The 45,689-nt window shown below is 64.1% G+C and carries 39 protein-coding genes, 1 pseudogene and 1 riboswitch; of the genes and pseudogenes, 15 read left to right on the top strand and 25 right to left on the bottom strand.

The window, feature by feature from the left end; all coding sequences use genetic code 11:
• The 11 genes from ACI2KG_RS27255 to gshB form a co-directional block, all read right to left on the bottom strand.
• A partial coding sequence (locus tag ACI2KG_RS27255; RefSeq protein ID WP_404664000.1) for an alpha/beta fold hydrolase occupies positions 1-1,130 on the bottom strand: 1,130 nt, incomplete at its 3' end.
• A 267-nt stretch (positions 1,131-1,397) separates the two neighbouring features.
• On the bottom strand, positions 1,398-1,775 hold the full coding sequence (locus ACI2KG_RS27250) for a DUF971 domain-containing protein (RefSeq protein WP_266029122.1): 378 nt from the start codon (positions 1,773-1,775) through the stop codon (positions 1,398-1,400).
• Between the two features lie 173 nt (positions 1,776-1,948).
• The gene (hslU, locus tag ACI2KG_RS27245; RefSeq protein WP_404663999.1) at positions 1,949-3,292 is read right to left on the bottom strand and encodes an ATP-dependent protease ATPase subunit HslU; all 1,344 of its coding nucleotides are present in this window, start codon (positions 3,290-3,292) and stop codon (positions 1,949-1,951) included.
• A 76-nt stretch (positions 3,293-3,368) separates the two neighbouring features.
• A complete protein-coding gene (gene hslV, locus ACI2KG_RS27240; protein ID WP_003249309.1) occupies positions 3,369-3,899 on the bottom strand; it encodes an ATP-dependent protease subunit HslV in 531 nt (176 codons plus the stop codon).
• A 213-nt stretch (positions 3,900-4,112) separates the two neighbouring features.
• A complete protein-coding gene (locus ACI2KG_RS27235) occupies positions 4,113-5,384 on the bottom strand; it encodes a dihydroorotase (protein WP_404663998.1) in 1,272 nt (423 codons plus the stop codon).
• Positions 5,381-6,385, bottom strand: a complete 1,005-nt coding sequence (locus ACI2KG_RS27230) for an aspartate carbamoyltransferase catalytic subunit (protein WP_008099987.1) — start codon at positions 6,383-6,385, stop codon at positions 5,381-5,383. The genes ACI2KG_RS27235 and ACI2KG_RS27230 overlap by 4 nt, the downstream gene beginning before the upstream one ends.
• A gap of 12 nt (positions 6,386-6,397) precedes the next feature.
• On the bottom strand, positions 6,398-6,916 hold the full coding sequence (gene pyrR, locus ACI2KG_RS27225) for a bifunctional pyr operon transcriptional regulator/uracil phosphoribosyltransferase PyrR (protein ID WP_201202213.1): 519 nt from the start codon (positions 6,914-6,916) through the stop codon (positions 6,398-6,400).
• Positions 6,917-6,965: 49 nt separating this feature from the next.
• Positions 6,966-7,391, bottom strand: a complete 426-nt coding sequence (ruvX, locus tag ACI2KG_RS27220; RefSeq protein WP_003249316.1) for a Holliday junction resolvase RuvX — start codon at positions 7,389-7,391, stop codon at positions 6,966-6,968.
• On the bottom strand, positions 7,391-7,960 hold the full coding sequence (locus ACI2KG_RS27215) for a YqgE/AlgH family protein (RefSeq protein ID WP_400612298.1): 570 nt from the start codon (positions 7,958-7,960) through the stop codon (positions 7,391-7,393). The genes ruvX and ACI2KG_RS27215 overlap by 1 nt, the downstream gene beginning before the upstream one ends.
• 382 nt (positions 7,961-8,342) lie before the next feature.
• Entirely contained in the window at positions 8,343-9,248 is a 906-nt protein-coding gene (locus ACI2KG_RS27210) for a TonB family protein (RefSeq protein WP_404663997.1), read from the bottom strand.
• Positions 9,249-9,394: 146 nt separating this feature from the next.
• Entirely contained in the window at positions 9,395-10,348 is a 954-nt protein-coding gene (gene gshB, locus ACI2KG_RS27205; RefSeq protein WP_404663996.1) for a glutathione synthase, read from the bottom strand.
• Between the two features lie 297 nt (positions 10,349-10,645).
• Here gshB and ACI2KG_RS27200 point away from each other — a divergent pair, with 297 nt between their 5' ends.
• From ACI2KG_RS27200 to ACI2KG_RS27170, 7 genes are all read left to right on the top strand, one after another.
• Positions 10,646-11,047 carry a PleD family two-component system response regulator gene (locus ACI2KG_RS27200; protein WP_404663995.1) on the top strand — a complete coding sequence of 134 codons (402 nt, stop codon included), beginning with the start codon at positions 10,646-10,648 and terminating at the stop codon, positions 11,045-11,047.
• A gap of 47 nt (positions 11,048-11,094) precedes the next feature.
• Positions 11,095-11,460 (top strand): twitching motility response regulator PilH, encoded by a 366-nt coding sequence (gene pilH / locus ACI2KG_RS27195; RefSeq protein ID WP_400612288.1) that lies wholly within the window; start codon positions 11,095-11,097, stop codon positions 11,458-11,460.
• Positions 11,457-12,011 carry a chemotaxis protein CheW gene (locus tag ACI2KG_RS27190; RefSeq protein ID WP_173891341.1) on the top strand — a complete coding sequence of 185 codons (555 nt, stop codon included), beginning with the start codon at positions 11,457-11,459 and terminating at the stop codon, positions 12,009-12,011. The genes pilH and ACI2KG_RS27190 overlap by 4 nt, the downstream gene beginning before the upstream one ends.
• 47 nt (positions 12,012-12,058) lie before the next feature.
• On the top strand, positions 12,059-14,083 hold the full coding sequence (locus ACI2KG_RS27185) for a methyl-accepting chemotaxis protein (protein WP_404664002.1): 2,025 nt from the start codon (positions 12,059-12,061) through the stop codon (positions 14,081-14,083).
• A 61-nt stretch (positions 14,084-14,144) separates the two neighbouring features.
• Positions 14,145-19,094 (top strand): Hpt domain-containing protein, encoded by a 4,950-nt coding sequence (locus tag ACI2KG_RS27180; protein WP_404663994.1) that lies wholly within the window; start codon positions 14,145-14,147, stop codon positions 19,092-19,094.
• A complete protein-coding gene (locus ACI2KG_RS27175; protein WP_404663993.1) occupies positions 19,087-19,560 on the top strand; it encodes a chemotaxis protein CheW in 474 nt (157 codons plus the stop codon). Before ACI2KG_RS27180 ends, ACI2KG_RS27175 begins: the two co-directional genes overlap by 8 nt.
• A 243-nt stretch (positions 19,561-19,803) precedes the next feature.
• Entirely contained in the window at positions 19,804-20,421 is a 618-nt protein-coding gene (locus ACI2KG_RS27170; RefSeq protein ID WP_201202202.1) for a hemolysin III family protein, read from the top strand.
• Here ACI2KG_RS27170 and ACI2KG_RS27165 read toward each other — a convergent pair whose 3' ends face one another.
• From ACI2KG_RS27165 to ACI2KG_RS27155, 3 genes are all read right to left on the bottom strand, one after another.
• Positions 20,422-21,141 carry a 16S rRNA (uracil(1498)-N(3))-methyltransferase gene (locus tag ACI2KG_RS27165; RefSeq protein ID WP_404663992.1) on the bottom strand — a complete coding sequence of 240 codons (720 nt, stop codon included), beginning with the start codon at positions 21,139-21,141 and terminating at the stop codon, positions 20,422-20,424. It abuts the gene before it with no gap.
• 176 nt (positions 21,142-21,317) lie between these two features.
• Entirely contained in the window at positions 21,318-22,724 is a 1,407-nt protein-coding gene (locus tag ACI2KG_RS27160) for an adenosylmethionine--8-amino-7-oxononanoate transaminase (RefSeq protein WP_404663991.1), read from the bottom strand.
• Positions 22,725-22,802: 78 nt separating this feature from the next.
• Complete coding sequence (locus tag ACI2KG_RS27155; protein ID WP_404664001.1) at positions 22,803-23,294, bottom strand: hypothetical protein; 492 nt, start codon at positions 23,292-23,294, stop codon at positions 22,803-22,805.
• A 210-nt stretch (positions 23,295-23,504) separates the two neighbouring features.
• On the opposite strand from ACI2KG_RS27155, the gene ACI2KG_RS27150 reads away from it, so the two are divergent.
• From ACI2KG_RS27150 to ACI2KG_RS27140, 3 genes are all read left to right on the top strand, one after another.
• A complete protein-coding gene (locus ACI2KG_RS27150) occupies positions 23,505-25,364 on the top strand; it encodes an FAD-dependent oxidoreductase (protein ID WP_404663990.1) in 1,860 nt (619 codons plus the stop codon).
• Between the two features lie 273 nt (positions 25,365-25,637).
• The gene (locus tag ACI2KG_RS27145) at positions 25,638-26,189 is read left to right on the top strand and encodes a cytochrome b (RefSeq protein ID WP_404663989.1); all 552 of its coding nucleotides are present in this window, start codon (positions 25,638-25,640) and stop codon (positions 26,187-26,189) included.
• Between the two features lie 32 nt (positions 26,190-26,221).
• The gene (locus ACI2KG_RS27140; protein WP_404663988.1) at positions 26,222-26,800 is read left to right on the top strand and encodes a YceI family protein; all 579 of its coding nucleotides are present in this window, start codon (positions 26,222-26,224) and stop codon (positions 26,798-26,800) included.
• A 171-nt stretch (positions 26,801-26,971) separates the two neighbouring features.
• On the opposite strand, the gene ACI2KG_RS27135 is transcribed toward ACI2KG_RS27140, so the two are convergent.
• The 5 genes from ACI2KG_RS27135 to ahcY form a co-directional block, all read right to left on the bottom strand.
• Complete coding sequence (locus ACI2KG_RS27135) at positions 26,972-28,870, bottom strand: DEAD/DEAH box helicase (RefSeq protein ID WP_404663987.1); 1,899 nt, start codon at positions 28,868-28,870, stop codon at positions 26,972-26,974.
• 219 nt (positions 28,871-29,089) lie between these two features.
• Positions 29,090-29,878 carry a substrate-binding periplasmic protein gene (locus tag ACI2KG_RS27130; RefSeq protein ID WP_404663986.1) on the bottom strand — a complete coding sequence of 263 codons (789 nt, stop codon included), beginning with the start codon at positions 29,876-29,878 and terminating at the stop codon, positions 29,090-29,092.
• A 223-nt stretch (positions 29,879-30,101) separates the two neighbouring features.
• The gene (locus ACI2KG_RS27125; protein ID WP_404663985.1) at positions 30,102-31,178 is read right to left on the bottom strand and encodes a hypothetical protein; all 1,077 of its coding nucleotides are present in this window, start codon (positions 31,176-31,178) and stop codon (positions 30,102-30,104) included.
• A gap of 93 nt (positions 31,179-31,271) precedes the next feature.
• Positions 31,272-32,117, bottom strand: a complete 846-nt coding sequence (gene metF / locus ACI2KG_RS27120) for a methylenetetrahydrofolate reductase [NAD(P)H] (protein WP_404663984.1) — start codon at positions 32,115-32,117, stop codon at positions 31,272-31,274.
• A 174-nt stretch (positions 32,118-32,291) separates the two neighbouring features.
• Complete coding sequence (gene ahcY, locus ACI2KG_RS27115) at positions 32,292-33,701, bottom strand: adenosylhomocysteinase (protein WP_201202187.1); 1,410 nt, start codon at positions 33,699-33,701, stop codon at positions 32,292-32,294.
• Between the two features lie 20 nt (positions 33,702-33,721).
• A riboswitch (S-adenosyl-L-homocysteine riboswitch) is annotated at positions 33,722-33,818 on the bottom strand.
• A 178-nt stretch (positions 33,819-33,996) separates the two neighbouring features.
• Here ahcY and ACI2KG_RS27110 point away from each other — a divergent pair.
• The gene (locus ACI2KG_RS27110; RefSeq protein WP_009682837.1) at positions 33,997-34,398 is read left to right on the top strand and encodes an acyl-CoA thioesterase; all 402 of its coding nucleotides are present in this window, start codon (positions 33,997-33,999) and stop codon (positions 34,396-34,398) included.
• A 115-nt stretch (positions 34,399-34,513) separates the two neighbouring features.
• On the opposite strand, the gene ACI2KG_RS27105 is transcribed toward ACI2KG_RS27110, so the two are convergent.
• A complete protein-coding gene (locus ACI2KG_RS27105) occupies positions 34,514-35,749 on the bottom strand; it encodes a cation:proton antiporter (RefSeq protein WP_404663983.1) in 1,236 nt (411 codons plus the stop codon).
• A 291-nt stretch (positions 35,750-36,040) separates the two neighbouring features.
• Between ACI2KG_RS27105 and ACI2KG_RS27100 the strand changes: the two genes are divergently transcribed.
• Together ACI2KG_RS27100 and ACI2KG_RS27095 are read left to right on the top strand one after the other, a co-directional pair.
• Positions 36,041-36,874 carry an EamA family transporter gene (locus ACI2KG_RS27100; RefSeq protein ID WP_400612251.1) on the top strand — a complete coding sequence of 278 codons (834 nt, stop codon included), beginning with the start codon at positions 36,041-36,043 and terminating at the stop codon, positions 36,872-36,874.
• Positions 36,875-36,902: 28 nt separating this feature from the next.
• Positions 36,903-37,289, top strand: a complete 387-nt coding sequence (locus tag ACI2KG_RS27095; protein ID WP_400612249.1) for an MAPEG family protein — start codon at positions 36,903-36,905, stop codon at positions 37,287-37,289.
• Between the two features lie 153 nt (positions 37,290-37,442).
• Here the strand turns inward: ACI2KG_RS27095 and ACI2KG_RS27090 are convergent, their stop codons facing one another.
• Positions 37,443-38,594 (bottom strand): murein transglycosylase A, encoded by a 1,152-nt coding sequence (locus ACI2KG_RS27090; RefSeq protein ID WP_404663982.1) that lies wholly within the window; start codon positions 38,592-38,594, stop codon positions 37,443-37,445.
• A gap of 118 nt (positions 38,595-38,712) precedes the next feature.
• Here ACI2KG_RS27090 and ACI2KG_RS27085 point away from each other — a divergent pair, with 118 nt between their 5' ends.
• Entirely contained in the window at positions 38,713-39,171 is a 459-nt protein-coding gene (locus tag ACI2KG_RS27085; RefSeq protein WP_404663981.1) for a c-type cytochrome, read from the top strand.
• Between the two features lie 135 nt (positions 39,172-39,306).
• On the opposite strand, the gene ACI2KG_RS27080 is transcribed toward ACI2KG_RS27085, so the two are convergent.
• The 4 genes from ACI2KG_RS27080 to ACI2KG_RS27065 form a co-directional block, all read right to left on the bottom strand.
• Positions 39,307-39,699 carry a DUF1090 domain-containing protein gene (locus tag ACI2KG_RS27080; protein ID WP_404663980.1) on the bottom strand — a complete coding sequence of 131 codons (393 nt, stop codon included), beginning with the start codon at positions 39,697-39,699 and terminating at the stop codon, positions 39,307-39,309.
• A gap of 133 nt (positions 39,700-39,832) precedes the next feature.
• Positions 39,833-41,521 (bottom strand): NAD-dependent DNA ligase LigB, encoded by a 1,689-nt coding sequence (gene ligB, locus ACI2KG_RS27075; protein ID WP_404663979.1) that lies wholly within the window; start codon positions 41,519-41,521, stop codon positions 39,833-39,835.
• Between the two features lie 525 nt (positions 41,522-42,046).
• On the bottom strand, positions 42,047-43,237 hold the full coding sequence (gene metK / locus ACI2KG_RS27070; protein WP_404663978.1) for a methionine adenosyltransferase: 1,191 nt from the start codon (positions 43,235-43,237) through the stop codon (positions 42,047-42,049).
• Between the two features lie 18 nt (positions 43,238-43,255).
• On the bottom strand, positions 43,256-44,248 hold the full coding sequence (locus ACI2KG_RS27065; RefSeq protein ID WP_404663977.1) for an ArsR/SmtB family transcription factor: 993 nt from the start codon (positions 44,246-44,248) through the stop codon (positions 43,256-43,258).
• 344 nt (positions 44,249-44,592) lie between these two features.
• Here ACI2KG_RS27065 and ACI2KG_RS27060 point away from each other — a divergent pair.
• Positions 44,593-45,689 (top strand): annotated as a pseudogene (locus ACI2KG_RS27060) (transketolase); the annotation flags it as partial.

Raw genomic sequence — 45,689 nt, 5'->3', positions numbered from 1 at the left:
GCGCCTGGACCGCAGAACGCAAAGGCCGCGGCGAGCGCCAGGGCAAGGCGCAGCTGGCCAGCTGGATGGGCCATTTGCTGGGCGAAGAAGGCCGCTTCCAGGGTCTGCTCGTCGACGAACAGCGCCACCTGGTTGTCCATGGTAGTGTCCAGCACGCTGACCAGCAGGGTCAGGGCATTGACCTTGTTCTCGTTAATGGCGGCATAGTGGCCCACCAGCGCGGTGCAGGTGATGCCGCCGGAGCAGGCCCCGAGCATGTTCAGGTCCTTGCTGCCGGTAATCGCCAGCACCGCGTCGACCGCTTCCTTGAGCGCGTCGATGTAGGTGGACAGGCCCCATTCGCGCTGGGCTTTGGTCGGGTTGCGCCAGCTGATGATGAAGGTTTGCTGCTGCGAGCGCAGGCAGAAGCGCGCCAGGCTTTTTTCCGGGCTCAGGTCGAATACGTAGAACTTGTTGATCTGCGGCGGCACCACCAGCAGCGGGCGAGCGTGCACCTGTTCGGTGATGGGGCTGTACTGGATCAGCTCCAGCACATCGTTGCGGTACACCACCGCACCTTCGCTGGTGCCCAGGTTCTTGCCCACCTCGAAGGCGTCCATGTTCACCTGGCTGGGCATGCCGCCATTGTTGACCATATCCTTGGCCAGGTTGGACAGCCCGTCGAGCAGGCTCTTGCCGCCGGTTTCGAAAAAGCGTTTGACCGCTGCCGGGTTGGACAGGGTGTTGGTCGGCGCCATGGCCTCGGTCATCAGGTTGATGACGAACTGGCCGCGGCTGATGTCCTGGGGCGACAGGTCGCTGCTGCCGATCCAGTCCTGCAGCTCATTGCGCCAGGCCAGGTAGGTTTGCAGGTAGCGACGGTACAGCGGGTTGTTGCTCCAGGCCGGGTCATTGAAGCGACGGTCATCGCTTTCCGGGGCCAGGCTGGACTTGCCCAGCAGCACGTTCTTCAGCTCCAGGCCAAAATGGGCCACATGCTTGGCGCTGTGCAGCGGTTGGCGCACGGCCTGGCGCAGCACGGTACGTGCCGAGCTCAACAGGTCCTTGCGGCGAATGCCGATGACCGGGTTCAGCCCCAGGGTGTTTTCCGAGGCCTGCCGCTGCAGCTCATCGTTGTTCTTGTTACTCATCTACGACGCTCCGTTGTCCTGAGACGAGTACCGGATGCTGTGACGGCGCACAGCCCTGAGCCCGGTACTGCTACTCGGGTGACCAGTGATAAGAAACAGCGGTGCTGCGGGGGTTTAGACTGCCTGCAAATGGATGCAGGGACCTTGCCACACCCATTGGTTACCCGACTTTCATGTAATGCGCAAGACAGCCCGTCACTGGGCTGTCTGTAAGTCATTCAAACAGATGAATTTAGAAAATGCGCTCTAAACCCTGCAGGCCTTGCGCTAGAGCATGAGTTTCACCACCGATTCGGCCGGGTCGCGGGATTTACCGGCCTTGTGCAACTCGTCGAGGTACTCGGCCCACAGCTGTTGCTGGCGCAGGCACAGCTGTTCGAGGTATTCCCAGGTGAACAGGCCGCTGTCATGGCCATCGTCGAAGGTCAGTTTCAGTGCATATTGGCCGGCGGGTTCCAGGCCACTGAGGCCGACGTTGATCTTGCCGAACTGCAGGATGGGGTTGCCGTGGCCCTGGACCTCGGCAGAAGGGGAGTGCACGCGCAGGAATTCGGCGGGCAAGGTGTAGACCTCGCCGGGGGCGTAGGTGAGGCTGAGGGTTTTCGAGGCTTTGTGCAGGTTGATGGCGGTGGGCAGGCGGGCCATGGCTGGAATCTCTGGGGAGCTGATAGTGCACAGCTTCGGGAGATTTGGGGGAATGTGCAAGGGGGCTGCTTTGCAGCCCTATCGCGACACAAGGCCGCTCCTACAGGAGATCGTGGTCCCTTGTAGGAGCGGCCTTGTGTCGCGATAGGGCCGCACAGCGGCCCCCTGCGGTCTTACAGGATGTAACGCGACAGGTCTTCGTTCTGCGCCAGCTCACCCAGGTGGCTGTTCACATACGCGGCATCGATCTGGATCGGCGTTTCATCATGGGCGCTGGCCAGGTCACCGGCACTGAACGACACTTCTTCCAGCAAACGCTCAAGCAGGGTGTGCAGGCGGCGGGCACCGATGTTCTCGGTCTTTTCGTTGACCTGGTAGGCAATCTCGGCCAGGCGCTTGATGCCGTCGGCGACGAACTCGATGTTCAGGCCTTCGGTTTTCAACAGCGCCTGGTACTGCTCGGTCAGCGACGCGTGCGGCTCTCGCAGGATGCGCTCGAAGTCTTCCGGGGTCAGTGCCTTCAGCTCGACGCGAATCGGCAGACGGCCTTGCAGCTCGGGCACCAGGTCGCTTGGCTTGCTCAGGTGGAAGGCACCCGAGGCAATGAACAGGATGTGGTCGGTCTTGACCATGCCCAGCTTGGTGTTGACGGTGCAGCCTTCGATCAGTGGCAGCAGGTCGCGCTGTACACCTTCACGGGACACGTCGGCGCCGCCAACGTTGCCACGCTTGGCAACCTTGTCGATCTCGTCGATGAACACGATGCCGTGCTGCTCGACCGCTTCCAGGGCCTTGGCCTTGAGCTCTTCCTCGTTGACCAGGCGGCTCGCTTCTTCGTCGCGAACCATTTTCAGCGCTTCTTTGACCTTCAGCTTGCGCGCCTTGCGCTTGCCTTTGCCCATGTTGGCAAACAGGTTCTGCAGCTGGTTGGTCATTTCTTCCATGCCAGGCGGTGCGGCAATTTCAACACCGGCGGTATCAGCCACTTCGATCTCGATTTCCTTGTCGTCCAGCTGGCCTTCGCGCAGGCGCTTGCGGAACAGCTGACGGGTGTTGGAATCGCTGCTGGTCTGCGCGGCTTCTTCGCTGAAGCTGGTCACCCGGGCCTGAGGCAGCAGGGCATCGAGGATGCGGTCTTCGGCGGCATCTTCGGCGCGGTGGCGTACGCGGACGATTTCCTGCTCGCGCAGCATCTTCAGCGCGGCATCGGCCAGGTCACGAATGATCGACTCGACGTCGCGGCCCACGTAGCCCACTTCGGTGAACTTGGTGGCTTCGACCTTGAGGAACGGCGCGTTGGCCAGCTTGGCCAGGCGACGGGCGATTTCGGTCTTGCCGACACCGGTAGGGCCGATCATCAGGATGTTCTTCGGCGTTACTTCGGCACGCAGCTCGGCTGGGAGCTGCATGCGCCGCCAGCGGTTGCGCAGGGCAATGGCGACGGCGCGCTTGGCGTCGTCCTGGCCGATGATGTGGCGGTTGAGTTCGTGGACGATCTCGCGGGGGGTCATGGACATGATGAAAATGGTCCTTGGGCAGATGAGTCAGCGTGGAAAAGCCCCGTCACCGGGAAGGGGCGCCAGAACAGCTGAATCAGTCGGCCAGGTCCTGCTCCTCGATGGTCAGGTTGTGGTTGGTGAACACGCAGATGTCACCGGCGATGTTCAGGGCAGTTTCGGCGATTTCACGGGCCGAGAGGTCGGTCTTGTTCAGCAGGGCGCGGGCTGCGGCCTGGGCGTAGGCGCCACCGGAACCCATGGCGATCAGGCCGTCTTCGGGTTCGACTACGTCACCGTTGCCGGTAATGATCAGCGAGGCGTCCTTGTTGGCCACGGCCAGCATGGCTTCCAGGCGGCTCAAAGAACGGTCGGTACGCCATTCCTTGGCCAGCTCGACGGCGGCGCGAACCAGGTGGCCCTGGTGTTTTTCCAGCTGCCCTTCAAAGCGTTCGAACAGGGTGAAGGCGTCGGCGGTGGCACCGGCGAAGCCGGCGATGACCTGGCCGTGGTACAGGCGGCGCACTTTCTTGGCGTTGCCTTTCATCACGGTGTTGCCGAGGGATACCTGGCCGTCGCCGCCCATGACGACTTTGCCGTTACGGCGGACAGAAACGATGGTGGTCAAGGGGAGAGTCTCCACGCAGCGGGGCGAAAGTGCCTGATGCAGACTCATATGGGGGTGGGGGGAAGGATTTCAACCGTGGGGGATGAATGGTCAGTGTTCTGCTGCGCTGGCCTCATCGCCGGCAAGCCAGCTCCCACAGGATTACCACAGGCCTTGAGGGCAGTGATTTCCTGTGGGAGCTGGCTTGCCGGCGATGAGGCCAGTGAGGGTTACTCAGGCCTCGTGGCAAACATGCCCATCGACCAAGGTATAACGCACCGCACCCGGCAGGCAGTGACCGTTGAACGGGCAGTTCTCGCCACGCGACAGCCATTGCTCGCCGGCAACGGTCGAGGCTTGCGGGTCGAACAGCACCAGGTCGGCAGCACCGCCCACTTTCAGCTCACCGGCCGGCAGGCGCAGGGCCGCAGCCGGGCCGCTGCTCAGGCGGGCCAGCAGGGTCGGCAGGTCGAGCAGGCCGTCCTGCACCAGGGTCATGGCCAGTGGCAGCAGCAACTCAACGCTGCTGATACCTGGCTCGGTAGCACCGAACGGGGCCAGCTTGGCGTCGCGCTCGTGCGGCTGGTGGTGGCTGGAAATCGCCTGGATCACGCCCGACTTCACTGCCTCGCGCAGGCCGTCACGGTCAGCGGCAGTGCGCAGCGGCGGCTGCACGTGGTACAGGCTGGAGAACTCGCGCAGCGACTCGTCGGTGAGGATCAGCTGGTACAGCGCAACGTCAGCGGTCACCGGCAGGCCAAGCGCCTGGGCCTGGGCGATCAGCCGCGCGCCACGGGCGCTGGTGATCTGGCTGAAGTGCGCACGTACGCCGGACTGCTCCACCAGCAGCAGGTTGCGCGCCAGGGCCACGGTCTCGGCGCTTTCCGGAATACCCGGCAGGCCGAGGAAGCTGGCCATCGCGCCTTCGTGGGCCAAACCGCCCTGGGCCAGGTCGCGGTCCTGGGAATGGAACACCACGGTCAGGTCGAAGGTGGCGGCGTATTCCAGGGCGCGGGCCAGGGTACGGTTGTTGGGGATTTCCTTCAGGCCGTTGCCGAAGGCCACGCAACCGGTATCACGCAGGGCCACCAGTTCAGCCAGCTGTTCGCCTTCCAGGCCCTTGGTCAGGGCACCGATCGGGTAGACCTTGCTGTTGGCGGCCTCGCGGGCGCGGTCGAGGATCAGTTCGGCCACTGCCGAGGTGTCCAGCACCGGCTTGGTCTGTGGCGGGCAGCACAGGCTGGTGACGCCACCGGCCACGGCGGCGCGGGTTTCGCTGGCGATAGTGCCCTTGCGGCTGTAACCCGGCTCGCGCAGGGACACGCCAAGGTCGACCAGGCCAGGCGCTGCAACCAGGCCATCGGCCTGGATCGTGCGGCTGGCGCTGAAACCGGCCGGGGCAGCGCCGATCGCGGCAATGCGGCCACCGTCCAGGTGCAGGTCGGTGACCTGGTCCAGGCCGCTGATGGGGTCGATGACCCGGGCGCCAAGAATACTGATGGTCACTGGGCGTTCTCCTGGTCGAATTGACGTTGCGCGTTCTGCCCGCTCATGGCCATGGACAGCACCGCCATGCGCACAGCGATGCCATAGGTGACCTGGTTGAGGATCACCGAGTGCTTGCCGTCGGCCACTGCCGACTCGATTTCCACGCCACGGTTGATCGGGCCCGGGTGCATGACGATGGCATCCGGCTTGGCCCCGGCCAGGCGCGCAGTGGTCAGGCCGAACAGGCGGTAGAACTCGCCTTCGCTGGGCAGCAGGCCGCCGGCCATGCGCTCACGCTGCAGGCGCAGCATGATCACCACGTCGACGTCTTTCAGGCCTTCGGCGAGGTCGGTGTAGACCTTCACGCCATATTGCTCGATGCCGATCGGGATCAGGGTTTTCGGGCCGATCACGCGAATGTCCGGGCAGCCCAGCGCTTTCAGCGCGAGCATGTCGGAACGGGCCACGCGCGAGTGCAGGATGTCGCCGACGATGGCCACCGACAGGTTTTCGAAGCTGCCCTTGTGGCGGCGGATGGTGAGCATGTCGAGCATGCCCTGGGTCGGGTGCGCGTGGCGGCCGTCACCGCCGTTGATCACGGCAACGTCCGGGCACACGTGTTCGGCGATGAAGTGCGCGGCGCCCGAGTCGGAGTGGCGCACGACGAACATGTCGGCGGCCATGGCTTCGAGGTTGCGCAGGGTGTCGAACAGGGTCTCGCCCTTGCTGGTCGAGGAGGTCGACACGTTCAGGCTGATCACGTCGGCCGACAGGCGCTGGGCCGCCAGTTCAAAGGTGGTTCGGGTACGGGTCGAATTCTCGAAGAACACGTTGCACACGGTCTTGCCGCGCAGCAGCGGGACTTTTTTCACAGCCCGGGCGCCGACTTCCAGGAACGAGTCGGCGGTGTCGAGGATCTCGGTGAGCAGTTCGCGGGGCAAACCGTCGAGCGAGAGGAAGTGGCGCAGCTGGCCCTGATCATTGAGCTGCAGCGGGCGCTTGGCGTCGATTGGCGTCATCGCGGGGGACTCTTAAAGGGCGGAAGCGGAGGCGAGGTCCTGGCGCTCGAGGGCGAGCGGTGCGGGTCCGGTCAATTTTACCCGTTCATGGGCAGCCAGCGACAGGGTGGCGCCAAGCACATTCGGGCGGATCGGCAGTTCGCCGGCATCCAGGTCCAGCAGGCAGACCAGGGTGACGCTGGCCGGGCGGCCATAATCGAACAGTTCGTTGAGCGCCGCGCGGATGGTGCGGCCGCTCATCAGTACGTCATCCACCAGCACCAGGTGCTGGCCTTCGACCTCGAACGGCAGCTCGGACGGGCGTACCTGCGGGTGCAGGCCGTTCTGGCTGAAGTCGTCGCGGTAGAACGAAACGTCCAGGGTGCCCATGGCGCTGGTGTCGCCCATGGCCTCCTGCAGGGCCTGGGCAACCCAGACGCCGCCTGTGCGGATACCGATGTAACGCGGTTCGCTGATGTTGCGGCGGGCCAGGTGGGCACGAAGGTCGACAGCCATCTGCCGGACCAGCTCGGCGGGGTTGGGTAGGCTCATTGCGGGCTCCTCGGAAGGGTGCGCCGGGCGGGGCCGGCGGCAAAGATGATCAGGTATTGGCCTCCAGCCAGCCTTGCAGCAGCAGGGCGGCGGCGATGGCATCGACCGGGTTGTCGCGGTAGCTGCCGCGCTGGCCGCCACGGGCCATGCGCTCGCCTTTGGCCTCGAAGGTGGTCAGGCGTTCGTCGTGGGTGTGCACGGGCAGGTTGAAGCGGCCGTTCAAGCGGCGGGCGAATTTTTCGGCGCGGGCGCTCATTTCGCTGGGCGTGCCGTCCATGTTCAGCGGCAGGCCGACGACGATGGCGTCGGGCTTCCATTCGGCAATCAGCTTTTCTACCTGGGCCCAGTCCGGCACGCCGTTTTGTGCCTTCAGGGTGCACAGTTCGCGGGCCTGGCCGGTAATCACCTGGCCGACGGCCACGCCGATCTGTTTGCTGCCGTAGTCGAAGCCCAGCAGTAAGCGTAGTTCGGCCATCACGCGTGGCCCGCCTGGCTGGTCAGCAGGTGCAGGTTGATGCCCAGGCTGGCGGCGGCGGCCTCCAGGCGCAGGTCGCTGGCCATGCCGAAGATGATTTGCGGGTCGAACGGGCAGTTGAGCCAGGCGTTGTCGGCCAGCTCCGCTTCCAGCTGGCCGGCCTCCCAGCCGGCATAGCCGAGGGTGATCAGGCTCTGTTTCGGGCCGACCCCGGCGGCGATGGCCAGCAGGATGTCCTGCGAGGTGGTCAGCGTCAGCCCTTCCAGCGCCACGCTTGCCTGGAAGCTGCATTCGCTGCTGTGCAGCACGAAGCCGCGGTCGGTCTGCACCGGGCCACCCTGGTAGATCGGCACTTGCAAGGTGTCGGCCGGCGGCGTTTCGTCCGGGCGCAGCTGCTCGAGGATGTCGGCCAGGTTCAGCTCCTGCGGCCGATTGACCACCAGGCCCATGGCGCCATGGGCGTTGTGCTCGACGATGTACGTGAGGGTCTGGGCGAAGTTCGGATCGGCCATGTGCGGCATGGCGATCAGGAACTGATGCTTGAGGTAGCTCGGCGTGAGGGTTTTCATGGGGGGATAGTGTGGCGCCAGGTGGCGGGGCTGACAAGGTGCGCTTTGTGTCATCTGGTTGGCGCCTGTCTTGAGGGTTTTGGCGCCTGTGAGATCGAGCGCCGCCCGCGCGGCGCTTCGCGGGGCAAGCCCGCTCCCACATCTGTTTCAGGCCAGTCACTCCTGTGAGGGCACCGCTGTCCGCCTTGTTTGTTCCATTCGATATCGAGCAAAACTGCTTTTCATCTATCTCCAGCCATGCATCAAGGCTGCAACCCACCTGGCACAGGAATAATTGGCCAGAAACAGATGTGGGAGCGGGCTTGCCCCGCGAAGCGCCGCGCGGGCGGCGCTCGATATCCGCGCCACCGCATACCCAAAGCCCTACACCCAAGGCAAAACCTCAATTACTGGACAAACGGTCCCCACGGGCAAAGCGCCAGGTGCGGATGATCTCCAGCCGGTCAAACTCGGCCAGGTCCCCGGTAAACGGCGCAAACGGCGCCGCCAACCGGACGATACGCTGCGCCGCCTGGTCCAGCACCGGTCGCCCGGACGACTCCAGCACCAGCACCTCGTACAGTGAGCCATCGCGGTTGATCGACACCATCATGCGCAAGTTGCCGTAGATCTGCTGCCGGCGCGCTTCGTCGGGGTAGTTCAGGTTGCCCACCCGCTCGACCTTCTTGCGCCACTCTTCCTTGTACCAGGCGCCCTTGTCGCGCATGGTCGAGGCGGCGTTCAGGCGGTGGATCCGCGGGCGCTTGGCGTACAGCTGCTGTTCGTTGGACAGCTCCGCCTCCAGGCTGGCGATCTGGCTGGACAGCTGCGAGCTGTCGAAGTCCGGCGCAGGCGCGGCGGGTTTGGGCTGCGGCTTGCTTTCCTTGGGCTTGGGCTCGACCTTCTGCGCCTTGGGTGCAGTGGTCACTACCGCTGACTTCTGCGGGCTTGGCGGTGGCACCACCTCGGGCTTGGCCGCAGGCGGCGGGGTGATCTTGTTGATCTTGCTGTCCTGGAACGGTGCCAGTTCGGTGGTCTTGGGCACCGCCTTCTTGTCCAGGGTGCCGCTGCCTTGCTGGTTGTCCTGGGCCTGGAAATCAGCCTTCTCCGGCGGTTTTTCGCTTTTGAAGGTGGCCAGGGTGATGTCCATGGTGTGGCGGATTTCGGCCGGTTTGACCACGCTGAAGCCGACGCCAAGGATCAGCGCCAGGTGCACCAGGGCAGCCAGGAACAGGGTAAAGCCGAGCCGGTCCACCGGGCGAACACGGGGCGGCAGCAGGTCGGCGGGGATGTCAGCGGGCAGCGTCATCAGGTATCCAGGGGCAGCTTCAAGCTTCAAGCTATAAGCTACAAGTAAGAGCAGTTCGGCGCAGGCCGGCTGTTCTTGTGGCTTGCAGCTTGTAGCTTGCGGCTGAGCATATTACCCCACTCTGGGTGTTTGCCGCGCGTTGCCGGTCAGCGCGCCTTCAGCTGGCGATCAATGGCGTCCATCAGCTTGCCACCGATATCGGTGTTGTAGGCATTGTCGATTTCGCGAATGCAGGTCGGGCTGGTGACGTTGATTTCGGTGAGGTAGTCGCCGATCACGTCCAGGCCAACAAACAGCAGGCCCTTCTCGCGCAGGGTCGGGCCGACCTGAGCCGCAATCCAGCGGTCACGCTCGCTCAGCGGGCGGGCTTCGCCACGGCCACCGGCGGCGAGGTTGCCACGGGTCTCGCCGCTGGCCGGGATGCGCGCCAGGCAGTAGTCGACCGGTTCGCCGTCGATCATCAGAATGCGCTTGTCGCCGTCCTTGATCGCCGGCAGGTAGGCCTGCGCCATGATCTGCTGGGCACCCAGCGCGGTCAGGGTTTCGAGGATCACCGACAGGTTGGGGTCGCCCACCCGGTGGCGGAAGATCGACGTGCCGCCCATGCCATCCAGCGGCTTGAGGATCACATCGCCATGCTGGGCCGCAAACGCGCGAATGATGTCCGGGCGACGGCTGACCAGCGTCGGCGGCGTGCACTGCGGGAACAGCGTGGCAAACAGCTTTTCGTTGCAGTCACGCAGGCTTTGCGGGCGGTTGACCACCAGCACGCCGTCATTCTCGGCTTGCTCCAGCAGGTAGGTGCTGTAGACGAACTCCATGTCGAATGGCGGGTCCTTGCGCATCAGGATCACATCCAGCTCGGCCAGCGTGCTGTCCTGCTCCTCGCCCAGCTCGAACCAGCGGGCCGGGTCGGCAAACACCTTCAGTGGACGCATGCGCGCACGGGCCTTGCCTTCGCCCTGGTACAGGTCGCGCTGCTCCATGTAGAACAGGCTCCAGCCGCGTGCCTGGGCGGCCAGCAGCATGGCCAGCGAGCTGTCCTTCTTGTAGGAGATGGACGCAATGGGGTCCATGACAATGCCGAGGCGAACGTTCATGGGGTGGTTCCTCTTGGCGGCGCGTGGCCGCGATGGATCGAAAGAAAAGTGGCTCAGGGTGGCGCTGTGAACGCCGCTGGTCAAGGGGCGGCGCAGATGGAATGGCCACCCGGAGTGTGCTAAAAATGCCAGTCATAGTGCTGTACAACAGGCCTTTGGGGCTGCTGCGCAGCCCGATCGCGACACAAGGCCGCTCCTACAGGAGTTTGCGTTCCCTTGTAGGAGCGGCCTTGTGTCGCGATCAGGGCGCGCAGCGGCCCCACGGTTTCAGCAAAAACAGCGACGGTAGCCCAAGTGATGGAACAACCCCTGAAGGTGATGGTGATCGACGATTCGCGCACGATCCGCCGCACCGCGCAGATGTTGCTCGGTGAAGCGGGCTGCGAAGTAATCACCGCCAGCGATGGCTTCGACGCCCTGGCCAAGATCGTCGACCACCAGCCCAGCATCATCTTCGTCGATGTGCTGATGCCACGCCTGGACGGCTACCAGACCTGTGCGGTAATCAAGCACAACAGTGCCTTCAAGGACACCCCGGTAATCCTGCTGTCGTCGCGCGATGGCCTGTTCGACAAAGCCCGCGGCCGGGTGGTGGGTTCCGATCAGTTCCTGACCAAACCGTTCAGCAAGGAAGAACTGCTCGACGCGATCCGCGCCCACGTGCCCGGGTTTGCCGCATCTCAACAACACGCACCCTGACCGCGCCCCGCCATGGCACGGTCCTACTTTCCTGATGGGGAACCAGCATGGCCCGAGTTCTGATTGTCGACGACTCGCCGACAGAGATGTACAAATTGGCTGGATGGCTTGAAAAACACGGTCATGAGGTGCTCAAGGCCAGCAACGGTGCCGACGGCGTGGCCCTGGCCCGACAGGACAAGCCCGATGCCGTGCTGATGGACATCGTCATGCCCGGCATGAACGGCTTTCAGGCCACCCGCCAGCTCAGCAAGGACCCGGAAACCAGCGCCATCCCGGTGATCGTGGTGACCACCAAGGACCAGGAAACCGACCGCATCTGGGCCACGCGCCAGGGTGCCCGTGACTTCCTCACCAAACCGGTCGAAGAAGACGCGCTGATTGCCAAGCTCAAAGAAGTGCTGGGGGCTTGACCACCCGCCCGCAGGGCGCGTCGCTGACCGCCTTCGAACTGTTGCTGGACATCGACCGGCGCTGCCGTTTGCTGGTCGCCGACCAGCCACCGCAGGACAATCGCCTGCAGGAGTGGAGCGGCATCGGCTTTCGCATTGCCGGGCAGTGGTTCGTCGCGCCCATGGGCGAAGTGGCCGAGGTGCTGCGCGAACCGCGCAGCAGCCGCGTCCCCGGTGTGCAGCCGTGGGTCTGCGGGGTGGCCAACCTGCGTGGCCGGCTGTTGCCGGTGATGGACCTGAGCAGCTTCTTTGGGCTGGGCCATGTCGCCCCGGGCAAGCAGCGCCGGGTGCTGGTGCTGGACCATGAAGACCTGTTCGTCGGCCTGCTGGTGGACGAGGTGCTTGGCCTGCAGCACTTTGCCCTCGACAGCCTGCAACTGTCGCCGCCGCAGCCGCTGATCCGCGCTGCTGCACGCTTTGTGCAGGGGCACTTCCCGCGTGAACGCAACTGGGCGATCTTCAGCCCCTTCGCCCTGGCCCAGGCGCCGGGCTTTCTCGATGTGGCGTTATAGGACCTGTGAACGTGAACAAGCCTGCCACCCCCGTCACAGCCACCACCGTGACCCCACGTACCCGCAGTATCGCGCAGATCACTGTGCTGTTCCTGATCCTGATCCTGTCGATCATCCTGCTGTTCGCCAACTTCGCCTACCTCAATACCCAGTCCAACTACGACAAGCAGTACATCGGCCATGCCGGCGAACTGCGCGTGCTGTCGCAGCGCATTGCCAAGAACGCCACCGAGGCGGCCACCGGCAAAGCCCTCGCGTTCAAGCTGCTGTCGGATTCACGCAACGATTTCGAGCGGCGCTGGGGCTACCTGCGCCAGGGCGACAAGTCCACCGGCTTGCCGCCGGCACCGGTCTCGGTGCGTGACGAGATGGAAGCGGTACGCCGCGACTGGGAAAACCTGCGCAAGAACACCGACACCATCCTGGCCAGCGAGCAAACCGTGCTGTCGCTGCACCAGGTGGCGGCGACCCTGGCCGAGACCGTGCCGCAGTTGCAGGTGGAGTACGAAAAGGTCGTCGAGATCCTGCTGCAGAGCGGCGCTCCGGCCAACCAGGTCGCGGTGGCCCAGCGCCAGCTTTTGCTGGCCGAGCGCATCCTTGGCTCAGTCAATACCGTGCTGGCCGGCGACGATACGGCAGCGCAGGCAGCTGATGCCTTTGGCCGCGATGCCGGGCGCTTTGGTCAGGTGCTGGAGGGCATGCTCAACGACAACGCGACCATTCAGGTGACCCGTGTTGCAGATGCTGACGCCCGTGCCCGGCTGGCCGAAATTGCCGAGTTGTTCCAGTTCGTTGCCGGCTCGGTGGATGAAATCCTCGAAACCTCGCCCGAGCTGTTTCGGGTGCGCGAGGCGGCAGGCAATATCTTCAGCCTGTCGCAAACCCTGCTCGACGAGGCCTCACACCTGGCCAACAGCTTCGAGAACCTGGCGGGCGGGCGCACCCTCGATACCGTGGGTGGCTATGCCCTGGGCCTGCTGGCGCTGGCCTCGATCATCCTCATTGGCCTGGTCATGGTGCGCACCACCAACCGCCAGTTGCGCGAGACGGCAGAAAAGAACGAACGCAACCAGCAGGCGATCATGCGCCTGCTCGACGAAATCGAAGAGCTGGCCGATGGCGACCTGACGGTGACTGTCTCGGTGACCGAAGACTTTACCGGCGCCATTGCCGACTCGATCAACTATTCCGTAGACCAGCTGCGTGACCTGGTTGCCACCATCAACCACAGTGCGGTGCAGGTTGCCGCTGCCGTGCAGGACACGCAGAACACCGCACGTCAACTGGCCAAGGCCTCCGAGCACCAGGCCGATCAGATCAGCGAAGCCTCCGAGGCGGTTGGCGACATGGTCGAGTCGATCGACCGGGTTTCCGCGCACGCCTACGAGTCGGCCAAGGTGGCCGAGCGCTCGGTGGCCATCGCCAACAAGGGCAACGAGGTGGTGCACAACACCATCAACGGCATGGACAACATTCGCGAGCAGATCCAGGACACCGCCAAGCGGATCAAGCGCCTGGGCGAGTCTTCCCAGGAAATCGGCGACATCGTCAGCCTGATCGACGACATTGCCGACCAGACCAACATCCTCGCCCTGAACGCGGCAATTCAGGCCTCGCTGGCCGGTGAGGCCGGCCGTGGTTTCGCCGTGGTGGCCGACGAGGTGCAACGCCTGGCCGAACGCTCGTCGTCGGCCACCCGCCAGATCGAGGCGCTGGTGCGCACCATTCAGGCGGACACCAACGAGGCCGTGATCTCCATGGAGCAGACCACCGCCGAAGTGGTGCGCGGCGCCCGCCTTGCCCAGGATGCCGGGGTGGCGCTGGCCGAGATCGAGGGCGTGTCGCAGAACCTTGCCGACCTTATCCACAGCATTTCCGATGCCGCCCAGTTGCAGACCTCGTCGGCCGGGCAGATCTCCCACACCATGGCGGTGATCCAGCAGATTACCGCGCAAACCTCTGCCGGCTCTGGCGCCACCGCCGACAGCATCCGCCACCTGGCGCGCATGGCCAGCGAGATGCGCCGTTCGGTGTCCGGTTTCACCTTGCCGCCACCTGCTGAGCCCAGGTGAAGCGGCCAGTTGATGAGCCGTACTGATGAGCCCGACTGATGACCAGCGCTGAGGAGTACCCATGGCCGTAACAGCACCAAGCCCCGAGCGCCACGACACGGTGGCGCTGGCCTGGACCAAGGCGGCCATCCTCGACTGCCTGGGCCAGGCGCGCCAGGCCCTGGAGCGCTTTGCCGGCGAGCCGGGCGATCTGTCGATGCTGGCCTTCGTGGTCGACAACCTGCACCAGGTGCACGGTTGCCTGCGCATGCTCGAACTACGGGGCGCCACACGCCTGGCCGAGGAGCTGGAGCTGTTCGCCAAGGCCTTGGCCGAAGGCCAGGTCAGCCCGCGGGGCGATTGCCTGGGTGCGCTGTTCCGTGGTCTTGAGCAACTGCCGTCCTACCTCGAGCGCTTGCGCGGTGCGCGCCACGACCTGCCCCTGGTGATGCTGCCGCTGCTCAACCAGTTGCGCGGCTGCCGTGGCGTCGAGCCGCTGGCCCAGGCCAGCCTGATCAGTGGCGCCGCGCAACGCTTTGCCGGCGCCGACGACCTGGCCAACCTCGACCTGTCGCTGGGCAACTGGCGCGACCAGTTGCAGGCCGGGCCGGGCCGGGATGCCTTGCGCTCGGTGGTGAGCGCGCTGTGCGACGACCTGATGCGCATCAAGGAACGCCTCGATCAGTTCGTGCGCGGTGACCGTCAGCACAGCGAGCAACTCGACGCCTTGCTGGCGCCACTGCGTCATGTGGCCGACACCCTGGCCGTGCTGGGTTTCCAGCAACCGCGGCGGGTGATCATCGACCAGGTGCTGGCATTGCAGGCCTTGGCCGAGGGTGAGCGGGCCGTGGACGACGCCGTCCTGATGGATGTGGCAGGGGCGCTGCTGTACGTCGAGGCCACACTCAATGGCATGGTCGGCCCGCTGGAAGAAAACGGCCAGGGCGGCCTGCCCGGCTCGGACCTGGCCGAGATTCGCCAGCTGGTGCTGAGCGAGTCGCTGAACGTGCTGCAGCAGGCCAAGGACTTGATTGGCGATTGCCTGGAGTCCGGCTGGCCGCGCCAGCGCCTGCAACCCTTGCCGGGCTTGTTGCAGCAGATTCGTGGGGCATTGGCGATGTTGATGCTGCCTGCCGTGGCCGAGCTGTTTGCCGGCTGTGCCGGTTATGTGCAGCGCTGGCTGCAGCACCTGGAAACGGAGCCGCCCGCCGAAGAGTTGGCCCACCTGGCCGAGGCCCTGAGCGCCGCTGAATGCTACCTGCAATGGCGCGTGGCCGACCCGTTGGCCGATGGCCAGCCCTTTATCGACAGGGCCCGGGCCAGCCTGGCAGCGCTGGGGGTGCACTGTACGCAGGTCGAAGCCGGCGCCGGCCTGGATGAGAGCGGCGATGGCATCGATGACGAACTGCGCGAGGTGTTCCTCGAAGAGGCCGGTGAACTGCTGCCGGAAATCGAGCGCCACTGGCTGCGCTGGCGTGCCGACAACCAGCAACGTGAAGCGCTGGGCGAAGTGCGGCGGGCGCTGCATACGCTCAAAGGCAGTGGGCGCATGGTGCACGCCGAGGCCGTGGCCGAACTGGTCTGGGGCGCCGAGCACCTGCTGAACCGGGTACTCGAAGGCCGCAGCGTGCTCAGCCCGGAAGGCGTGGTGGCCCTGCAGCAGGCCTTTGTCCAGCTGCCCGACCTGCTGGCCGACTTTGCCGCTGGCCAGCTGCCGCAATTGAGCGAAATCGAACAGCTGGCCGGGCACCTGCATGCCCTGGCCGAGAATGATGCACCGGCGGCTGCCGATCTCGACGGCCTCGACCCGCAGTTGCTGGATATTTTTCGGGCTGAAGCGCAGGGCCACCTGGCCAGCCTCGACGCTTTCCTGCAGGCTGCCGATGGCCATGGCACGCCGGTCAGTGATGGCCTGCAACGTGCCCTGCACACGCTCAAGGGCAGTGCTGCCATGGCCGGTGTGATGCCGATCGCCGAACTGGCCACAGCCTTCGACCGCCTGGTTCGTGAGTACAAGGGCCATCAGTTGCCCCTGCAAATGGCCGAGGTCGAATGGCTGGAGGCCGCACGCGCGTTGTTCCACCTGGGCCTGACGCAACTCGACAGCGCGCCGCTGGCAGCCATCCCCGGCGCCGCGGAGCTGATCGAACAGGTTGGCCAGGCCGTGGACGAACGCCTGGCCAACCTGCATCACGACCCGCAGCACGCACGGCGCGGCAAGCGCGACCCACAGCAGGTCGCCGGTTTCCTGGCCCAGGCCATGGACATCCTGCTCAATGCCGAATCACTGCTGTCACGCTGGCAGCAACAGCCCGGTCAGCGTGATGCGCTGGACACCCTGCTCGATGAAATGACCACGTTGGGCCATGCCGCGCACCTGGCCGACCTGTGGCAGATGGATGACGTGTGCGAGGCCTTGCTCGACCTTTACGGCGCCGTGGAGGAGGGCAGCCTGCCCGCCGACGCACGCTTCTTCGCCCAGGCACAGCAAGCCCATGAAGCCCTGCTGGACATGCTCGACGAAGTGGCGGCCGGGCAGGATATCCCGCCGCGCCCGGCGCTGGTCGACGGCCTGCGCACGCTGCTGGACCAGGCCCTGGCGCCGGATGCCACCGGCCTGGTGGGTATCGACTCGGTAACGCCGCTGCACCCGGACATGGACCTGGCCGATTCCCTGGGCCTGGGGTTGCCACGCCCGCCCTTGTTGCCGGAGGTAGTCGAGGCGCCGCCTGAAACGCCGGAAAAACCGGGCGAAGAGCTGCTGGAAGTGTTCCTCGAAGAAAGCTCGGACATCGTCGAGAGCGCCGCCGCAGCCCTGGCCCGCTGGCAAGCCGACCCGCGCAATAGCGTCGAAGTAGACAACCTGATGCGCGACCTGCACACCCTCAAGGGCGTGGCGCGGATGGTCGAGATTGCCCCAATCGGCGACCTGGCCCACGAGCTGGAATTTCTCTACGAACTGCTGGCCGCCGGCCGTCTGCCTCCGAGTGCGCCGCTGTTCGCGCTGTTGCAGAACTGCCACGACCGCCTGGCGCACATGCTCGATGCCGTGCGCCTCGGCCAGCCGCTGCATGCCGCCACGGCACTGATCGACTACATTCGCAACTTCAGCAGCGCTGCGTTGACCGACAGTGCCGCCGGCCAAGGGCCGCAAGAGGCTACCAGCGCCGAGGTGCCGGCCGCGGCGCCAGAGCGGGCGCCGGGCGACATGGTCAAGGTCGATGCCGAGCTGCTCGACGACCTGGGCAACCTGGCCGGCGAGCACTCGATCATCCGTGGGCGCATCGAGCAGCAGGTCAACGATGCGCAGTTTACCCTCAACGAAATGGAGACCACCCTGGAGCGCATGCGCGACCAGTTGCTGCGCCTGGACATCGAGACCCAGGGGCGGATCTCCAGCCGGCAGCCGTTCGAAGGTGATGCCTATGACGACTTCGACCCGCTGGAACTGGACCGCCATTCACAGTTACAGCAGCTGTCCCGAGCGCTGTTCGAGTCCGCCTCGGACCTGCTCGACCTGAAGGAAACCCTGGCCCAGCGCGCCCACGAGGCCTACAGCCTGCTGCAGCAGCAGGCGCGCGTGAACAGCCAGTTGCAGGAAGGCCTGACGGCCACCCTGATGGTGCCATTCGAGCGCCTGGTGCCACGCTTGCAGCGGGTGGTGCGGCAGGTGGCCAGCGAACTGGGCAAGCAAGTGGAACTGGTGGTCGGCAACGCCGAGGGCGAACTGGACCGCAGCGTGCTCGAGCGCATGGTGGCGCCGCTGGAGCATATGCTGCGCAACGCCGTCGACCATGGCCTGGAAAGCCGCGAAATGCGCCTGGCCGCGGGTAAGCCGGAGCAGGGCACCATTCACCTGAACCTGCTGCACGAAGGCGCCGATATCGTCATCGAAATGACCGACGACGGCGCCGGTGTGCCGCTGGAGGCGGTGCGGCGCAAGGCCATCAAGCGCGGCCTGCTGGACCCGCAGGCGCACTTGAGCGACCACGAGATCCTGCAGTTCATCCTGCGCCCGGGCTTTTCCACCGCTGAGAAAATCACCCAGATTTCCGGGCGCGGCCTGGGCATGGATGTAGTACACGAAGAGGTCAAGCAACTGGGCGGCTCAATGAGCATCGAGTCGGCCCAGGGCAAGGGCGCGCGCTTCCTGATCCGCCTGCCGTTCACCGTGTCGATCAACCGTGCGCTGATGGTGCACCTGGGCGAAGAGCAGTACGCCATCCCGCTCAACACCATCGAGGGGATTGTCCGCGTGCCGCCGACAGAGCTGGCGGCCTGCTACCAGCTGGATTCGCCGCGTTACGTTTACGCGGGCCATGCCTACGAGCTGCGTTACCTGGGCGAGTTGCTGCAAGGCATGCCGCGCCCAGCCTTGCTGGGGCAGAGCGTGCCGCTGCCGGTGCTGCTGGTGCATGCCAAGGAACAGTCGTTCGCCATCCAGGCCGACGCCCTGTCGCCTAGCCGCGAAATTGTGGTGAAGAGCCTGGGGCCGCAGTTTGCTGCGGTGGCCGGGCTGTCGGGGGCGACGCTGCTGGGCGATGGCCGGGTGGTGCTGATTCTCGATCTGCTCGGTCAACTGCGTGGCCAGCAGCGCCGCCTGGCGCGCTTGCCCGGTGGTGGCAGCCAGCGCCAACTGCTCGGCCCGGCACCGCGCCGCGCCTTGCTGGTGATGGTGGTGGACGACTCGGTAACGGTGCGCAAGGTCACCAGCCGCCTGCTGGAGCGCCACGGCATGAGTGTGCTCACGGCCAAGGACGGGGTCGATGCCATGGCCCAGCTGGAGGAACACCGCCCCGACGTGTTGCTGCTGGATATCGAGATGCCGCGCATGGACGGTTTCGAGGTGGCCACGCGAATTCGCCGTGATGAGCGGTTGAAAGACCTGCCGATCATCATGATCACCTCGCGTACCGGGCAGAAGCACCGCGACCGCGCCATGGCCATTGGCGTCAACGAATACCTGGGCAAGCCGTACCAGGAGTCGCTGCTGTTGCAGAGCATTGCCCACTGGAGCCAGATCCATGCTTGAACTGATTGCCGGCCAGCGCAGCAGCCTGACCGGGCTGTTGCTGCCGTTGGGTGACCGTACCCTGGTGCTGCCCAACGTGGCGGTTGCCGAGTTGAGTGGCCAACGCAACCTGGTGTGCCAGCACGGCGACCCGGCCTGGCACCTGGGCTGGATCGACTGGCGCCAGCAACGCCTGCCGTTGATCGGCTTCGAGGCGGCTTGCGGCGGTGAGACACCCTGCGGGGAGCGAGCGCGGGTGGTGGTGCTGAATGCTTTGGGTGATACCGGCCTGCGCTACCTGGCGCTGCTACTGCAGGACATCCCGCGCTCGTGCAAGCTCGACAGCCAGTTGAACTACGTGGACGTGGCGCTGGGCCGGCTGGAACTGGCGGCGGTGCAGGTGGGCGAGCAGGTGGCGCGGGTGCCGGACCTGGCCGCGCTGGAAAGGCTGGTGCGTGACGCGGAACTGCAACCAGAGCTTGGGTAGGATGCAAGGCACAAAGTCTGATTTTCGGGTTGAAGCGGTCGTTGTAGGAGCGGCCTTGTGTCGCGATGGGGCGCGCAGCGGCCCCAGAATCTCATTGTCACAGCATAAATTGCCGGGGCTGCTGCGCAGCCCTTTCGCGACGCAAGGCCGCTCCTACACTGAACATGGTTGGCTGATGGGCTGCGAAAGGGCCGGAACAGACATCATCAGGAACCCAGCCCATCTCAGGAGGTCTGTGTTTGCATGTATTACGGTGAACGCTTCAACGCCTGGACCCACCTGGTCGGTGCCGTCCTGGCCTGTATCGGTGCCATCTGGCTGATCGTGGTCGCGGGCCTGCAAGGCGACCCGTGGAAGATCGTCAGTTTCTCCATCTACGGCAGCACGTTGCTGTTGCTGTACAGCATCTCCACCCTGTACCACAGCACCCGCGGGCGGGCGAAGGTGATCATGCGCAAGCTCGATCACCTGTCGATCTACCTGCTGATTGCCGGCAGCTACACGCCGTTCTGCCTGGTAAGCCTGCGCGGCCCTTGGGGCTGGAGCCTGTTCGGCGTGGTCTGGGGGCTGGCGGTGATCGGCATGCTGCAAGAGATCAAGCCGCGTTCCGAGGCGCGGATCCTGTCGATCATCATTTACGCGGTGATGGGCTGGATCGTGCTGGTGGCGGTCAAGCCGCTGCTGCACTCGCTGGGCACTGCAGGCTTTGCCTGGCTGGCTGCCGGCGGCGTGTTCTACACCGTCGGCATCATCTTCTTCGCCCTCGACAGCCGCTTGCGCCATGCGCATGGCATCTGGCACTTGTTCGTGATCGTCGGCAGCCTCATGCACTTCGTGGCCGTTTCGTTCTACGTGCGTTAGTTAAAAGTCGCCCCACAACTGCTGTGCCACCGACAACGCCACCACCGGCGCGGTCTCGGTGCGCAGCACACGTGGGCCAAGGCGTGCAGCGTGGAAACCGGCGGCCTTGGCCTGCTCGACCTCCGCCTCGCTCAGGCCACCTTCGGGGCCGATCAGGAAGGCCAGGGTCGCAGGCTTTTCATGGCGGGTAAGCAGCTCGGCCACAGGGTGCAGCACTAGCTTCAAATCAGCCTGGCTGCTGCTCAGCCACTCGGCCAGAGGCACTGGCGGGTGGATGACCGGCAAGGTCGAGCGGCCGCATTGTTCGCAGGCGCTGATTGCCACCTGGCGCCAATGGGCCAGGCGTTTGTCGGCACGCTCGTCCTTCAGGCGCACTTCGCAGCGTTCGCTGACGATCGGGGTGATTTCGTTGGCGCCCAGTTCGGTGGCCTTCTGGATCGCCCAGTCCATGCGCTCGCCGCGCGACAGGCCCTGGCCGAGGTGGACGTGCAGGGGGGAGTCGGCCTGGCCGGTAAAAGCCTGGTCAAGGCCGACGCGCACGGTTTTCTTGCTCACTTCGAGCAGTTGGCCGCGGTATTCCTGGCCGCTGCCGTCAAACAGCTGCACGGCGTCGCCGGCGGCCATGCGCAGCACGCGGCCGATGTAGTGGGCCTGGGCCTCGGGCAGGTCATGCTCGCCAAGGCTCAGGGGGGCGTCGATGAAGAAGCGGGACAGTCTCATGTAGTGCTCGTCGGAAAAGGGGGACTCGTCCTTTGTAGGAGCGGCCTTGTGTCGCGAAAGGGCTGCGAAGCAGCCCCAGGATCTCAGCGGTGATGCACGAATTGCCGGGGCCGCTTTGCGGCCCTTTCGCGACACAAGGCCGCTCCTACAAGGGGTATGCGTTCAGGTCTGCAAGATCAGCCCGGGTCGCGGAAGTCGGGCTGGAAGTTGGCCGGCACCGCCACGCTGACGCTGTCGCGGGTGGCAATGTCGATGCCTTCGCTGGCCACCTCGGCGAGGAAGTCGATCTGCTCCGGGGTAATCACGTAAGGCGGCAGGAAGTACACCACGCTGCCCAGTGGCCGCAGCAGGGCACCACGGCTCAGGGCATGCTCGAAGACTTTCAGGCCACGCCGCTCCTGCCACGGGTAGGCAACCTTGCCCGCCTTGTCCTGCACCATCTCGATGGCCAGGGCCATGCCGGTCTGGCGGATTTCGGCCACGTGGGCGTGGTCGGCCAGGTGCGCAGTGGCGCTGGCCATGCGGGTGGCCAGGGCCTTGTTGGCCTCGATCACGTTGTCTTGTTCGAAGATGTCGAGGGTGGCCAGCGCTGCTGCGCACGCCAGTGGGTTGCCGGTGTAGCTGTGCGAGTGCAGGAACGCGCGCAAGGTCGGGTAGTCGTCGTAGAACGCCTGGTACACGTTGTCGGTAGTCAGGCAGGCAGCCAGCGGCAGGTAACCACCGGTCAGGGCTTTGGACAGGCACAGGAAGTCCGGGCGGATGCCAGCCTGTTCGCAGGCGAACATCGTGCCGGTGCGGCCGAAGCCCACGGCAATCTCGTCGTGGATCAGGTGCACGTCGTAGCGGTCACAGGCCTCGCGCAGCAGCTTGAGGTATACCGGGTGGTACATGCGCATGCCGCCGGCACCCTGGATCAGCGGCTCGACGATCACTGCCGAAATGCTTGCATGGTGCTCGGCCAGGGTCTGCTCCATGGCCTGGAACATGTTGCGCGAGTGCTCCTCCCAGCTCATGCCCTCGGGGCGCAGGTAGCAGTCCGGGCTTGGGACTTTGAGGGTATCGAGCAGCAGCGCCTTGTAGGTTTCGGTGAACAACGGCACATCGCCCACCGACATCGCGGCAATGGTTTCACCGTGGTAGCTGTTGGTCAGGGTGACAAAGCGCTTCTTGTCCGGCTTGCCGACGTTCTGCCAGTAATGGAAGCTCATCTTCAGTGCCACTTCGATGCACGACGAACCGTTGTCGGCATAGAACACCCGGTCGAGCCCGGCCGGGGTCATGGCCACCAGGCGCTCGGACAGTTCGATTACCGGCTGGTGGCTGAAGCCGGCCAGGATCACGTGCTCCAACTGGTCGACCTGGTCCTTGATGCGCTGGTTGATACGTGGGTTGGCATGGCCGAACACGTTGACCCACCAGCTGCTCACTGCATCCAGGTAGCGCTTGCCCTCGAAGTCCTCCAGCCACACGCCTTCGCCGCGCTTGATCGGGATCAGCGGCAGCTGCTCGTGATCTTTCATCTGGGTGCAGGGGTGCCACAGGACCTTGAGGTCGCGTTGCATCCACTGATCATTCAGGCCCATGGGCACTTCTCCTGGCTTTGCGGCGTGGTTCGACCGCGTAAGCCTAAGCAATGCCGCCGGGCAGGACAACCGCCGCCTTCAGTGGCGGCGGGTGCCGGTCCATTCAAGGCTGCGGATGTGGACTGTGCCTGCATGCGAAGTAGAGATGGTCAGGCGCCGGAATGGTCCTTCAATTACTTGATGATAGGGCTGCGTCGCAATGGGCCCGGGGCGCAGGTCGCGAAAGCCGCTGCCTTCGAGGGTGAGCCAGTAGAAGTTGCGTGGGGCAGGGGCGACCAGATCGTATTCAAGGTTCTCGGCATCGAACAGCATGCACAGGTTGTCGCAAAGGAAGTCGCTGACAACGTAGTACTCCATGCGCAGGCACTCGACTTCCTGGGCAAAGCGTATTTCCACATCGCTATGTTCGCCAATGACCAGTTCGGTGCCATCCTCGCCTTTGAACGCCTCATGGAAGCCAGTCCACGAGGTGCTGTTGGAGCGGATACTCAGGCCCGATTCGGTACGCAGTGTCTGCTTGTGCCAGAGAAACTGCCGCTCTACATGCTGGAAATGCTCCTCGAATATCATGCGCATGCCCTCCTGGCGGGGCGTGTGGCCATCTTCGCCAGCTTCGCCTGCCAGTGTGTGACATGGCTACTGGCAAAAATGTCAGTTGCCAAAGACACTTGATGTCACTGCGCTGGCAGGGTGGTCACACCTGACGTATTCTTAACGCATCTCTCTGGGGCATTCCTGCCTCTCCCCGTTTCTGTAACCCCTGACTCGGAGTTCGCCGACATGGCTGCTGCTTGGGTGCGCCTGTGTGCGTTGGTATTGATTGGTGTGTCCAGCGGTGCGGCGCTGGCAAAGGACAAAACGCCCACCGCGATTGTGGTGGGTGGCGGCATGGCAGGCCTGACGGCAGCCTATGAGCTGCAGAACAAAGGCTGGCAGGTGACCCTGCTGGAAGCCAAGTCAGGCATGGGCGGGCGCTCGGGCCTGGCGACCAGCGAGTGGATCGGCAACGCCAAGGCGCAACCGGTGCTCAATCAGTACCTGGACCGTTTCAAACTTGAAACACTGCCAGCACCCGAATTCGTACGAACCCCCGGTTACCTGATCGACGGCGAGTATTTCAGTGCCACCGACCTGGCCGCCAAGCAGCCAGCTACCGCCGAGGCGCTCAAGCGTTACGAGAAAACCCTCGACGACCTGGCCCGCTCGATCGATGACCCGCTGAACCCACAGGCTACCAGCACGCTGTTCGCCCTTGACCAGATCAACGTCTCCACCTGGCTGGACAAGCTGCAGTTGCCCGCCACTGCCCGCCAGCTGGTCAACCAGCAGATCCGTACCCGCTACGATGAACCGTCGCGCCTGTCGCTGCTGTACTTCGCCCAGCAGAACCGCGTATACCGCGGCGTCAGTGACCGCGACCTGCGCGCCGCGCGCCTGCCTGGCGGCAGCCCGGTGCTGGCCCAAGCCTTCGTCAAACAGCTGAAGACCATCAAGACCAGTTCGCCGGTGACCGCCATTGTCCAGGACAAAGACGGCGTCACGGTCAAAGTCGGCAGTGTCGGCTATCAAGCCGATTACCTCGTCATGGCCGTGCCGCTGCGCGCGCTGGCCAAGATCCAGATGACCCCGGGTCTGGACAGCAAGCACCTGGCGGCGCTTAAAGGCACCAACTATGGCTGGCGTGACCAGCTGATGCTCAAGTTCAAAAAGCCGGTATGGGAAAGCCGTGCACGCATGTCAGGTGAAATCTTCAGTAACACCGGCCTCGGCATGCTGTGGATCGAGCCGGCGCTCAAGGGGGGTGCCAACGTGGTGATCAACTTGTCCGGCGACAACGCCCGCCTGCTGCAGGCCTTCGGTGACAAGCAGATGGTCGACCAGGTACTGATCCGCCTGCATGCCTTCTACCCGCAGGCGCGTGGTGCCTTTACCGGTTACGAGGTCAAGCGCTACAGCGTCGACGCCGGTACCGGCGGTGCCTACCTGGCCTACGGGCCAGGGCAGATCAGCAAGTTCTGGCGCCTGTGGGAGCGCCCGGTGCAGCGCATCACCTTCGCCGGTGAGCACACCGACGCCCTCTACCCAGGCACCCTGGAAGGCGCCCTGCGCAGTGGCCAGCGCGCCGCCAGCCAGGCACAGGACCTGCTGGCCGGCAAGTCGTTCGACCCCGCCAAGGCGGTGCCGGTTGCGGCCGCTGCAGCGGCAGGCGCGGCGGCTGCGAAAGAGAGCAAGGGCGGGTTCTTCTCGAACATGTTTGGTGGTTCGTCCGACAAGGCCGAAAAAGCCGATTCTGCGCCGGTCAAAGCGGAGTCCAAGCCAGCCGATGAATCCAGGCAGGACAAGCCTGGGTTCTTCAAGCGTCTGTTTGGCGGGGCGGACAAACCGGAGGTGAAGGCCGAGCCGATTGCCAAGGCCGACGAAGTGGCGCCGGTGGTTGCGCCTGCTCCGGCGCCTGCAGCGGTTGCGCCAACGCCAGTGGCCAAGGAGACGCCAGCCAAGCCTGCGGCGACCAAGGCAACCCCGGCCAAGCATGCGCCGGCGCACAAGCCAGCACACAAGCCTGCCGAGACCAAGAAGGCTACCGCCAAGTCCGAACCGGCCAAGAAACCTGTAGCCAATACTCAGGCCAAGGCTAGTTGATCTATAGGCAATGCTGGCCCCTTCGCCGGCAAGCCAGCTCCCACAGATATAGCGCAGGCCCCAAGCCTTGTGCGGTCCCTGTGGGAGCTGGCTTGCCGGCGATAGGGCCAGCACTGACAACCCCCAACTCTACGTCTATCGTTAATGTTTCCTTAATGGGAAGCTTACAGAATACATATCGTATTTCTCGATAAACCGAAGCAATTTTTTCCGCTTTTATTCGATACGTTACGCGTTAGTCTGTGCACAGCTTTCACGGGGAAACACGCCAACATGCAACTGCGCAATTCATCTTCTCGCTACGGCGTGGTCAGCATCGTCCTGCACTGGGGCGTGGCGCTGGCAGTCTTTGGCCTGTTTGGCCTGGGCCTGTGGATGGTCGGCCTCGACTATTACAGCCCATGGCGTAAATCAGGCCCGGACCTGCACAAGAGCATCGGCCTGGTGCTGTTGGCGGTAATGCTGCTGCGCCTGGTCTGGCGCTTCATCAGCCCGCCACCCCCGGCGCCGGCCAACCATGGCGCACTCACCCGCACCGCGGCCAAGCTGGGCCATCTGGCGCTGTATGTCGGGCTGTTCGCCGTAATGGGCGCCGGTTACCTGATTTCCACCGCCGATGGCGTCGGCATTCCGGTGTTCGGCCTGTTCGAAGTGCCGGCCCTGATCAGCGACCTGCCTGACCAGGCAGACGTGGCGGGTGTCATTCATTTGTGGCTGGCCTGGGGCTTGGTGATTTTTGCCGTGCTGCATGCCCTAGCTGCACTCAAGCACCATTTCATCGACCGTGACGCGACCCTGACCCGTATGCTGGGCCGCAAAGCTTGACTCTCAACCTCAATTGCATAGGAAGGAACAGGATGTTGAAAAAGACTTTTGCCGCTCTGGCGCTCGGTACCGCTCTGCTCTCCGCTGGCCAGGCCATGGCTGCCGAGTACAAGATCGACAAGGAAGGCCAGCACGCGTTCGTTGACTGGAAAATCAGCCACCTGGGCTACAGCTTCATCCACGGTACTTTCAAGGACTTTGACGGCAACTTCACGTGGGACAGCGCCAAGCCTGAAGCCAGCAAGATCAACGTCGACCTGAAAACCGCCAGCCTGTGGTCGAACCACGCCGAGCGTGACAAGCACATCGCCAGCGCCGACTTCCTCGACGTGAAGAAGTACCCGGAAGCCAAGTTCGTCTCCACCAGCGTCAAGTCGACCGGCGAGAAGACTGCTGACGTATCCGGCGACCTGACCCTGCACGGCGTGACCAAGCCGGTCACTTTCAAGGCTACCTTCAACGGTGAAGGCAAGGACCCATGGGGCGGCGAGCGCGCTGGCTTCAACGCCACCACCACGCTGAACCTGAACGACTTTGGTATCAAGGGCCCAGGCCCGACTTCGCAAACCCTGGACCTGGATATCAGTGTTGAAGGTGTGAAACAGAAGTAAGCATTGCTTTGGCAATAAAAAACGCCGCCCATTGGGCGGCGTTTTTTATTGCCTTCGAGGCCCCATCGCCGGCAAGCCGGGCTCCCGCAGGTACGTCACTGGCCCTGAGGGCAATGATCTCCTGTGGGAGCTGGCTTGCCGGCGATAGGGCCGGTACAGGCTGCCCCTGGCTTAGCCCTTGCGGGTCAACAGCGCCGGGCGCTCACCGCGCGGGCGGCTTGGCAGGTCGTCCAGCTGCTCAGGCGTCGGGAAACGGTCGAGCTTGGATTCCTTGCGGATGATCACCGGCTGTTTTTCCGGCTGGCGCGGGTTGCGCACAGCCGGCTCTTGCCGGGCAGCATCGTCACGGGCCGGGCGACCACGGCCAGCACCGCCGCCATCACGACGGGCACCGCCCCCGTTGTTGGCACGCGGTGGGCGTTTTTCGCCGCCGGCGCCACCACCACCACGCTGCTGGCCGCCATTGCGGGCCTGGCCCTGGCCACCGCCTGCGTTGCTGCGTTGGCCGCCACCTTGGGCTTGGCCTTGACCGGCACCCCCACCTGGGCGGCGATTGCGGCCCTGGCCTTTGCCCTGGTACGGGCTGACGTAGTCGGCACGGTTTCCGAAGTTGTCGACGTCGTCGTCCAGAAACTCTTCCGGGTCACGGTCGGCGGCTACTTTCGGCGCGCTGCCGCTGGCCTGCTGCTGGCGCGGCTTCTTGTCACGCGGTTTGCGCGGCTGCTGTTGCTTGTCACCGCTCTTTTCCTTGTCGGCCGGCTTCTCGGCAGCTTGCTGCTTGGCCTTGCCTTTATCCTTGCCCTTGTCCTTGCGGCCGCCGTTGGCATCTTTGCCGCCTTCGCCACGGGCCTGCTGGTTGCGGCCACCACGGCCGTTGTTTTGCGGGCGCTCGCGTACTTCTGGCTTTTCGGCTTCAACCTGGCTGGCATCGAAGCCCATCAGGTCGCCATCCGGGATGCGCTGCCGGGTGACGCGCTCGATGCTCTTGAGCAGTTTTTCTTCATCCGGCGCGACCATGGAAATGGCCTCGCCCGAACGACCAGCACGGCCGGTACGGCCGATGCGGTGAACGTAGTCTTCCTCGACGTTCGGCAGCTCGAAGTTGACCACGTGCGGCAGCTGGTCGATGTCCAGGCCGCGGGCAGCGATGTCGGTGGCAACCAGCACGCGTACACTGTTGGCCTTGAAGTCGGCCAGGGCCTTGGTGCGGGCGTTCTGGCTCTTGTTGCCGTGGATCGCGGCGGCGGTCAGGCCGTGCTTTTCCAGGTACTCGGCCAGGCGGTTGGCACCATGCTTGGTACGGGTGAACACCAGCACCTGCTCCCAGGCACCCTGGGTAATCAGGTGCGCCAGCAGCGCGCGCTTGTGGCTGGCGGGCAGGCGATAGACGCGCTGCTCGATACGCTCGACGGTGGTGTTAGGCGGGGTGACTTCGATACGCTCCGGGTTATGCAGGAGCTTGTCGGCGAGGTCGGTGATGTCCTTGGAGAAAGTGGCCGAGAACAGCAGATTCTGGCGCTTGGCCGGCAGGCGGGCGAGAACCTTCTTGACGTCGTGGATGAAGCCCATGTCGAGCATGCGGTCGGCTTCGTCGAGCACCAGGATTTCCACGTGAGCCAGGTCGACCTTGCCTTGGCCGGCCAGGTCGAGCAGGCGGCCCGGGCAGGCGACCAGCACGTCAACGCCTTTGGCGATGGCCTGAACCTGCGGGTTCATGCCAACACCGCCGAAGATGCAGGCGCTGACCAGCGGCAGGTCACGGGCATAGACTTTGAAGCTGTCATGCACCTGGGCTGCCAGTTCGCGGGTCGGGGTAAGGACCAGCACGCGCGGCTGGCGCGGGCCATGGCGCTGCGACTTGTCGGGGTGGCCGGCCGGGAACAGGCGCTCGAGAATCGGCAGGGCAAAGCCGCCGGTCTTACCAGTACCAGTCTGGGCGGCAACCATCAGGTCGCGGCCTTGCAACACGGCGGGAATGGCCCGCTGTTGCACGGGGGTCGGCTGGGTATAGCCCGCAGCCTCGATAGCGCGGACAAGAGCCTCGGAGAGACCGAGGGAAGCAAAGGACATGGGCGATCCTGTTCTCGTTTGGGCTGGGCCCGTTTGGGATGTTCTGCCTGGCGCGACGGGCATCGGTGGGATGCGATCGCGTCCGGTCCAGCTGGGCTTTCACTGCACATCCGGGAAACGGAGGGTGGACGCGATGGGGCGTCGGTGCCGATCGGGATGCCTGTTGCGAGGCCGAGCGTCCGGGCGTGAGCCGGGCGGGAAGGCCCGAGTATAACAGAGCTATCGCGCTGTGCTGCTTTCCTGCTGCTCAACGGCGTTGAGAATGTTTCCGATGTCGCCTGTGTAGCGGTTGCTGATCGCCGCATAGGCCGGTTCCTGCTTGAAACGCCGCAGTTCTTCGGCAAAGGCCACAGCCAATGCCTCGCGCCCGGGTTTGCGCACCAAGCCTAGATACTGGGTCTGCCGGCTGATCACCAGTGGCAACTCCTGAACTTGCCGTTGCAGGCCCAGATGGCCCAGCAGGTAGCGCCCGACCCGGCGGTCGGTAATCGCCAGATCGACCCGGCCCAGCAGCAGCTTGCCGAAATTGGCTTCGTGGGTGGGTGCGGCTTCACGCGTGAAATACGCGGCTTGGTTGAAGGAGGCGCCATAGGTGTAGCCGGGTGATGTGCCGACGGTGAGGCCGGCAAGGTCTTGCAACTGATCGACCGCATGGGGACGAGCGCTGGCCTGGAACAGGACGAATTCGACTTCCGACATGGGCTCTGCACCGTACACCAGGTAGGGTTGGCGCGCCTCGGTCTGGAAAATATCCAGAATGCCATCGGCCAGCCCCTGCTCGGCCATCGCCAGACAGCGCTTCCACGGCAGGAATTGCACCTCTACTTCGACGCCAAGGCGTGCGAATACTTGCTTGGCGACCTCGTAGTCGAGGCCATGGGGTTGGCCGTTGTGCTGGTACACATAGGGTGGCCAGTCGTCGGTGACCAGGCGCAGGCGTTCACCCAGAGCCAACGGGCTCAGGCAAGCGAGCAGCAGGATCCAGAACAGCCGGGCGATGAGTGGCATGGCCGGAGATTACGCGCTCGGCCGGAACATGGCCAGAGGCCCGGTATTTGGAGCGAGCCAGGCCCCTGTAGGAGCGGCCTTGTGTCGCGATCGGGCGCGCAGCGGCCGTAATTCAGGCGATGCGGTTTGCCTGGTAAACCGGGGCATCAGGTTTAGCGGCCGCTGCGCGCCCGATCGCGACACAAGGCCGCTCCAGGGATCGCGCCAGCCAATGGGTGGGAGCTTAACTTTGAGAAGACCTCAACAAATGCGCCTCGATATCCTTGCGCCGCTCGCCCAGCGACAAGCGCAACCCCGGGTGCCGCAGGCACTGGCGCAGCCGTTCAGGCTCCATGTGGCCATGGCGGGCATTGAGGTTTTCCAGCGCCTTGTCCCACCAGGCCGGTGCACAGGCGCGGTCAAATTCATTGGCGTAGGGGTAACAGCCATACAGCAGCTCGCGGGCAAACTGGCGCTCGTGGCGGGGCAGGGTCAGGCTGAGGGCCTTGTAGCCCAGGCGATGCAGGGCCGGTGGCCGCGGCAACTGGTCGTTGACCAGGGCCACGTCGGCCAGCGCTGCATGGCTTAACGGGGCGTGGCCGTGCTTGCGCAGCCAGGCCTGGATCTTCGCGCGAAACTGCGCCTTGCGGCTCCAGTAGTGGTGAATCACATCGGTGCAATCGGCCACCTGTAGCTTGCGATAGGCCGCCACGGCCAGGCAGAACTCTTCGAGGGTGTAGGCCTCGCGCGCCAAGGGGTGGAACTCATCCATCAGGGCGATGGACTGGTCCAGGGTAGCGGCGTCTTCGGCAGTGAGGCCGATCACCCCGGAGTTGATCAGTGGCATCTGGCAGTCGGCCAGGCCGCGGGATTGAAGGATGGCCAGCAGGTTCTTGTACAGCAGGCACTTCTGGTTCGCCCCGTAGCGCGGGCCGATGGCATTGCACAGCAGCTTGCCGGGCGCCACCCGGGCGAACAGTTGCAGCGGCGAGGTGCGGAAGAAGGTGTCGGTGTCGATCAGTACCGCCAGTGGGTGCTGCAGCAGCACCTGGCGCAACAGTACATGCTTGCTGCGAAAGTGATAACCGTGGGGGGCGTTCCAGGCCCGGCGCGTGGCCTCGTCCAGCCGATGAAGGGTAACCGGGAGCCCGGCATAGGGTTGCGGGTTGTCGGTGTAGACCTGGATATCCATGGCTTCGCCTGCGGCTGGGCCCAGCTGGGCGAGGGCGCTGACGATGCTGAAGCAGGCTTCCTGATGGTAGGTTGCCGGGCCGAAGGCCAAGTAGACGAGCTGTGGGCGCGATGGCTGGGGGTGCTGCATGGCAGGTAAGACCTGTGTAACCCGGAAATGAATAAGGCTTTAGTCTATGACCAAAGCCTTAATTATTTCTTAAGCAGACCTTGCCAAAAGATTTCAGCGCGGCAGCTTGAGGTTGTTCCACAGCGCCAGGCTCGCTTCGGCCTGGTTCAGGGTATAGAAGTGCAGGCCTGGTGCGCCGCCTTGCAGCAGCTGTTCGCACATGCGGGTGATCACTTCTTCGCCAAAAGCCTGGATGCTGGCGGTGTCATCGCCATAGGCTTCCAGCTGCTTGCGGATCCAGCGCGGGATCTCGGCGCCACAGGCGTCGGAGAAACGCGCCAGCTTGCTGTAGTTGGTGATCGGCATGATGCCGGGTACCACCGGGATATCCACGCCCAGCTTCTGTGCGCGCTCGACAAAGTAGAAGTAGCTGTCGGCGTTGAAGAAGTACTGGGTGATGGCGCTGTCGGCACCGGCCTTTACCTTGTGCACGAAGTTGCCCAGGTCGGCCTCAAAGTTGCGCGCCTGTGGGTGCATTTCGGGGTAGGCGGCGACTTCCAGGTGGAAGTGATCAGCGGTTTCCTGGCGGATGAACTCGACCAGGTCGCTGGCGTAGCGCAGTTCGCCCGTGGCCATGCCCATGCCCGACGGCAGGTCACCGCGCAGGGCAACGATGCGCTTGATGCCGGCGGCCTTGTACTCGGCCAGCAAGGCGCGCAGTTCGGCCTTGGTGTCGCCCACGCACGACAGGTGCGGTGCGGCAGGTACCTTCACTTCGTTTTCCAGCTGCAGCACGGTATTCAGCGTGCGGTCGCGGGTCGAGCCACCGGCACCATAGGTGCAGGAGAAGAAGTCCGGGTTGCAGGCGGCCAGCTGGCGGGCCACGCCCATCAGCTTTTCGTGACCGGCGTCGGTCTTGGTCGGGAAGAACTCGAAACTGTAGCGGCGTTCTTGTGACATCAGGCGTTCCTCTGGCAGCGAGCTGCGAGCTGCGAGCTGCAAGCTGCAAGTAAAAGCCAGATCGGTGATGGCCGGTCTGGCTTGGTCATCGTTCAAGATTTTTAGAGGCTTGAGCTACAAGCAGCAACAGCACGGTCTGCCTTTGCTTGCAGCTTGCAGCTTCAAGCTTGCCGCTTAGTAACGGTAAGCGTGCGGCTTGAACGGGCCTTCGACGGTCACGCCGATGTAGTCGGCTTGCTGCTTGGTCAGTTGGGTGACCACGCCGCCGAAGCCGCGGACCATTTCCAGGGCCACTTCTTCGTCGAGCTTCTTCGGCAGCACTTCTACGGTCAGGCGCTCGGCTTTCTTCTCGGCCGACAGGTCGGCGAACTTCTGCTCGAACAGGAAGATCTGGGCCAGCACCTGGTTGGCGAACGAACCGTCCATGATGCGGCTTGGGTGGCCAGTGGCGTTGCCCAGGTTGACCAGGCGGCCTTCGGCCAGCAGGATCAGGTAGTCGTCGTTCTGCGGGTCGAAGCTGCCAGCGCCGGTACGGTGGATCTTGTGTACCTGCGGCTTGACCTCTTCCCAGGCCCAGTTCTTGCGCATGAAAGCGGTGTCGATCTCGTTGTCGAAGTGGCCGATGTTGCACACCACGGCACGCTTCTTCAGGGCCTTGAGCATGTTGGCGTCGCAGACGTTGACGTTACCGGTAGTGGTCACGATCAGGTCGATCTTGCCCAGCAGGGCCTTGTCGATGCTGGCTTCGGTGCCGTCGTTGATGCCGTCGATGAACGGCGAAACCAGCTCGAAGCCGTCCATGCAGGCCTGCATCGCGCAGATCGGGTCAACTTCGGTGACCTTGACGATCATGCCTTCCTGGCGCAGGGACTGGGCGGAGCCCTTGCCCACGTCGCCGTAGCCGATCACCAGGGCCTGCTTGCCCGACAGCAGGTGGTCGGTACCCCGCTTGATGGCGTCGTTCAGGCTGTGACGGCAGCCGTACTTGTTGTCGTTCTTGCTCTTGGTGACCGAGTCGTTGACGTTGATTGCCGGGACTTTCAGCTCGCCCTTGGCCAGCATGTCCAGCAGGCGGTGTACGCCAGTGGTGGTTTCTTCGGTCACGCCGTGCACGCGGTCCAGTACCTGTGGGTACTTCTTGTGCAGCAGTTCGGTCAGGTCGCCACCGTCGTCGAGGATCATGTTGGCGTCCCATGGCTGGCCATCCTTCAGGATGGTCTGCTCCAGGCACCACTCGTACTCTTCTTCGGTTTCACCTTTCCAGGCGAACACCGGGATACCGGCGGCGGCGATGGAGGCGGCGGCCTGGTCCTGGGTGGAGAAAATGTTGCAGGACGACCAGCGCACTTCGGCACCCAGGGCAACCAGGGTTTCGATCAGCACGGCAGTCTGGATAGTCATGTGGATGCAGCCCAGGATCTTCGCACCCTTGAGCGGTTGCTCGGCCAGGTACTTGCGACGCAGGCCCATCAGTGCAGGCATTTCCGATTCGGCGATGATGGTTTCGCGACGGCCCCAGGCGGCCAGGGAGATGTCGGCGACTTTGAAATCGGTAAAACCAGCAGGCATGTTTGCAGCGCTCATGAGAGCCTCCATTCGTAGTGTGCGAATGGGCGCCGTTGTGCGTTAAGCGCCCGCGAGAGCGAGCAACGCCCCATCCGAGCCTGACAGGCCTAGCCTGCTGCAGCGCCCCTCGGACAGGTGGCGGGCATGGCACCGCTGAGGGCAACCATGTAAAGCGGCGGAGATTATAGCCGCGCCCGCCGGCTTGCCCAAGGTTTTCTGTCGATTAATCGCGACGATAGTCGATGTTCAATGGAGCGATGGCGGCCGCTCTGCCATCATTGCTACACATTAGCCAAGCAGGTCAGGAGTACAGATGAACTTTCACACCCGCAAGTGGGTTAAACCCGAAGACCTCAACCCCAATGGCACCCTGTTCGGTGGCAGCCTGTTGCGCTGGATCGACGAAGAGGCGGCAATTTATGCCATCGTCCAGCTGGGCAACCAGCGCGTGGTGACCAAGTACATGTCGGAAATCAACTTCGTCAGTGCATCGCGCCAGGGCGACATCATCGAACTGGGCATCACCGCCACCGAGTTCGGCCGCACCTCGATCACCCTCAAGTGCGAAGTGCGCAACAAGATCACCCGCAAGAGCATCCTGACCGTCGACAAGATGGTGTTCGTCAACCTGGGTGAAGACGGCTTGCCGGCGGCCCATGGGCGGACCGCGATCAAGTATGTACAGGACCAGTTCCCGGATTCTGCGGTGGAATAAACATCTTGGGGCCGCTGCGCAGCCCATCGCGACACAAGGCCGCTCCTACAGGGGAACGCGATCTCTTGTAGGAGCGGCCTTGTGTCGCGATGGGCCGCAAAGCGGCCCCCATTTCTCAAGGCTGGTCGCTAACCTTGCGCACCACCCGCCCAATGCTCAACCCCTGCACCAGGATCGACGACAGCACCACGATGTAGGTGATCGACAGCAGCAGGTCACGCTCCTCGCCCAGTGGCAGCGACAGCGCCAGGGCCACCGACACCCCGCCACGCAGGCCACCCCAGGTCAGCACCCGCACCGTGCCTTTGGGCACCGGCCGCCAACGGCGCAGCAGCACGATCGCCGGCGCCACGGTCAGCAAGCGCGACAACAGCACCGCCAATGCCAGTACGCCGCCGGCCGCCAGATGCATCCAGTTGAACGGCAGCAGCAACAGTTCCAGGCCGATCAAGGCAAACAGCAGGGCATTGAGCATGTCATCGATCAGCTCCCAGAAGCCGTCCATGTAGCGCCGGGTCATGTCGTTCATCGCCAGGTTGCGCCCCAGGTTGCCGATGATCAGGCCGGCCACCACCATGGCGATCGGCGCCGACACGTGCAGCTCGTAGCAGATCGCCGAGCCACCGATCACCAGTGCCAGGGTCAGCATGACCTCCACCTGGTACTGCTCGACACTCTTGATCATGCGGTAGGTGGCGTAGCCGATCAGGCCACCAAACACCACGCCGCCAATGGCCTCGCGGGCGAACAGGATCGCCGTGTCGGTCATGCTTGGCGTTTCACCCAACTGGATGATGCCCAGCAACACGGTGAACACCACCACTGCGGTGCCGTCGTTGAACAGCGACTCGCCAACGATGGTGGTTTTCAGCGGTTTGGGCGCATTGGCAGTACGCAGTGCGCCGAGCACGGCAATCGGGTCGGTCGGCGAGATCAGCGCGCCGAACAGCAGGCAATAGATCAGCGGCACTTGCCAGCCGAACAGGGCAAACACCCAGTGCGACAGGTAACCGATGACCACGGTGGCAATCAACACGCCGACGGTGGCCAGCAGACCGATCGGCCAACGGTAGCTGCGCAGGTCGGTGAGGTTGACGTGCAGGGCGCCGGCAAACAGCAGGAACGCCAGCATCCAGTGCATCAGCAGGTCATTGAAGTCGATCTGGTTCATCAAGCCTTCGACGCGCTCTTCCAGGCCAGGGAAGCCGATCAGGCTCAGGCCTTGCAGAATCAGCGAAAACAGCAACGCCGTGACCATCACGCCGATGGCGGGGGGCAGGCCGATGAAACGGTAGTTCACGTAGGTGAGCAGGGTGGTGAGGCAGATAAACGCGGCAACTAATTCAAGCATCCCGAATCCTGTAACAGTGGCTTCCAAGTCGTAACCCGAATGGCTCGGGCAGTTCTTTGATGACCTGGCGAGGGGTTCGGGACACAGGCTTTGACCGGATTCGTTGTGATCGTTCCCATGTAAGGGGCTGCTGCGCAGCCCAATCGCCGGCAAGCCAGCTCCCACATGTACTGCATCAACCTTGAAGGCGACGCGCTCGATGTGGGAGCTGGCTTGCCGGCGATTGGGCCGCACAGCGGCCCCCGAACGCTATATATTCGCAGCCATAAAAAGCCATAAGGACAACAAGGCGTGTTGGCAACATCCCTGGTGCTGGTCGCCGCCCTGCTGCATGCGACCTGGAATACCCTGATCAAATTCAGCGGCGAGCGCCTGTTGGTAATCGCCAGCATGGACACCGTCGCACTGGCATTTGCAGTGCTGGCCGTGCCCTTCGTCGAGGTGCCCCCAGGCAATATCTGGCCGTGGCTGATCGCCTCGGCGCTGGCCGAGCAGCTGTACCGCTACCTGCTGATCCAGGCCTACCGCGTGGGTGACCTGGGGCTGGTCTATCCTCTGATGCGCGGGCTGTCGCCGCTGGTGGTGCTGGGGCTGACCCTGGCCTTTGCCGGGGAGTCGCTGAGCCAGCAGCAGATCATCGGCATCCTGCTGATCCCTTGTGGCATGGCGTGCCTGCTGTGGCAGGGCGGTGGCGGTGACCGGCTGCCCTGGTCGATGCTGCCGGTAGTGGCCCTGATTGGCCTGTGCATCGGTTGCTACACCTGGTTCGACGGGCAGGCGGTAACGCTTTGGGGTAAACCCTGGGACTACTTGGTGTGGCTGACCCTGCTCAGTGCCTGGCAATTCCCGCTGCTGGCTACTGTTGCGCGGCGGGCACCGTTCGTATTGTTCTGGCGCACCCAATGGCGCCTGGGGCTGGCGGTAGGGTTCTGCGTACTGTTCAGCTACGCCCTGGTGCTGTGGGCCATGCACCTGGGCTCGGTGGCCGAGGCGGCGGCACTGCGGGAGTTGAGTGTGATCCTGGTGGTATTGCTGGGCATGCGCTACCTGAAAGAACCTTTTGGCGGGCCGAGACTCCTAGCTTGCGGGCTGGTGTTGGCCGGCATGCTGGTAATGAAGCTTTGACCTCAAGACTGAACAAGGAGTCCTGCCTATGACCGTTGCCCTGTGGTGCATCCTGATTGCGCTGTTCTTGCCGCCGCTGTGTGCGTTGATCGCCAAGGTCAGTAGCGGCCGCTTCGGCTTGAAGGACAATCACGACCCGCGTGCCTTCCTCGATACCCTGTCCGGGCTGCCACGGCGCGCGCATGCGGCCCAGCAGAACAGCTTCGAGGCCTTCCCGGCATTCGCTGCGGCGGTGCTGGTGGCGGATATCGTCGGTAACGCCGAGCAGGTGACCCAGGATGTGCTGGGGGTGATGTACATCACCAGCCGCTTGCTCTACATCATCTGCTACCTGGCCGACTGGGCTGCCTTGCGCTCGCTGGTGTGGTTTGCCGGAGTAGCGATCATTGTGGCGTTTTTTGTGGTTTCCATCTAAGCCTTCCAGGCTGCGTCAGTTTTTGTAGGAGCGGCCTTGTGTCGCGATAGGCCCGCAAAGCGGGCCAGGCGATTTCAGCGGCGAAGCTGAAAATGTGGGGCCGCTGCGCAGCCCGTTCGCGACACAAGGCCGCTCCAGGGTGCGCGCGAGCGGTCAAGGAATCTTGGGTACCTCTGGCAGCGGCTGGCCCTTGGGCCACAGCATCCAGATCTGCCCCTGCTGCTTCATGTTCCCGGCCAGCTCACCGGCCTGCGGCCCGGTACCCCAGAACAGGTCGGCACGCACTTCGCCAGCAATCGCCCCGCCCGTGTCCTGGGCGCCCACCGGGCGCACTACTGGCGAGCCATCCGGGCGGGTGGTGGACAACCACAACAAGCTACCCAGCGGAATCACCTTGCGGTCGATGGCCACGCTATAACCTGCGGTCAGCGGCACGTTCAGCGAGCCACGCGGGCCTTCGTTGCTGTCCGGGCGGGTGCTGAAGAACACGTAGCTGGGGTTGCTGGCCAGCAGCTCCGGTACGCGTTGCGGGTTGGCCTGGGCCCAGGCATGGATGGCGCCCATGCTCACATCTTCTTTCTTCAACTGGCCTTGCTCAACCAGCCAGCGGCCAATTGGCCGGTAGGGGTGGCCGTTCTGGTCGGCATAGCCCAGGCGCAGCTGGCGGCCGTCTTCCAGTTGTACCCGGCCAGAGCCCTGGATCTGCAGGAACTGGAGGTCCATCGGGTCGGTCAGCCAGGCCAGCACCGGCGCCTTGACGCCGTCACGGTTGATGACCTCGGCTGTGTCGTAAGGCTTGAGCACCCGGCCATCCAGGCGCCCGCGCAAGCGCTTGCCCTTGAGTTCGGGGTACACGCTGGCCAGGTCGACCACGATCATGTCGTCGGGGATGCCGTAGACCGCTACATGATTGGTTTTCGACTGGCTCAGGCTGCCGGGGTAGACCGGTTCGTAGTACCCGGTAATCAGGCCGTTGGCGTTGTTCTCGGCAGAACGCAGGCCGTAGACCTCAAGGTTCTGCTCCAGGAACGTGCGTACCTGGGTGGCACTGGCGGTGGCACTGCCGGCCGCTTCGCAGGTGGCAGCCCATACCTTGTCGCGCTTGAGCTTTTCGCACCCGCTGCGCCAGGCGTAGAAGCCGGCCAGCAGGTCTTCATCGCTGACTGCCGGCAGGTCTTTCCAGGTCGCCGGCGCGTAAGTGGCGATGGCGTGGGGTTCGGGTTTGGCGTTCTCGCCGCCGTTGCAGCCGGCCAGCAAGGCCAGCACCGGGAGTGTCCAGGCCAGGTGGCGCAGGGCAGATTTCATGTGTGCATTCCTGTCATGGGCGAACATGAATATTCGCCCCTGTTTTTGTATGGCTATTGGTCTTTGGCTGCTGCCCAGCGATACTGGCCGCCCATTTGCGTCGGCCGAAGTGAGCGTGATGTTGAAGCGATTGACCGTTGTTCTGTTGGCAGCACTGGCCTTGGGCGGCGCCCTGAGTGGCTGCGACCGGGTTGACCCGAACTCGCCGCTGGGCAAGCGTAAGGTGATCTTCAAGGACATGCTCAAGACCAGCGAAGACCTGGGCGGCATGTTGCGGGGTCGCTTGCCGTTCGACGGGGTGAAGTTTGCCGACGGTGCGCTGAAACTGGACAACCTCTCGCACCAGCCCTGGCAGCACTTTCCGCAGGTGCGCGATGGCGGTGACAGCAGTGCGCGTGCTGAGGTGTGGGAGCGGCAGACGCGTTTTCATGACCTGGCCCGGCAGTTGGAAGGCGTCACCGGCGAACTGGTTGATGTAACCCGCAACCAGCCGTTGGACGCTGCGCAGCTGAAGGCACCGATGGACAGGGTCGAGGCGGCGTGCAAGGCCTGTCATAGCGAGTTCCGCAATCATTGATTGCCTGCACTGGCTTCATCGCCGGCAAGCCAGCTCCCACAGGTATCACGCTGCCTTCGAGTGCTGTGCAGTACCTGTGGGAGCTGGCTTGCCGGCGATGAGGCCATTAAAGGCAACGCCCTTTTAGCGCAGGCCTCAGCGGTCGAGTTCGTCCACTGCTTCCTGCAGCTCTTTACGCGACTCGGCGAGCTTGTCCTTGCGCTTGTTGATCTTCTCGGAATCGCCTTTCTTCTCGGCTTTCTTCAGGTCCTTTTCCCGCTGCGCCACTTCGTGACGGGCGTCGAGCACCTTTTGCTCACGTTCCTTGCGCAGGCTGGCATCGGTGCAGTTGGCGACCCCGCGCAGCGCGTCTTCCAGCCCGGCGACCTGGGCGGTGTTGCCGTGGTCACGGGCAATCTTCAACTGGTTCTCGATGGCGCTGCGCTTGGCGGCGCAGCCGGTCAGGCCGGCATCCGGTTGGGCGGCCTGTACGGCGCTCGCAGCAAAACCAAGGGTCGCGAGCAGGAAAAGGGTCGAAATACGTTTCATGAAAAGCCTCCTGGACGGGGCGGGGCAGCAAAAAGTAGGGTGAAATCCTGCCTTGGTTTTGCCCATTTAGAAACCCTTGCCGGTCAATTCCGCTTGGATCTCAGGGTTTTCCTACAAGTAAATTGGTAAAAAATCATTGCTTGTTGTTTTGAAAGCCATCAACGCCGGCATCGGCCAGCTGCTCTGCAATCGCCTGGACATGCTCGCTGGCAAAAAAGCTGGCCAGTTTTTGCGCGCGCTTTTCGCCGATTCCGGGCGCTGTTTGCCACTCGCCAGGTGTGCGCGCTGCCAGCGCTGCCCACCCGCCTGTCAACGGCAGGCCGGCAGGCATGGGCGCGCCAAGCCCTCGCAGCCACTGGGCAAAAGGCCGTGTGCGAGCGTCATCGAAAGCACCCCGCAACTGCGCCGCCGTCGCCTCGCTGATGCCTGCCACCTGGGTCAGGCGTTGGGTATCCAGTTGCAGCCAGTCAGTCAGCGTGGTTACCTGCCCGGCGCTGACCAGGCGGCGCCAGGTACCTGGCCCGGTGCGCGGCAATGCCAGCCCCTGTTTGCTGCTGAGCCAGCTGAGGCGGGCAATGAATTGTTCCTCGCAGCCTGTACGGGCTTGCCAGCAGCTGTGGGCGTGATGCTGGCCGGGGTCGGTCGCGGTCACAGGATGGCGCTCGACGGCGCGGTGCACCACCTGCTCAAGCCGCGGGATGGTCAGCCCGGCAAGGCTGACAGCCACCTGGTCACCGGGGCGGATGTCCAGGCTATGCCAGCGCGCCAGCGAACCCAGGCTGACCTGGGTGATGCGCCGGTCATCGAGGGTGACCGGCAGCAACTGCAGCACCGGTGTGACCCGGCCGGTGCGGCCAACCCGAAAGTGCACTGCGCGCACCTCGGCCAAAGCCTGTGCGTACGGGTATTTCCAGGCGGCAATCCAGTACGGTGCCTTGGCCTGCCAGCGCTCGGCGGGCGGCCGGTGGCCTTGGCGCAACACCACGCCATCGGTGGCGAAGGGCAGGGCGGAGCGGTACCAGTGCTCGCGCCAATGGGCTGCCTGCCCCAGTGTATTGATGGCGACGCTGTAATGCTGCGTGTCGGCAAAGCCCAGCTGTGCTAGCTGCGCGAGGCGCTCGGCCTGCGGTTCGGGCCCCTGCGGCCAGTCCCAGACAAACAGGCCGATACGGTTGCCCTGCTGGTTGTCGAGCTGTTTGCGTGCGAGCAGCCCGGCCACCGTGCCACGGGCGTTGGCACTGCCCGCCTGGGCTTGCACATGCGCACCCAGGCGCAGGTACAACTCGCCCTGTAGTTGCAGGTCGATGGCCTGCGGCAGCTGCCGGGTGATGGCGCCGAGCCGGGGAATGTGGCGGCTCCAGTCGTGCCCTTGCACCCCGTCTCCCCGGCTGACCAGTTGCACCAGGCGGCCCTGCCGATAGATGAGGGAGACGGCAACGCCATCGACCTTGGGCTGTACCCACACGTCGGCCTTGCCGGCCAGCCAGCGTTGCACGGCCTGGCGGTCGGCCAGTTTGTCGATGCCGGTGTGGGGCACCGGGTGAGGGACAGGGCCGCTGGCGCTGGCCAAGGGCGATGGCCCGGGCGCCAGGCCGAAGCACTGCTGCCAGTGCTCAAGGCGCTGGCGGCTCTGGTCGTAGAGTTCATCGGGCACCAGGGCCATGCCCTGGCGATGATAGTGGTCGTCCCATCGGGCAAGCGTGATACGCAGTTTTGCTATTTCTGCGTCGATTTGTCGTGGTGCCCAGTCGGGGCAGGGTTCGGCCCGTGCCATTGGGGTCTGGATCATTAACAGCAGGGCAAGCAAAAGCATGAACGGCATGGCCAGCATCCTTGCATGGCGGGAGGAGCCTTCAGCCTAGGCAGGCTGCGCGTGAGATGCCGTGCAGAGTTGTCAGCCGATATGTCGCGAGAAGGTTGGGTGAGGGCTGCCAGGTGCCTGTCTTGGGTTTTGAGGTGGGGCGGAAATCGAGCGCCGCCCGCGCGGCGCTTCGCGGCACAAGGCCGCTCCCACATCTGTTTCTGGCCAGTCACTCCTATGTGGTCACCTCTGTCCGCCCTGGTGGCTACATTCGATATCGAAGGTGCCGCAGCTGTTCTTCGTCAATCTCCGAGCATGCGCAAAGGGGGCGCGCGCCTATTGCTCAGGATTGACTGGCCGGAAACAGATGTGGGAGCGGCCTTGTGCCGCGAAGCGCCGCGCGGGCGGCGCTCGATCTCATGGGCGCTGAACATCGTGAGGCAAGCACCTGGCAGCCCATCCATCTTCCGGCCCAACCAAATCCCAGCTCAAAAAAAGCCCCTGCCGATCACTCGGCACGGGCTTTCATTTACCGCTGTAGGAAAATTACAGGCCGGCAGCGTCACGCAGCGCCTGGGCGCGGTCGGTGCGCTCCCAGGTGAAAGTGGTGAAGGTGTCGTCGCCGACGGTCTTCTGCTGCGGGGTACGGCCGAAGTGGCCGTAGGCAGCGGTTTCCTGGTACATCGGGTGCAGCAGGTCGAGCATGGTGGTGATGGCGTATGGACGCAGGTCGAAGCACTCGCGCACGATCTGGATGATCTTGTCGTCGGAGACCTTGCCGGTGCCGAAGGTGTTGATCGAGATGGAGGTCGGCTGGGCCACGCCGATGGCGTAGGACACCTGGATCTCGCAACGCTCGGCCAGGCCGGCAGCAACGATGTTCTTGGCCACGTAGCGGCCAGCGTAGGCGGCGGAACGGTCGACCTTGGACGGGTCCTTGCCGGAGAACGCGCCACCACCGTGACGGGCCATGCCGCCGTAGGAGTCGACGATGATCTTGCGGCCGGTCAGGCCGCAGTCGCCCACCGGGCCACCGATGATGAAGTTGCCGGTCGGGTTGATGTGGAACTGGGTGCCCTTGTGCAGCAGTTCGGCCGGCAGGGTGTGCTTGACGATCAGCTCCATCACGGCTTCTTGCAGGTCTTTCTGCGAAACCTCAGGGTTGTGCTGGGTCGACAACACCACGGCGTCGATGCCGACGACCTTGCCGTTTTCGTAACGGCAGGTGACCTGCGACTTGGCATCCGGGCGCAGCCATGGCAGCAGGCCGGACTTGCGTGCTTCGGCCTGGCGCTCGACCAGACGGTGCGAGAAGCAGATCGGTGCCGGCATCAGCACTTCGGTTTCGTTGCTGGCATAGCCGAACATCAGGCCCTGGTCACCGGCGCCCTGGTCTTCCGGCTTGGAACGGTCAACGCCCTGGGCGATGTCCACCGACTGCTTGCCGATGATGTTCATCACGGCGCAGGTGGCGCCGTCGAAGCCGACGTCGGAGCTGTTGTAGCCGATGTCGATGATGACCTTGCGCACCAGGTCTTCCAGGTCGACCCAGGCCGACGTGGTGACTTCGCCGGCGATGATGGCGACACCGGTCTTGACCAGGGTTTCACACGCTACGCGAGCGTATTTGTCCTGGGCGATGATGGCATCGAGGACCGCGTCCGAAATCTGGTCGGCGATCTTGTCCGGATGCCCTTCGGACACGGACTCGGAGGTGAAAAGGGAGTATTCGCTCATCTCGAAGGTTCCTGAAATTTACCGATGGTGTATGTCACCAGCCGTCCGCTGGAAATGGCGGACCTGGATCTGGAAACCGTTACGCAAGCCCACGTACAGGCTGTCTGCGTGAGCCAGCCCGGCAGCGTTGGCCCAGCGGGCCAGGTCGTCCTGTTCGAAGCCTAGCCAGAGGTCGCCGCAGGCTTCGCGTGCCCACCCCTGGTCATGGCTGCACAATTCGGTGACCAGCAGGCTACCGCCTGCCTTCACCCGTTTGGCCAGCTGGCGCAAGGCCAGGGCCGGGTCGCTGAAGTGGTGTAGCACCATGTTCAGCACAACGCAGTCGGCGGCCACATCCGTTGCACCCAGTGCATCGGCCAACTGCAGGTTCACGTTGTCGAGCCCTTCACGCTGGCACACCTGACGCGCCAGTTCGAGCATGGTCGCGCTGTTGTCCAGGGCGGTGACCTGGGCAAAGCGCCGGGCCAGGTCGGGCAGGAAGCCCCCGTCACCGGGGCCGACCTCCAGGGCACTGGCAGCCGGGTCGAAATGCAATTTGTCGAGCAGCGCCAGCAGGCTTTCGCGGTACTGCGGCAGGCCGGCGATCAGGTCTTGCTGGGCGCGGAATTTTTCTTCCACGCGCAAGAAGAAGTCCTGGCTGGTGGCCGCGCGGCGTTGCTGGACCTGGGCGATACGCGCCTGCACGTCTGGCGGCAGGGTCAGGTCATCGACTTCATCGAGCAGCGCCGCATGCAGGCGGCCACCCAGGCGCAGGCTGTCGGGCAGGGCGCGGCGGTAGAAAATGGCATTGCCTTCGCGGCGGGTGGCCACGAGTTCGGCCTGGGCCAGCACCTTCAGGTGATGGCTCATGCCCGATTGGCCGACGTCGAAGATCTGCGCCAGTTCCAGCACGCCGAACGAATCGTTGGCCAGGGCGCGCAGCACGTTCAGGCGCAGCTCGTCGCCACTGGCCTTGCACAGGGCGGCCAATGCTTCGCGTTGCTCGGGGATCGATTGCGCACGGAGGTTCATGGGGCGGCAGTCTAGACAGGCATCGTTGCCCTCGCAAGGCCAATATCAAAAAGTTTTGATATTGGCTGATGGGCGGAGTGCGAGGTTGCCAATGCCGCCCTCTTCGCGGGTGAACCCGCACCCACAGGTTCATCACAGATCTTGAGAGCAGTGATGACCCTGTGGGTGCGGGTTCACCCGCGAAGAAGCCAGCGCGGTTGCCCGGACTTTTACCCGAAATGAATGCCAATCAGAGGAAAAACCCCCGACTGCGACCATCCGTCATTGCCCCAGGCCCCCCCTGTGGGCGAAAATGGCCGCCTTTTTCGTGACACCACCTATACAAGCCCCCCAGGAGACCAGCGATGCCCAGCCGTCGTGAACGTGCCAACGCCATTCGCGCCCTCAGCATGGATGCCGTGCAAAAGGCTAATAGCGGCCACCCAGGTGCCCCCATGGGCATGGCGGATATCGCCGAAGTACTGTGGCGTGACTACCTGAAGCACAACCCGAGCAACCCAAGCTTCGCCGACCGTGACCGCTTCGTGCTGTCCAACGGCCACGGCTCGATGCTGATCTACTCGCTGCTGCACCTGACTGGCTACGACCTGTCGATCGACGACCTCAAGGCCTTCCGCCAGCTGCACAGCCGCACCCCGGGCCACCCGGAGTACGGCTACACCCCAGGTGTCGAGACCACCACTGGCCCGCTCGGCCAGGGCCTGGCCAACGCCGTGGGCTTCGCCCTGGCAGAAAAAGTCCTGGGCGCCCAGTTCAACCGTGACGGCCACACCATCGTCGACCACAACACCTACGTGTTCCTCGGCGACGGCTGCATGATGGAAGGCATCTCCCACGAAGTCGCCTCGCTGGCCGGCACCCTGGGCCTGAACAAGCTGGTCGCCTTCTACGACGACAACGGCATCTCCATCGACGGCGAAGTCCACGGCTGGTTCACCGACAACACCCCGGCGCGTTTCGAAGCCTACAACTGGCAGGTGATCCGCAACGTCGACGGCCACGATGCCGAAGAAATCAAGATGGCCATCGAGACCGCTCGCAAGAGCGACCGCCCGACCCTGATCTGCTGCAAAACCACCATCGGTTTCGGTTCGCCGAACAAGCAGGGCAAGGAAGACTGCCACGGCGCACCGCTGGGCAACGACGAAATCGCCCTGACCCGCCAGGCCCTGAACTGGAACCACGGCCCGTTCGAAATCCCGGCCGACATCTACGCCGAATGGGATGCCAAGGCTGCCGGTGCCAAGGCCGAAGCCGACTGGAACCAGCGCTTCGACGCCTACGCCAAGGCCTTCCCGGAGCTGGCTGCCGAGTTCAAGCGCCGTGACAGCGGCGAGCTGCCGGCTGACTTCAGCGCCAAGGCCCAGGCCTACATCGAAGAAGTGGCTGCCAAGGGTGAGACCATCGCCAGCCGCAAGGCCAGCCAGAACGCCCTGAACGC

This window comes from Pseudomonas sp. NPDC089407, assembly GCF_044900445.1.
Taxonomy (GTDB): Bacteria; Pseudomonadota; Gammaproteobacteria; order Pseudomonadales; family Pseudomonadaceae; genus Aquipseudomonas.
Note: the sequence above shows the minus strand (reverse complement) of the source record. Positions and strands in the feature narration are given on the sequence as shown.

Excerpts from the sequence above, each read along its gene's own strand:
- ACI2KG_RS27250 (WP_266029122.1), bottom strand. The coding sequence starts at position 1,775 with ATGGCCCGCCTGCCCACCGCCATCAACCTGCACAAAGCCTCGAAAACC.
- hslU (WP_404663999.1), bottom strand. The coding sequence starts at position 3,292 with ATGTCCATGACCCCCCGCGAGATCGTCCACGAACTCAACCGCCACATC.
- ACI2KG_RS27230 (WP_008099987.1), bottom strand. The coding sequence starts at position 6,385 with ATGACGCCAATCGACGCCAAGCGCCCGCTGCAGCTCAATGATCAGGGC.
- pyrR (WP_201202213.1), bottom strand. The coding sequence starts at position 6,916 with ATGAGCCTACCCAACCCCGCCGAGCTGGTCCGGCAGATGGCTGTCGAC.
- ruvX (WP_003249316.1), bottom strand. The coding sequence starts at position 7,391 with ATGGCCGAACTACGCTTACTGCTGGGCTTCGACTACGGCAGCAAACAG.
- ACI2KG_RS27215 (WP_400612298.1), bottom strand. The coding sequence starts at position 7,960 with ATGAAAACCCTCACGCCGAGCTACCTCAAGCATCAGTTCCTGATCGCC.
- ACI2KG_RS27210 (WP_404663997.1), bottom strand. The coding sequence starts at position 9,248 with ATGACGCTGCCCGCTGACATCCCCGCCGACCTGCTGCCGCCCCGTGTT.
- gshB (WP_404663996.1), bottom strand. The coding sequence starts at position 10,348 with ATGAACGTTCGCCTCGGCATTGTCATGGACCCCATTGCGTCCATCTCC.
- ACI2KG_RS27200 (WP_404663995.1), top strand. The coding sequence starts at position 10,646 with ATGGAACAACCCCTGAAGGTGATGGTGATCGACGATTCGCGCACGATC.
- pilH (WP_400612288.1), top strand. The coding sequence starts at position 11,095 with ATGGCCCGAGTTCTGATTGTCGACGACTCGCCGACAGAGATGTACAAA.
- ACI2KG_RS27180 (WP_404663994.1), top strand. The coding sequence starts at position 14,145 with ATGGCCGTAACAGCACCAAGCCCCGAGCGCCACGACACGGTGGCGCTG.
- ACI2KG_RS27175 (WP_404663993.1), top strand. The coding sequence starts at position 19,087 with ATGCTTGAACTGATTGCCGGCCAGCGCAGCAGCCTGACCGGGCTGTTG.
- ACI2KG_RS27170 (WP_201202202.1), top strand. The coding sequence starts at position 19,804 with ATGTATTACGGTGAACGCTTCAACGCCTGGACCCACCTGGTCGGTGCC.
- ACI2KG_RS27165 (WP_404663992.1), bottom strand. The coding sequence starts at position 21,141 with ATGAGACTGTCCCGCTTCTTCATCGACGCCCCCCTGAGCCTTGGCGAG.
- ACI2KG_RS27160 (WP_404663991.1), bottom strand. The coding sequence starts at position 22,724 with ATGGGCCTGAATGATCAGTGGATGCAACGCGACCTCAAGGTCCTGTGG.
- ACI2KG_RS27155 (WP_404664001.1), bottom strand. The coding sequence starts at position 23,294 with ATGATATTCGAGGAGCATTTCCAGCATGTAGAGCGGCAGTTTCTCTGG.
- ACI2KG_RS27150 (WP_404663990.1), top strand. The coding sequence starts at position 23,505 with ATGGCTGCTGCTTGGGTGCGCCTGTGTGCGTTGGTATTGATTGGTGTG.
- ACI2KG_RS27145 (WP_404663989.1), top strand. The coding sequence starts at position 25,638 with ATGCAACTGCGCAATTCATCTTCTCGCTACGGCGTGGTCAGCATCGTC.
- ACI2KG_RS27140 (WP_404663988.1), top strand. The coding sequence starts at position 26,222 with ATGTTGAAAAAGACTTTTGCCGCTCTGGCGCTCGGTACCGCTCTGCTC.
- ACI2KG_RS27135 (WP_404663987.1), bottom strand. The coding sequence starts at position 28,870 with ATGTCCTTTGCTTCCCTCGGTCTCTCCGAGGCTCTTGTCCGCGCTATC.
- ACI2KG_RS27130 (WP_404663986.1), bottom strand. The coding sequence starts at position 29,878 with ATGCCACTCATCGCCCGGCTGTTCTGGATCCTGCTGCTCGCTTGCCTG.
- ACI2KG_RS27125 (WP_404663985.1), bottom strand. The coding sequence starts at position 31,178 with ATGCAGCACCCCCAGCCATCGCGCCCACAGCTCGTCTACTTGGCCTTC.
- metF (WP_404663984.1), bottom strand. The coding sequence starts at position 32,117 with ATGTCACAAGAACGCCGCTACAGTTTCGAGTTCTTCCCGACCAAGACC.
- ahcY (WP_201202187.1), bottom strand. The coding sequence starts at position 33,701 with ATGAGCGCTGCAAACATGCCTGCTGGTTTTACCGATTTCAAAGTCGCC.
- ACI2KG_RS27110 (WP_009682837.1), top strand. The coding sequence starts at position 33,997 with ATGAACTTTCACACCCGCAAGTGGGTTAAACCCGAAGACCTCAACCCC.
- ACI2KG_RS27105 (WP_404663983.1), bottom strand. The coding sequence starts at position 35,749 with ATGCTTGAATTAGTTGCCGCGTTTATCTGCCTCACCACCCTGCTCACC.
- ACI2KG_RS27095 (WP_400612249.1), top strand. The coding sequence starts at position 36,903 with ATGACCGTTGCCCTGTGGTGCATCCTGATTGCGCTGTTCTTGCCGCCG.
- ACI2KG_RS27090 (WP_404663982.1), bottom strand. The coding sequence starts at position 38,594 with ATGAAATCTGCCCTGCGCCACCTGGCCTGGACACTCCCGGTGCTGGCC.
- ACI2KG_RS27085 (WP_404663981.1), top strand. The coding sequence starts at position 38,713 with ATGTTGAAGCGATTGACCGTTGTTCTGTTGGCAGCACTGGCCTTGGGC.
- ACI2KG_RS27080 (WP_404663980.1), bottom strand. The coding sequence starts at position 39,699 with ATGAAACGTATTTCGACCCTTTTCCTGCTCGCGACCCTTGGTTTTGCT.
- ligB (WP_404663979.1), bottom strand. The coding sequence starts at position 41,521 with ATGCCGTTCATGCTTTTGCTTGCCCTGCTGTTAATGATCCAGACCCCA.
- metK (WP_404663978.1), bottom strand. The coding sequence starts at position 43,237 with ATGAGCGAATACTCCCTTTTCACCTCCGAGTCCGTGTCCGAAGGGCAT.
- ACI2KG_RS27065 (WP_404663977.1), bottom strand. The coding sequence starts at position 44,248 with ATGAACCTCCGTGCGCAATCGATCCCCGAGCAACGCGAAGCATTGGCC.